Annotated in this window: 44 protein-coding genes and 1 riboswitch; of the genes, 28 read left to right on the top strand and 16 right to left on the bottom strand. The window is 74.6% G+C overall.

The features are described from left to right. Positions 1–87 precede the first annotated feature (87 nt). The 3 genes from D0Z06_RS26585 to D0Z06_RS27225 are packed head-to-tail and all read right to left on the bottom strand — an operon-like array spanning position 88 to position 945. The gene (locus tag D0Z06_RS26585; RefSeq protein ID WP_233517893.1) at positions 88–402 is read right to left on the bottom strand and encodes an IS30 family transposase; all 315 of its coding nucleotides are present in this window, start codon (positions 400–402) and stop codon (positions 88–90) included. Next, on the bottom strand, positions 378–683 hold the full coding sequence (locus tag D0Z06_RS26580; protein WP_233517894.1) for a hypothetical protein: 306 nt from the start codon (positions 681–683) through the stop codon (positions 378–380). The genes D0Z06_RS26585 and D0Z06_RS26580 overlap by 25 nt, the downstream gene beginning before the upstream one ends. Positions 684–702: 19 nt before the next feature. Continuing rightward, positions 703–945, bottom strand: a complete 243-nt coding sequence (locus tag D0Z06_RS27225) for a helix-turn-helix domain-containing protein (protein ID WP_370453379.1) — start codon at positions 943–945, stop codon at positions 703–705. A 187-nt stretch (positions 946–1,132) separates the two neighbouring features. On the opposite strand from D0Z06_RS27225, the gene D0Z06_RS22280 reads away from it, so the two are divergent. Then, positions 1,133–2,245 carry an IS630 family transposase gene (locus tag D0Z06_RS22280; RefSeq protein WP_117379741.1) on the top strand — a complete coding sequence of 371 codons (1,113 nt, stop codon included), beginning with the start codon at positions 1,133–1,135 and terminating at the stop codon, positions 2,243–2,245. Here the strand turns inward: D0Z06_RS22280 and D0Z06_RS22275 are convergent. The 6 genes from D0Z06_RS22275 to D0Z06_RS22250 form a co-directional block, all read right to left on the bottom strand. Beyond that, positions 2,228–2,968, bottom strand: coding sequence for a DEAD/DEAH box helicase (locus tag D0Z06_RS22275; protein WP_117379740.1), 741 nt, complete (start codon positions 2,966–2,968; stop codon positions 2,228–2,230). The genes D0Z06_RS22280 and D0Z06_RS22275 overlap by 18 nt on opposite strands. 2 nt (positions 2,969–2,970) lie before the next feature. Continuing rightward, the gene (locus D0Z06_RS22270) at positions 2,971–3,861 is read right to left on the bottom strand and encodes a HamA C-terminal domain-containing protein (protein WP_117379739.1); all 891 of its coding nucleotides are present in this window, start codon (positions 3,859–3,861) and stop codon (positions 2,971–2,973) included. A gap of 123 nt (positions 3,862–3,984) precedes the next feature. After that, complete coding sequence (locus tag D0Z06_RS22265; RefSeq protein WP_117379738.1) at positions 3,985–4,908, bottom strand: tyrosine-type recombinase/integrase; 924 nt, start codon at positions 4,906–4,908, stop codon at positions 3,985–3,987. Positions 4,909–4,963: 55 nt separating this feature from the next. Next, complete coding sequence (locus D0Z06_RS22260; RefSeq protein ID WP_117379737.1) at positions 4,964–6,031, bottom strand: DNA polymerase domain-containing protein; 1,068 nt, start codon at positions 6,029–6,031, stop codon at positions 4,964–4,966. A 48-nt stretch (positions 6,032–6,079) separates the two neighbouring features. After that, entirely contained in the window at positions 6,080–7,756 is a 1,677-nt protein-coding gene (locus tag D0Z06_RS22255) for an alpha/beta hydrolase (protein WP_233517891.1), read from the bottom strand. An 80-nt stretch (positions 7,757–7,836) separates the two neighbouring features. Beyond that, on the bottom strand, positions 7,837–8,907 hold the full coding sequence (locus D0Z06_RS22250) for an ATP-dependent DNA ligase (protein ID WP_117379736.1): 1,071 nt from the start codon (positions 8,905–8,907) through the stop codon (positions 7,837–7,839). A 109-nt stretch (positions 8,908–9,016) separates the two neighbouring features. Here D0Z06_RS22250 and D0Z06_RS22245 point away from each other — a divergent pair, with 109 nt between their 5' ends. Beyond that, positions 9,017–9,250: a type II toxin-antitoxin system Phd/YefM family antitoxin gene (locus tag D0Z06_RS22245; protein WP_117379735.1), complete on the top strand. Its 234-nt coding sequence runs from the start codon at positions 9,017–9,019 to the stop codon at positions 9,248–9,250. Next, positions 9,247–9,648 carry a type II toxin-antitoxin system VapC family toxin gene (locus D0Z06_RS22240; protein ID WP_117379734.1) on the top strand — a complete coding sequence of 134 codons (402 nt, stop codon included), beginning with the start codon at positions 9,247–9,249 and terminating at the stop codon, positions 9,646–9,648. Before D0Z06_RS22245 ends, D0Z06_RS22240 begins: the two co-directional genes overlap by 4 nt. Here the strand turns inward: D0Z06_RS22240 and D0Z06_RS22235 are convergent. Continuing rightward, the gene (locus tag D0Z06_RS22235) at positions 9,603–10,385 is read right to left on the bottom strand and encodes a dihydrofolate reductase family protein (protein ID WP_117379733.1); all 783 of its coding nucleotides are present in this window, start codon (positions 10,383–10,385) and stop codon (positions 9,603–9,605) included. The genes D0Z06_RS22240 and D0Z06_RS22235 overlap by 46 nt on opposite strands. 1 nt (position 10,386) lies before the next feature. Beyond that, a complete protein-coding gene (gene treZ / locus D0Z06_RS22230; RefSeq protein WP_117379732.1) occupies positions 10,387–12,159 on the bottom strand; it encodes a malto-oligosyltrehalose trehalohydrolase in 1,773 nt (590 codons plus the stop codon). Between the two features lie 260 nt (positions 12,160–12,419). Here treZ and D0Z06_RS22225 point away from each other — a divergent pair, with 260 nt between their 5' ends. Continuing rightward, a complete protein-coding gene (locus D0Z06_RS22225; RefSeq protein WP_117379731.1) occupies positions 12,420–12,914 on the top strand; it encodes a hypothetical protein in 495 nt (164 codons plus the stop codon). Here D0Z06_RS22225 and D0Z06_RS26995 read toward each other — a convergent pair. The 3 genes from D0Z06_RS26995 to glgX form a co-directional block, all read right to left on the bottom strand. After that, positions 12,886–13,455: a LysM peptidoglycan-binding domain-containing protein gene (locus tag D0Z06_RS26995; RefSeq protein WP_117379730.1), complete on the bottom strand. Its 570-nt coding sequence runs from the start codon at positions 13,453–13,455 to the stop codon at positions 12,886–12,888. The genes D0Z06_RS22225 and D0Z06_RS26995 overlap by 29 nt on opposite strands. 3 nt (positions 13,456–13,458) lie before the next feature. After that, positions 13,459–13,617: riboswitch (cyclic di-AMP (ydaO/yuaA leader) on the bottom strand. Positions 13,618–13,879: 262 nt separating this feature from the next. Beyond that, positions 13,880–16,201, bottom strand: a complete 2,322-nt coding sequence (gene treY, locus D0Z06_RS22215; RefSeq protein WP_117379729.1) for a malto-oligosyltrehalose synthase — start codon at positions 16,199–16,201, stop codon at positions 13,880–13,882. Then, complete coding sequence (glgX, locus tag D0Z06_RS22210) at positions 16,198–18,312, bottom strand: glycogen debranching protein GlgX (protein ID WP_117379728.1); 2,115 nt, start codon at positions 18,310–18,312, stop codon at positions 16,198–16,200. The genes treY and glgX overlap by 4 nt, the downstream gene beginning before the upstream one ends. A gap of 491 nt (positions 18,313–18,803) precedes the next feature. Between glgX and uvrB the strand changes: the two genes are divergently transcribed. The 9 genes from uvrB (at position 18,804) to D0Z06_RS22165 (ending at position 29,847) form a co-directional block, all read left to right on the top strand. Then, on the top strand, positions 18,804–20,939 hold the full coding sequence (uvrB, locus tag D0Z06_RS22205) for an excinuclease ABC subunit UvrB (RefSeq protein WP_117379727.1): 2,136 nt from the start codon (positions 18,804–18,806) through the stop codon (positions 20,937–20,939). Positions 20,940–21,205: 266 nt separating this feature from the next. Next, positions 21,206–22,393 (top strand): TerC family protein, encoded by a 1,188-nt coding sequence (locus D0Z06_RS22200; RefSeq protein ID WP_117379726.1) that lies wholly within the window; start codon positions 21,206–21,208, stop codon positions 22,391–22,393. Positions 22,394–22,630: 237 nt separating this feature from the next. After that, on the top strand, positions 22,631–23,212 hold the full coding sequence (locus tag D0Z06_RS22195; protein ID WP_117379725.1) for a TerD family protein: 582 nt from the start codon (positions 22,631–22,633) through the stop codon (positions 23,210–23,212). Positions 23,213–23,300: 88 nt separating this feature from the next. Further along, positions 23,301–23,954 (top strand): TerD family protein, encoded by a 654-nt coding sequence (locus D0Z06_RS22190; RefSeq protein ID WP_117379724.1) that lies wholly within the window; start codon positions 23,301–23,303, stop codon positions 23,952–23,954. Then, entirely contained in the window at positions 23,951–25,309 is a 1,359-nt protein-coding gene (locus D0Z06_RS22185) for a VWA domain-containing protein (protein ID WP_158580058.1), read from the top strand. Before D0Z06_RS22190 ends, D0Z06_RS22185 begins: the two co-directional genes overlap by 4 nt. A gap of 77 nt (positions 25,310–25,386) precedes the next feature. Beyond that, the gene (locus D0Z06_RS22180) at positions 25,387–26,580 is read left to right on the top strand and encodes an HpcH/HpaI aldolase/citrate lyase family protein (protein WP_117379722.1); all 1,194 of its coding nucleotides are present in this window, start codon (positions 25,387–25,389) and stop codon (positions 26,578–26,580) included. Next, positions 26,577–27,869, top strand: a complete 1,293-nt coding sequence (locus D0Z06_RS22175) for a phosphoribosyltransferase domain-containing protein (protein ID WP_117379721.1) — start codon at positions 26,577–26,579, stop codon at positions 27,867–27,869. Before D0Z06_RS22180 ends, D0Z06_RS22175 begins: the two co-directional genes overlap by 4 nt. Continuing rightward, positions 27,866–29,029: a cysteine protease StiP family protein gene (locus tag D0Z06_RS22170; protein WP_117379720.1), complete on the top strand. Its 1,164-nt coding sequence runs from the start codon at positions 27,866–27,868 to the stop codon at positions 29,027–29,029. Before D0Z06_RS22175 ends, D0Z06_RS22170 begins: the two co-directional genes overlap by 4 nt. Next, on the top strand, positions 29,026–29,847 hold the full coding sequence (locus tag D0Z06_RS22165; protein ID WP_233517890.1) for an HAD family hydrolase: 822 nt from the start codon (positions 29,026–29,028) through the stop codon (positions 29,845–29,847). The genes D0Z06_RS22170 and D0Z06_RS22165 overlap by 4 nt, the downstream gene beginning before the upstream one ends. Before the next feature lie 7 nt (positions 29,848–29,854). Here the strand turns inward: D0Z06_RS22165 and D0Z06_RS22160 are convergent, their stop codons facing one another. Further along, entirely contained in the window at positions 29,855–31,138 is a 1,284-nt protein-coding gene (locus D0Z06_RS22160) for a hypothetical protein (protein ID WP_117379719.1), read from the bottom strand. Positions 31,139–31,349: 211 nt separating this feature from the next. Here D0Z06_RS22160 and D0Z06_RS22155 point away from each other — a divergent pair, with 211 nt between their 5' ends. From D0Z06_RS22155 to D0Z06_RS22105, 11 genes are all read left to right on the top strand, one after another. Continuing rightward, positions 31,350–32,471: a DUF475 domain-containing protein gene (locus tag D0Z06_RS22155; RefSeq protein ID WP_117379718.1), complete on the top strand. Its 1,122-nt coding sequence runs from the start codon at positions 31,350–31,352 to the stop codon at positions 32,469–32,471. A 255-nt stretch (positions 32,472–32,726) separates the two neighbouring features. After that, positions 32,727–33,344 carry an AIM24 family protein gene (locus D0Z06_RS22150; protein ID WP_117379717.1) on the top strand — a complete coding sequence of 206 codons (618 nt, stop codon included), beginning with the start codon at positions 32,727–32,729 and terminating at the stop codon, positions 33,342–33,344. A gap of 3 nt (positions 33,345–33,347) precedes the next feature. Continuing rightward, positions 33,348–33,992, top strand: coding sequence for an AIM24 family protein (locus tag D0Z06_RS22145; protein ID WP_117379716.1), 645 nt, complete (start codon positions 33,348–33,350; stop codon positions 33,990–33,992). A gap of 11 nt (positions 33,993–34,003) precedes the next feature. After that, positions 34,004–35,002, top strand: a complete 999-nt coding sequence (locus D0Z06_RS22140) for an AIM24 family protein (RefSeq protein ID WP_199522474.1) — start codon at positions 34,004–34,006, stop codon at positions 35,000–35,002. Positions 35,003–35,101: 99 nt separating this feature from the next. After that, positions 35,102–37,123, top strand: a complete 2,022-nt coding sequence (locus tag D0Z06_RS22135) for a S9 family peptidase (protein WP_117379715.1) — start codon at positions 35,102–35,104, stop codon at positions 37,121–37,123. 75 nt (positions 37,124–37,198) lie between these two features. Further along, positions 37,199–37,942: a TerD family protein gene (locus tag D0Z06_RS22130; RefSeq protein WP_117379714.1), complete on the top strand. Its 744-nt coding sequence runs from the start codon at positions 37,199–37,201 to the stop codon at positions 37,940–37,942. A 32-nt stretch (positions 37,943–37,974) separates the two neighbouring features. Next, positions 37,975–39,189 carry an alpha-hydroxy acid oxidase gene (locus D0Z06_RS22125; RefSeq protein WP_117379713.1) on the top strand — a complete coding sequence of 405 codons (1,215 nt, stop codon included), beginning with the start codon at positions 37,975–37,977 and terminating at the stop codon, positions 39,187–39,189. Positions 39,190–39,228: 39 nt separating this feature from the next. After that, the gene (locus D0Z06_RS22120) at positions 39,229–40,239 is read left to right on the top strand and encodes an acetamidase/formamidase family protein (protein WP_117379712.1); all 1,011 of its coding nucleotides are present in this window, start codon (positions 39,229–39,231) and stop codon (positions 40,237–40,239) included. A gap of 25 nt (positions 40,240–40,264) precedes the next feature. Next, on the top strand, positions 40,265–41,026 hold the full coding sequence (locus D0Z06_RS22115) for an SDR family NAD(P)-dependent oxidoreductase (RefSeq protein ID WP_117379711.1): 762 nt from the start codon (positions 40,265–40,267) through the stop codon (positions 41,024–41,026). 135 nt (positions 41,027–41,161) lie between these two features. After that, complete coding sequence (locus tag D0Z06_RS22110; protein WP_117379710.1) at positions 41,162–41,599, top strand: ester cyclase; 438 nt, start codon at positions 41,162–41,164, stop codon at positions 41,597–41,599. Positions 41,600–41,754: 155 nt separating this feature from the next. Continuing rightward, positions 41,755–41,982 carry a hypothetical protein gene (locus D0Z06_RS22105; RefSeq protein WP_147332111.1) on the top strand — a complete coding sequence of 76 codons (228 nt, stop codon included), beginning with the start codon at positions 41,755–41,757 and terminating at the stop codon, positions 41,980–41,982. 75 nt (positions 41,983–42,057) lie between these two features. On the opposite strand, the gene D0Z06_RS22100 is transcribed toward D0Z06_RS22105, so the two are convergent. Beyond that, the gene (locus D0Z06_RS22100; RefSeq protein ID WP_117379708.1) at positions 42,058–42,717 is read right to left on the bottom strand and encodes an MBL fold metallo-hydrolase; all 660 of its coding nucleotides are present in this window, start codon (positions 42,715–42,717) and stop codon (positions 42,058–42,060) included. Between the two features lie 49 nt (positions 42,718–42,766). Between D0Z06_RS22100 and D0Z06_RS22095 the strand changes: the two genes are divergently transcribed. The 4 genes from D0Z06_RS22095 (at position 42,767) to D0Z06_RS22080 (ending at position 48,776) form a co-directional block, all read left to right on the top strand. Next, positions 42,767–44,176: an amidase gene (locus tag D0Z06_RS22095; RefSeq protein WP_117379707.1), complete on the top strand. Its 1,410-nt coding sequence runs from the start codon at positions 42,767–42,769 to the stop codon at positions 44,174–44,176. A 146-nt stretch (positions 44,177–44,322) separates the two neighbouring features. Continuing rightward, the gene (gene uvrA / locus D0Z06_RS22090; protein ID WP_117379706.1) at positions 44,323–47,214 is read left to right on the top strand and encodes an excinuclease ABC subunit UvrA; all 2,892 of its coding nucleotides are present in this window, start codon (positions 44,323–44,325) and stop codon (positions 47,212–47,214) included. 188 nt (positions 47,215–47,402) lie between these two features. After that, positions 47,403–47,684 (top strand): hypothetical protein, encoded by a 282-nt coding sequence (locus D0Z06_RS22085; RefSeq protein WP_117379705.1) that lies wholly within the window; start codon positions 47,403–47,405, stop codon positions 47,682–47,684. A 135-nt stretch (positions 47,685–47,819) separates the two neighbouring features. Continuing rightward, positions 47,820–48,776 carry an alpha/beta hydrolase gene (locus D0Z06_RS22080; RefSeq protein ID WP_117379704.1) on the top strand — a complete coding sequence of 319 codons (957 nt, stop codon included), beginning with the start codon at positions 47,820–47,822 and terminating at the stop codon, positions 48,774–48,776. Positions 48,777–48,865 lie beyond the last annotated feature (89 nt).

Here is a 48,865-nt window from a genome sequence, read left to right as displayed (position 1 = left end):
GCTCCTTCGAGGTGGTGCGGTGGTCAGAGACCGCCATCCTCGGAGGAGCCCCCGCCGTCTCTGGCGGAGCTCCACGGGTGGGGACTTTCAGTGAGCAGCTCTGGGGAGATTCACCTGAGCGCCGTCAGGGCTGCCGGGGTGGGCGAAGAAGATGCCCTCGGCGAAGAACTCCGACAGCTGATCATGGCGGGCCATCTCCGAGCCCTGGTCCCAGGTCAATGTCTGCCGGGCCAGGGCCGGCACCGCGGCCAGGACCGGCGGCATCGCCACGCGCAGCTGCTCGGCGCCGTGTCCATCGGGTAGGTGCACCAGGCGCAGAAAGCCGGTGCGGCGGTCGACGAGGGTCCCGATCGCCGAGCGGCTCATCCGCCCGACGATCAGGTCGCCCTCCCAGTCCCCGATCCGGGTGCGCTGCTCGACCTCCGCGGGACGCTGGTCGATGAGCCGAGCCGGAGCGAGGAAACGAGCGACCGGGCCACCGCGCTGCGACGGCGCCGGCGCAGCGGCCGGCCGGTGCGCAGCTTCTTGGTCAACGTCCTGCTCAGGCCGCCCTTTCCGCCGTGGTAGAGGGCCTGGTAGATGGTCTCGTGGCACAGGTGCCACTCGCTCCGGTTGGGATAGGCCTCGCGGAGGTGGGCGGCGATCTGCGCCGGGCTCCACTCCAGTTCCAGCTTGTCCTGCACGATGCGGCGCAGCTCGGGCTCACGGGCCAGCAGCGGTCGCCGCGGCCGGCGCCTCCTCGCGGGCCCGGGCGTGGGCCAGGTCGCCGTCGTAGATGCCCCGGTCGTGTGGCCGTAGACGGCGCAGCTCCCGGCTGATCGTCGACGGGGCCCGGCCCAGTCGGCGGGCGATCTCGCGGACGCCGAGTCCGCGGCCGCGCAGGGTGGCGACCCGTTGGCGCTCCAGTAGGGAGAGGAACCGGGTGGAGCGGGAGGACTCGGCCAGCCGCGCCGGCGGTAGGCCGCCGTTCTCGGGGCCAGCGGTAGCCGGTCTTGCGGCCGATGCCCAGCAGCTTGCACGCCACCACCGTGCCGACGCCGGAGGCCAGCAGCCTCCAATACTCGGTCTCCAGATCTAGTGCTCCGTCGCGGTCCTGGTTGATGTGATCACGCCGCGGGGCCGACCATTTCTTATGCCTGCACATGTGCGGACGGTCGAGGTAGCGGAGGCCGATCGGCGGGAGCTGGAGCGGCGGGTGCGGGACAAGGGAGCGCCGGCCCGGGTGGTTGAGCGGGCGCGGATCGTGCTGCTGGCCGCCGACGGTGTGCCGGGCAAGCAGATCGCGGCGATCGTCGGCTGCGCCGAGGGCACGGTGGTGACCTGGCGCGGGCGCTACGCCGAGCACGGCCTGGCCGGACTGGAGGCCCTGCCCCGGCCGGGCAAGCCGGCGCAGTTGCCCGAGGCGCTGCGCGATCGGGTGCTGGAGCTGACGCTGACCGAGCCGCCGGCCCAGTTCGGGGCCACGCACTGGTCCTCGCGGCTGCTGGCCGTGGCGTTGGCCGGTGAGGGCACGCCCATCTCGCACGCCACCATCGCCCGGATCTGGCACCGCTTCGGCGTGCAACCGTGGCGGGCGGCGACGTTCAAGTTCTCCACCGACCCCGAGCTCGAGGGCAAGATCCGCGACGTCGTCGGGCTGTACCTACATCCACCCGAGAAGGCCGTGGTGCTCTGCGTGGACGAGAAGCCGCAGATCCAGGCGCTGGAGCGGACCGCCCCCACGCTGCCGGTGCGACCCGGGCATCCGGCGGCGGCCAGCTTCGACTACGTCCGGCACGGCACCACCACGCTGTTCGCAGCGCTGGAGGTGGCCACCGGCAAGGTCACCGAGGCGTGCACCGAGCGGCATCGGCACCAGGAGTTCCTGGCCTTCCTCAAGCAGGTGGCCGCCGCCTATCCGCGCCGCGAGCTGCACGTGGTGGTCGACAACCTGGCCACCCACAAGCACCCGGCGGTGCGGGCCTGGTTGGGTCGTCATCCCCGGGTGACGCTGCACTTCACCCCGACCTCGGGATCCTGGCTGAATCTAGTGGAGGCATTCTTCTCGATCATCACCCGCCAGGCGCTGCGCCGCGGCAACTTCCCGACCGTCACCGACCTGATCGCCGCGATCGAGCGGTTCATCGCCGCCTGGAACGACCGCTGCGCTCCGTTCACCTGGACCAAGGACCCCGACACGGTCATCGCCAAGGCCACCGACCCGCGACGCCGCAAGACACCAACCGCGTCAGTTACGGAGCACTAGTAGGTAGTACTGCGCGCCAGTGTTCAGCAACCGATGGAACACGATGTTGAGACGGTTCGATCGCTCGTCGCTGTGAGCAGGGTCGAGCTTGTAAAACTCGTCGATGACAAAGAAGTCCAGCGGCGGCAGCTCGCGGACCTCGAGCAGCCGTTCCTGCGTCATGACGAACAGGTTCCTTGCCTCAAGGGCCTGCGATCCGTGTGTCACGATCTTGTACTTATGGTCAAGCCTGGACATCCGGCGACGGCACTCATCCATGAGGGCGATGGTGGGGACGACGACGGCGGCGTTGCGGAAGTCCTGCCGCGCGAGAATGGCGTCGACGACGAGGCTCTTGCCAAAGCTGGTGGGCGCGGAGAGCACGACGTTTTCTCCAGCAAGGAGGCGCTCATAGACGAGCGCCTGCTCGGTGTGGAAGACGATGCGGTCGTCCGTCATGCTTTCGGGGCGGTGCGCCTCGTAGGCGAGGCGGTCGGCGACCGACAGTTCCACAACGTCTCGGAGGTAGGGGTATAGGCCGTGCTCGCGGACGAGGGCCTGAAGGAGACCGTCGGCGCCGGGAGGAATCTTGTTACGCCGTGCGAGCAGCCGGATGAGCAGTTCACGGGCCTGGTCCCGGTCGCCGACCGAGCCGCGGCGAGCGACTGCGACAAGGACGTCGAAGGTGTTGTTTCCGGCGAGGTCCCCCCGCGCGACGAGGCCGCGGGCCTCCGTGAAAGTCACACTCAACGGCCCAATTCCTCGTGCAGGGCGGCGAGAAGCGCGGTCGTGTCGGCCATCGGCACCAAGAACAAGCGCACGGTAACGGGGAGGGCGGCGTCGACGCCGCGGGAGAACCGCAGCCACGCGCGCCGTGCCTCGGCCTCCAAGGCCTCGTGGTATTCGGGGCAGAGCCTCTCGTGCTTGCTCGTCGCGTCGCTGTCGTACGCAATCAGCACGGGGACGACGATGCGGTCGAACACCTCATCGAGCGAGGTGTGGGGGTGCATGAGCCGTCGCAGCTCGTCGGCGTGCGGGTGGCTGTCGTCAATCTTCTCCGCCACGATGGCGAACTCGTTGCGGAGGTAGCCGCGGCGCAGGTGCTCCTCCAGGTCGTCCAGCGCGGCTCGGATCGCGGATTCGAGGCTGCGATAGAACTTGGCCTCGCCGAGCCACAGTTCCAGTTCGTCAAGGTGGTTGTGCACGCAGTGGACGCCGTCGAACCCCTTGTAGGTGTCGTTGTCGGCGGTCTTGAAGAAGACCTTGCTGATGACAGTGTCACTGCCGAAAAACTGGCGGCAGACGGCATGCAGCAGGATCTCGCCCGGCACGCCGCGATCCGTGCCGTTGCCGAACGTCGCCTCAACTGCGCGACGCATGACCGCACGGGCTCGGCCCGGGTTCAACGGACGCCGCTCCTCGGGCCGCAGCGCGAAGTCGAGTACCCAGTCGAGGATGTGGTTGGCGAGGGCGTCGGCCCGCCAGGTCTTGAGTTCGTACCCGACGCCGAGAACGGCCAAGGGCGGGGCGATGTTCTGATCCTCGAGGTGCGTGTGGAGGAGGGGCTCTGGCAGTTCGTCCGGGTCGGGGCGGCAGCGGCACTCTCCATGGCGCGCAGGCAGCGCCGCAAGGCCCATATCGTCACCCCCTGCTGTCAAGCCAAAGCGTATCGTGTCGGTCTAGCCCATGCCGGCAAGACCCCGTGGTGTGATGCGTGCAGGTCGGGCTAGCAGCGGGGTCACGTCACGGGGAACACCGGCTCACAGTCGATCTCCGAGGCCGAGACGCCGGTGCGCGTCGTGCGCGCGCTCGACCGCTGTCGAGGCGGCGTAGCGGGACAGCATGTCGTCCGAGCGCCAACCGGCGAGCATCATCAGGTCCCGCTCCTGTCCTCCTCCGGCCAGCCAGCGGTGGGCGAAGGTGTGCCGGAAGCGGTGCGGGTGCACGTCGGCGACCCCGGCCTGCGCCGCTCGGATGTGGAGGACGTCGCGGGCGCCATCGGGCGTCATCGGGCCACGCTGGCCCAGCAGCAGCCGCGTCGACCGAGCGTGCGGGTGCAGCGCTCGCACCCGCAGGTAGCGGTCCACCGCCTGCGCGGTCTTCGCACCGAAGGGCACCACCCGCGGACGGGAGCCCTTGCCGGTGACGTAGGCCAGCTCCCGGTCGAGGTCGACGTCGGTCAGCTCAAGGCCGCACAGCTCCGAGACCCGTACGCCGGTGTCGAGCAGCAGGCGCAGGACGACCTCGTCTCGACGCCCGAGGAACACGGTGCGGTCGAAGCTCCCGGGCCGGCCGCGGCCGACCGCGCAGGCCTTCAGCAGGGCGGCGATCTCGTCGTCGGTGAGGATCGGCACCGGCTTATCGGGCGGGCTGGGGATCTCGATGCCGTCGGTGGGGGCCTTCTCCAGTTCCCCTTCAGTGACCAGCCAGCGGCAAAACCGGCGCATCCCGCGCAGCCGGGTGCCGACGGTGGAGGGCTCGCACGTCTCGGCGAGCTCCGCCAGCCAGGCGCTGATCGCGTGCCTGGTCAGCTCGTCCAGTGTCGCCGGCCGGCTGCGATCGGCGAGCCAGCGGCTGAAGTACTCGACGCTCTGGCCGTACAGCTCGATGGTCCGGGGCGCCTTGGCGGCGGCCCGGAGGTGCCGCCGGAAGGACGCCAGCAGGTCCTCGAGCCGGATCGCCACGGCGGCAGGTTATCGGGCGAGTGAGCGCTGTGCTAGGCCCGCGAAAGCGTCGGGATCACTCGTTCTCGCTGGTAGGGCGCTTAGCCCGGCTCGGCTGGACCCGCATCGGCTCGCCCGGCATCTTCGGGTAGTCCGGCGGGTAGGGCAGGTCGCCGAGGTCGTCGTCCCTCGCCTGGCGGTCGGCCAGCTCCAGCAGCGGCTCGATGCCGAAGGCGTGCTCGGCCAGGCCGGCGTGCTTGTCGCCGACCTCGCGGAACCGGGCGGGCATGGTGAGGACGTCGAAGTCCTCGGGCCGGACGTCGGGCAGCTCGTCCCAGTCGACCGGCGCCGACACCGGCGCGTGCGGCCGGGGCCGGATGGAGTAGGCGCTGGCGATCGTGCGGTCCCGGGCCATCTGGTTGTAGTCGATGAAGATCTTCTCGCCGCGCTCCTCCTTCCACCACGACATGGTCACCTGGTCGGGCAGCCGGCGCTCCAGCTCGCGGCCGAAGGCGATCACCGCGCGGCGGACCTCGGTGAAGGTCCACCGCGGCTGGATGGGCACGTAGACGTGCACCCCGCGCCCGCCGGAGGTCTTCGGCCAGCCCTGCATGCCGAACTCGCCCAGCAGCTCCCGGACGTGCGGGGCCACCCGCACGGCGTCGGCGAAGTCGGTGCCCGGCTGCGGGTCGAGGTCGATGCGGAGCTGGTTCGGCGACTCGACGTCGGTCTTGTCCACCGGCCACGGGTGGAAGGTGAGCGTCCCGAGGTTGGCGCACCACGCGACGACGGCGACCGAGTCGGGTGCGATCTCGTCCGCCGTCCGCCCGCTCGGGAAGGTGATGTGCGCGGTCGGCACCCAGTCGGGGGCGTTCTTCGGCACCCGCTTCTGGTAGAAGGCGTCGCCGGTGTTGTCCACCCGCGTCGACAGCCGCGCCCCCTCGAACACCCCGCCCGGCCAGCGCTCCAGCGTCGTCGGCCGGTCCCGCAGGGCGGCCAGGACCCCGTCGCCGACAGAGAGGAAGTACTCGACGACGTCGATCTTGCGGATCCCGCGCTCGGCGAAGTACGGCTTCTCCGGGTTGGAGACCCGCACCTCCCGGCCGTCGACCTGCAGCAGGACGGCGTCCTTCGACGACGCCATCACCGACCGGACCCGGGGGAGGAGCTCACCCCGCGGACCCTAGGGGAGTCAGGCCGGGCAGGTCAGCCCGTCCTGCGGGACCACCAGGTCGACGAGGTAGGAACCCACCGCCTGGGTGACGCAGTCGGTCTTCGGGTAGGCGGTGTGGCCCTGCCCCTCCCAGGTGAGCAGCACGCCGGACTCGAGCTCCTCGGCGAGGTCCTGCGCGCCCGTCAGCGGGGTCACCGGGTCGCCGGTGTTCCCGACCACCAGGATCGGCGCGGCCCCCGCGGCGTCCCGCTCCGGCAGCGGCGTGTGCTCGGCCTCCCAGACCGAGCAGGTGTGGAGGCCGGTCGCCGAGCCCGCGCCGAAGAGCGGGTAGCGCTGACCCCAGTCGGCGGCCAGCTCGCGCACCCGCTGCTCGTCGACCTGCTCGTCGGGGTCGCTGTCGGCGCAGTTGACCGCCAGGTTGGCGTCGATGAGGTTGGACCACGTGCCGTCCTGCAGCCGGCCGTAGTAGCTGTCGGCCAGGGAGAACAGCTGCTGGGAGTCGCCCTGCTGCGCGGCCGCGAGGCCCTGCGCCAGCTGCGGCCACGCGCCGGTGTCGTACAGCGCGGCCTGCACGGCGGTGAGGACGACGCCGGGGGTGGCCTGCCGCGTCTCGCCCTCGCGCGCGCTCGGGATCGGCGCCTGCGCGGCCTGCGCCAGCAGGTCCTGCACGAACCGGCGCGGGTCGTCCCCCAGCGGGCACCCCGATACCAGCTTCGTGCAGTTGGCCGCGAAGGCGTCGAAGCCGGCCTCGAAGGAGGCGGCGCTGGTCTCGGCGTCGGTCACCGGGTCGGTGTCGGGGTCGACCGCGGCGTCGAGCACGAGCGCGCGCACGTTCTCCGGGAACAGCTCGGCGTAGGTCGAACCCAGCGTGGTGCCGTAGGAGTAGCCGAGGTAGGTCAGCTGCTCGTCGCCCAGGGACTGGCGCAGCAGGTCCATGTCCCGGGCGGTGTCGACGGTGTTGAAGGTGCCGAGCGCGTCGCCGTACTCCTCGGCGCAGCCGTCGGCGACCTCCTGCGCGAGGGCGAAGGTCTCGTCGAGCTGCTCCTCGGTGGTCGGCCGCGGCTCGGCGGCGACCAGCCGGTCCTTCAGCTCCGCCGGGACGCACTCGACCGGGGTGGACAGGCCCACCCCGCGCGGGTCGAAGCCGATCAGGTCGAAGCGGCGCAGCACGTCCTCCGGCAGCGTCAGGGCCGAGCCGATCGCCGCGTCGGCGCCGGACCCGCCCGGCCCGCCGGGGTTGACCAGCAGGGAGCCGATGCGGTCGGTCTGACCGGCCAGCCGCGCCCGGACGAGGAACAGCGGCAGCGTGGCGCCGTCGGGCTCCTCGTAGCTGATCGGCACCTCGGTGCTGCCGCACTCGAAGGCGAGGTCGCGCTCGCTGCCCGGCGTCCCGGCGATCAGCGGGTCGATCTGCTCGTCGCAGGGCGTCCACCGGATGTCCTGGGCGATCGCCTCGGCCGGCGCGGACGACGTCGACGACGGTGCGGAGGCGGCCGGCTCGTCACCGGCGGACGAGCAGCCGGTGACGGCCAGGAGCAGGCCGGAGGCAGCGGCCAGCAGACCGCGGGACAGGCGCATGATCGTCGAGGGTAGGTGGCCGACGGCGGCGGTGCAGACGCCCTGGCCGCGAAGGACCCCGCCGACCCGGCCGCTGACCTCGCGGTCCCGCCGGCACCGCAGGGGCCGCAGCGTCACCAGGATCACAGTCGGCGCCCGGCGTGCCGGCCGGCGAAGACCCCGGCGAGGTCCCGGCCGGCGAAGACCCCGGCGAGGTCTCAGCCGGCGAAGACCTCGGCGAGGTCGTACCGGACCGGGACCTCGAGCTGGTCGTACGTGCAGCTGCGCGGCTCCCGGTCGGGCCGCCAGCGCAGGAAGTGCCCGGTGTGCCGCAGCCGCCGGCCCTCCAGCTGGTCGTACTTGACCTCGACCACGAGCTCGGGTCGCAGCGGCACCCAGGAGAGGTCCTTGCCGGCGTTCCAGCGGCTCTGCGCCCCGGGCATCCGGTGCTCGCCGTCGCCGTTGACCTGGGCGTTCGCCCAGTCCTGCCAGGGGTGCCCGTCGAGCGCGCCGGCCCGGTACGGGGCCAGCTCGCGGACCAGCTCGGCCCGCCGCTTCATGGGGAAGGACGCCGCCACCCCGATGTGCTGCAGCCCGCCGTCGGAGTCGTAGAGGCCCAGCAGCAGCGACCCGACGACCGGGCCGCTCTTGTGCCAGCGGAACCCGGCGACCACGCAGTCGGCGGTGCGCACGTGCTTGACCTTGGTCATCAGCCGCTGGTCAGGGCCGTAGGGCAGGTCGGCGGGCTTGGCGAGCACCCCGTCCAGGCCGGCCCCCTCGAACTCCTGGAACCACCGCTGCGCGGTGGCGGGGTCCTGGGTGATCGCGGTGACGTGCACCGAGCCGGTGCCGGTGACCACCTCCCGCAGCCGGGCCTGCCGCTGCCCGAACGGGGTCTCCACGAGCGACTCGTCGCCGAGGGCGAGCAGGTCGAAGGCGACGAACGAGGCCGGGGTCTGCTCGGCCAGGAGGTTGACCCGCGACTCGGCGGGGTGGATGCGCTGCAGCAGCGCCTCGAAGTGCAGCCGGTCGCCCTGCGGGACGACGATCTCGCCGTCCACCACGCAGCGCTCGGGCAGGGCCTCCTTGACCGCCGCGACCACCTCCGGGAAGTAGCGGGTCATCGGCCGCTCGTTGCGGCTGCCCAGCTCCACCTCGTCGCCGTCGCGGAAGACGATGCAGCGGAAGCCGTCCCACTTCGGCTCGTAGTAGAGGCCGTCGGCGACGGGCAGCGTCGTGACCGCCTTGGCCAGCATCGGCTTGACCGGCGGGAGGAGGGGCAGGTCCATGGCGGTCAGTCAAGCAGCAGGCGACCACGACCGGAGCGCACCGACTCCGTCGTCACCGGTTCGGGCGCTCCGCGGGACGACACGTGCCGCCGCGAATAGACTAGGTCACATGACTACGTCGGTCGGGGTGCACGAGGCCAAGACGCACCTGTCGCGGCTGCTGGAGAGGGTCGCGGCGGGTGAGGAGGTCGAGATCACCAATCGTGGCCGGGTGGTGGCGAGGCTGGTCGGGCCGGCCCGGCGGACACCCAACTTCGACTTCGACCGCGGCAACGTGTGGATCGCCGACGACTTCGACGACCTGCCCGAGGACCTGCAGCGGGCGTTCGAGGGCGAGGAGTGAAGGTCCTCCTCGACACCCACGTCGTCGTCTGGGCCACCCACCAGTCGGTCCGGCTGGGCGCGGCCCGGCAGCTGCTGCTCGATGCGGACCAGCGCCTGCTCTCGGCGGTGTGCGTGTGGGAGCTGGCGATCAAACAGCGCCTGGGCACGCTCTCCGTCGGGACAGACGTCCGGACGTGGACGCGTCGCGTCACGACCGAGCTGGTCCTCGAGCACCTACCGGTCACCCCCGAGCACGCCGCCGGGGTCGAGCACCTGCCCGACGTCCACCGCGACCCGTTCGACCGGCTCCTCGTCGCCCAGGCGGTCGCGGAGGGCGCTGTCCTGCTGACCGCGGACGGGCGGCTGGCGGGCTACGGGGACGTGGTGCGGATGGTGGGGGACCGGCCGACGGCGTAGCGGGTGAGCAGGACGCCGTCGTCCTCGAGCAGCTGCACCAGGCGCGGGCGGACGACGTCCGCCAGCCGGCCGGGCAGCAGCCGGGCCTCCCCGCCGACCAGCGCCGGCGCCAGCGTCAGGTCGAGCTCGTCGACCACCCCCGCCTCCAGCGCCGCGGCGAGCAGCGACGGGCCGCCCTCGCACAGCACCTGCTCCAGGCCCCGGTCGGCCAGGAGGTCCAGCGCCGTGGGCAGGTCGACGTCGTCGTCCCCGCACACGAGCACGTCGACCCCCGCGGCGGCGAGCGCGGCCCGCCGGCCGGGGTCGGCCGCGGCGCAGGTCACCAGCAGCGTGGGGGCCACCGCCAGCCGGTCGCCCGGCGCCAGCGACGCCCGCCGGGAGACGACCGCGATCGGCGCGACCGGCGGCCGGCCCAGCTCCCGGCGCAGCCGGCCGACCGCGGAGTCGGCGGCCACCGGCCGGTACCCCTCGCCGGCCGCCGTGCCGTGCCCGACCAGCACGACGTCGGCCAGCGCCCGCAGCAGCCGGAACACCCGCTGGTCGCCGAGGGAGCCGAGGCCCTCGCTGCGCCCCTCGACGGTGATCGCCCCATCGAGGGAGACGACGAAGTTGACCCGCACCGAGCGGCCGGCCGGCAGGCGGTAGGCGTCGGCCAGCGCGGCGTCGTCCTCCAGCGCGGCGTCGTCCTCCAGCGCGGCGTCGTCCAGCGGCCCGGGGGCGGGCAGCAGCCGGCGCACGTCAGGCGGTGGTGAGCACGGCCGCGCTCTCGGCGGGCAGCGTCACCGTCCGGCCGTCCACGGCGGGCTCCTCGCCGGAGCCGAGGTGGGCGCCGGTCGCCAGGAGGACACCGGTGGCCGGCCGGTCGAGGTCGATCTCGCGCGGGGCGCCGGCCAGGTTGACCACCACGCGCAGGGCCCCGCGGTGCACGACCAGCCAGCGGTCCTCGTCGTCCCACGCGACCGCGACCCGGGAGAGGTCGGGGTCGACGAGGTCGGGCTGGGCCCGGCGCAGCGCCAGCAGGGCACGGTGCAGCGCCAGCAGCCCGGCGTGCGGCGCCCGCTCCGGCTCGCCCCAGTCCAGCTTGGAGCGGGTGAAGGTCTCCGGGTCCTGGGGGTCGGGCACCACGTCGGCGTCCCAGCCGTGCTCGGCGAACTCGTTGCGGCGCCCCTCCGCCGTCGCCCGGCCGATCTCCGGGTCGGTGTGACTGGTGAAGAACTGCCACGGCGTCGCGGCGCCCCACTCCTCGCCCATGAACAGCATGGGGGTGAACGGGCTGGTGAGCACCAGCGTGGCCCCGACGGCGAGCAGGCCGGGGGAGAGCGACGCCGACACGCGGTCGCCGACGGCCCGGTTGCCGATCTGGTCGTGGTCCTGCAGGTAGCCGAGGAACTTCCAGCCGGGCAGCAGGGCGGTGTCGACCGGCCGGCCGTGGTGCCTCCGGCGGAAGCTGGACCACGCCCCGTCGTGGAAGAAGGCGCCGGTCAGCGTCTTGGCCAGCCCGGCCGGCCCGGCCGCGGCGAAGTCGGCGTAGTAGCCCTGCCCCTCCCCGGTGAGGACGGCGTGCAGCGCGTGGTGGAAGTCGTCGCTCCACTGCGCGTGGATGCCCGTGCCGCCGGCCACCCGCGGGGTGACCATCCGCGGGTCGTTGAGGTCGCTCTCGGCGATCAGCGTCAGGGGCCGGCCCTCGGCGACCGAGAGCCGGTCGACCTCCTGCGCCATCTCCTCGAGCACGTGCGTGGCCCGCTCGTCGACCAGGGCGTGGACGGCGTCCAGGCGCAGCCCGTCGACGTGCATGTCGCGCAGCCACATCAGCGCGTTGTCGAGCACGTAGCGGCGCACCCCGTCGGAGTCCGGGCCGGAGAGGTTGACCGAGCTGCCCCAGGTGGTGGCGCCGCCCTCGCTGAAGACCGGCATGAACAGCGGCAGGTAGTTCCCCGACGGGCCGAGGTGGTTGTAGACGACGTCCTGGAGAACGCCGAGGCCGCGCTGGTGGCAGGCGTCGACGAACCGCTGGTAGGCCGCGGGGCCGCCGTAGCTCTCCTGCACCGCGTACCAGAGGACGCCGTCGTAGCCCCAGTTGTGCGTGCCGTCGAACCCGTTGACCGGCAGCAGCTCGACGAAGTCGACGCCGAGGTCGACCAGGTGGTCGAGCTTCCCGATCGCCGCGTCGAGCGTCCCCTCGGCGGTGAACGTGCCGACGTGCATCTCGTAGACCACGCCGCCGGCCAGCGGCCGCCCGGTCCACGCGCGGTCGCCCCACGCGTGGGCCGCCGGGTCGAACCGGCGGGACGGGCCGTGCACGCCCTGCGGCTGCCGGCGCGACCGCGGGTCGGGGTAGAGCTTGTCGTCGTCGCCGAGCAGGAACCCGTAGTCCGCCTCCGGCGCGGCCTCGACGCTCGCGCGCCACCAGCCCTGCTCGTCCCGCGTCATCTCGTGCACGGCGCCGTCGACCTGGACCCGCACCCGCTCCGGCAGCGGGGCCCAGACGGCGAACTCGGCGGGTGCGGACATGCGGGCGCCTCCGGAGGGGGTGCGGGGAGCGGACGACGGGTCGATCATGCCCGCGGAGCCGACCGCCAACCGTCCCACCGCGGAGAGAGGGCAGGCCGTGGCCGAGCGGGTGGAGCTGCGCGTCCACGGCGTCAGCGGGACGCCACCGGACTACCTGCTGGGCGGCGCGCACACCGTCGAGGTCGCCCGGGGACGACCGCAGCCGCTGCTTCCGCCCGGCCGACGCCCTCGGGCGCGAGGTGCGCGCCGCGGACGGGCGCGTGCTCGAGGCCTTCCACTGGGGCCGGTGGACGTCGGGCACCTGGAGCCAGGGCCTGTGGCTGCTGCTGGTCCCCTTCGGCGCGGTGAACGCCGCGCAGTTCGTGCTGCCGCCGCCCGGGCGGGGCGCGGCCCGCGGCGTGCACGCCCTCTGCGGCGCGCTGCTGCGCACCGTCGCGCTCGTGCTCACCGCCCTGTTCGCCCTGGCCGCGGCGCTGGTCGTCGTCGACCTGACCGCCTGGCAGGCTGCTGGCCGCCGCCGGGCTGCTGCTGGCCCTGGCCGCGGTCGCCGGCGCGGCGGGCCGGCTGCGCGGCACGTCCGGGCGGTGGCCGGTGTCGGCGGGCACAGCGGGTACCGGGAGGACCCGGACTGGCCGGCGGCGCTGGCCGCGGTGCGCGCCCCCGCCCCGGCCGCGGACGGGGCCGCGGAGGACCGGCGCGCCGGCCCCCCGCGGCCCCGCGGCACGGTCAGAGCGCCAGGACCTGACCCGGCATGATCACGTGCGGGCTGCTGAGGACGCCGCTGTTCTTCTCGTACAGCGCCTGCCAGCCGCCGGCGACGCCGTGCTGCGCCGCGATCTTCCCGAGCGTGTCGCCGGCCACGACGGTGTGCGTGGCGCCGGACGCCGCGGCCGGGGCCGGCGCGGGCGCCGGAGCGGGAGCGGGGGCGGCGGCCGCCGTGCCCGCCTCGGGGGCCGACGGGTCGAGGGCCGTGCCGCAGGTCGGCCAGGCACCCGGGCCCTGGACGTCGAGCGTGCGCTCGGCGGTGGCGATCTGCTGCGCCTTGGTCGCCAGGTCGGCCCGGGCGGCGTACTGCAGGCCGCCGAAGCCCTCCCAGGTGCTCTGGCTGAACTGCAGGCCGCCGTAGTAGCCGTTGCCGGTGTTGATGGCCCAGTTGCCGCTGGACTCGCACTGGGCGACGGCGTCCCAGTCGTTCGGCGCGGCCGCGGAGGCGGGAAGGGCCGTCACGCCGAGTGCGGCAGCGGTCGCACCCGCCGTGAGGAAGGCACGGCGGAGCAGGGAGGTGGACATGCGCATGGGAGAACTCCGATCCGCCGCCTGCGAGGTGAGCTGTCGGGTTCGGAGCGATCGGTGCCCCGGCCGCGCGTGACGCGGCTTCACCCCGAGACGCCGGCGGCCGTCGGCCGCGGGCGTCGAAGTGGGTCCCCCGCCCCCGTCCTGGAGCGGTGCAGGTGGTGCGGTGGCCGACGGACGGGGTTGGGCGGATCGGCACCGGCGCCCGCCTCGGTGCGGCGGGCGCCCGGCAAAGGTAACGAGCGGGTCACGCGGGGACGACACCGCCCCCCTGCGCCCCACTGGTGGACGGCGGGGGGCGCGGCACAGGAGGCTCTGCCCGCGTATCCGCCCCGGATACGCGGGCAGAGCCTCCTGTGCTGGTCAGGGTGGGGCGGGGACCCGGGCCCGGGTCCTCCGACCCCGGACCCCGGACCCCGGGCGCCGCTCAGTCTCGGACGAGGAGCGCGACGGGCAGCCGGGCGAGCGCCGCGGAGACGGGCACGCCGGCGGCGTCGGAGACCATCCGCGTTCCGGTGAGCAGGTCCCGCCAGGAGCCGGTCGGCAGCCGCAGCGCGGTGTCCCCCCAGCCGCCGGCGGCCTCCAGCGCCACCGGCAGCCGGGTCGCCACCGTCACCGCCCCGCCCCGGTCGAACGCGACCGCGTGCCCGGCCGCGGACCCGGTCGCGGTCACCGGCTCGTACCCGGAGAACAGCTCCGGGGAGTCGCGGCGGGCCCGCAGGGCGCGGGAGACGACGAGCAGCTTGGCCGCGCCCTCGTCGTCCACCGGCGGCAGCCGGCCCTCGTCGAGGCGGGCCAGCAGCCGGCGGCGGAGGTCCCAGTCGACCGGCCGGCGGTTGTCCGGGTCGACCAGCGAGAGGTCCCACAGCTCGGTGCCCTGGTAGACGTCCGGGACGCCGGGCATCGTGAGCTGCACCAGCTTCTGCGCCAGCGCGTTGGCGCGGCCGTACGGCGCGATCCGGGCGACGAACGCCCCCACCTCGGCGGAGGTGGCCGGGTCGTCGAACGCGGCGTCCACGAGGGCGTGCAGCCGGGCCTCGAAGGCCTCGTCGGGGTCGGTCCAGGTGGTCGACGTGCCGGCCTCGCGGGCGGCCTTCTCCGCGTAGCCGTGCGCGCGCTCCCGGGACAGCGGCCAGGCGCCGACCAGGTTCTGCCACACCAGGTGGGCCAGCGGCCGGTCGGGCAGCGGGTGCCGGGACAGCCACCCGCGGACCAGGTCCGCCCACTCGGTCGGCACCTCCGCGAGGACGGCGAGCCGGGCGCGGACGTCCTCGCTGCGCTTGGTGTCGTGCGTCGACAGCGAGGTCATCGACCGGGGCGCGCGGGCCAGCCGGCGCGCCTGGGCCTCGTGGAACCCCTCGACCGTGCGGCCGAAGCGGGCCGGGTCGCCGCCCACCTCGTTGAGCGCCACGAACCGCGCCCACCGGTAGTAGGTGCTGTCCTCGACACCCTTGGCCATCACCGGCCCGCTGGTCTGCTCGAAGCGGGTGGCCGCCTCGGTGCCGGCCCGACCCAGGACGGGGTGGAGGGCGTCGAGGGCCGCGGTGAGGTCGGGGCGCCGGTCCCGGACGGCGGCGACGGTGGCGTCCAGGTGCTCGCGGCCGTCGGGGAGGTAGGTGCGGTAGACGGGGAAGGAGGCCAGCAGCTCGGCGAGGGCCTCGGTCTGCCGGGCCCGGTCGATGCCCGGCAGCTCCCCGATCACCCGCACCAGCCGGGCGACCTCCGACCCGAGGATGCCGTCGGTCACCTCCCGCTTGGCGTCGTGCACCAGGCGGGGGTAGTCGACCGGGCCGTCGGCCAGCTCGGTGTCGAGCGCGGTCAGCGCCGCCTCGCCGGCGGGGTCGACCAGGACGTCGCCCACCTCGGCCAGCGCGTCGTAGCCCGTCGTGCCGGCGGCCGCCCAGCTCTCCGGGAGCTCCTCGCCCGGCTCGAGGATCTTCTCCACGACAGTCCAGCGGCCGCCGGAGATCCCGGCCAGCCGGTCCAGGTACCCCTTCGGGTCGGCCAGCCCGTCAGGGTGGTCGATCCGCAGCCCGTCGACCGCACCGCCCTCCACCAGCTCCCGGACCAGCGCGTGGGTGGCCTCGAAGACGGCGGGGTCCTCGACCCGCAGCCCGGCCAGGGTGTTGATCGCGAAGAACCGCCGGTAGTTGAGGTCCCGGTCGGCCCGCCGCCAGTCGACCAGCTCGTAGTGCTGGCGGTCGTGCACCTCCTGCGGGGTGCCGTCCCCGGTGCCGGGCGCGACGGGGAAGCGGTTGTCGTAGTAGCGCAGCTCGCCGTCGACCACCTCGAGCTTCTCGACGTCGTCCGCCGACCCCAGGACGGGGATGCGCACCCGTCCGCCGCCGAACTCCCAGTCGATGTCGAAGGCGTCGGCGTGCGCGCTGCCCCGCCCGTGCCGCAGGACGTCCCACCACCAGGGCACCTCGGCCGGGTCGGCGACGCCCATGTGGTTGGGCACCAGGTCGAGCACCAGGCCCAGGCCGTGCTCGTGCAGGGCGGCCACGAACCGGTCGAGGCCCTCCCGGCCGCCGCGGGACTCGTCCACGTGCGCGTGGTCCACGGTGTCGTAGCCGTGCGTGCTGCCGGCCGCGGCGCGCAGCAGCGGCGAGGAATAGGCGTGGCTGACGCCGAGATCGGCCAGGTAGCCGGCCAGCCCGGCGACGTCGTGCAGCGTCTGGTCCGCGGTGACCTGCAGCCGGTAGGTGGCGCGGGGCGCCTGCCGGCCGTCGGTGCCGGTGCCCGTCACGAGCGCCGCTTGGCCGACAGCACGATCATCGACCGGTCCTGCAGCATGACGGACTCACCCGGCTTGAGCTCGCGCGGCTCGACGTCCCCCATCTCCGCCGTGTCGAGGACGACGGTCCAGGACTGGGCGTACTCCTCCGGCGGGAGGGTGTACTCGATCGGCTCGTGCCAGGCGTTGAACGCCAGGTAGAAGTGGTCGTCGACGACGTCCTCGCCGCGCTCGTCGGTCGAGCGGATCCCGTGCCCGTTGAGGTAGACCCCGATGGACTTGGCGTAGGCGGCGTCCCAGTCCTCCTCGGTCATCAGGTCGCCGGCGTGGGTGAACCAGGCGATGTCCGGCACCGGCTGACCGGCCTCGCGGCGCACCGGCCGGCCGTGGAAGAAGCGGCGCCGGCGGAACGTGGGGTGCTCGGCCCGGATGCGGGTGACCAGCCGGGTGAACTCCAGCAGCCCGGCGTCGACGTGCTCCCAGTCGATCCAGGTCAGGGCCGAGTCCTGGCAGTAGCCGTTGTTGTTGCCCTTCTGGGTCCGGCCGAGCTCGTCGCCGTGCAGCACCATCGGCACGCCCTGGCTGAGCATCAGCGTGGCCAGGAAGTTGCGCCGCTGGCGCGCGCGCAGGGCGACGACCTTCTTGTCGGTCGTCGGCCCCTCGACCCCGCAGTTCCAGCTGCGGTTGTGGCTCTCGCCGTCGTTGTTGCCCTCGCCGTTGGCCTCGTTGTGCTTCTCGTTGTAGGAGACCAGGTCGGTCATCGTGAAGCCGTCGTGCGCGGTGACGAAGTTGATGCTCGCCACCGGGCGGCGGCCGGAGTGCTGGTAGAGGTCGGAGGACCCGGTGATCCGGCTGGCGAACTCGCCCACCGTGGCGTCCTCGCCGCGCCAGAAGTCGCGCACGGTGTCGCGGTACTTGCCGTTCCACTCGGTCCACAGGGCCGGGAAGTTGCCGACCTGGTAGCCGCCCTCGCCGACGTCCCACGGCTCGGCGATGAGCTTGACCTGGCTGACGACCGGGTCCTGGTGCACCAGGTCGAAGAAGGCCGAGAGCCGGTCGACGGCGTGCAGCTCGCGGGCCAGCGTCGAGGCGAGGTCGAACCGGAACCCGTCGACGTGCATCTCGGTGACCCAGTAGCGCAGCGAGTCCATGATCAGCTGCAGCGCCTGCGGGGTGCGGGCGTTGAGCGAGTTCCCCGTGCCCGTGTAGTCCATGTAGTACGTCGGGTCGTCGTCGACCAGCCGGTAGTAGGCCCGGTTGTCGATGCCCTTGAACGACAGGGTGGGGCCGAGGTGGTTGCCCTCCGCCGTGTGGTTGTAGACGACGTCGAGGATGACCTCGATGCCCGCCTCGTGCAGGGTGCGGACCATCCCCTTGAACTCCTGCACCTGCATGCCGTTGTCGGTGTTGCTGGCGTACTCGTTGTGCGGGGCGAAGAAGCCGATGGTGTTGTAGCCCCAGTAGTTGCGCAGGCCCTTCTGCTGCAGGGTGTCGTCCTGCACGAACTGGTGCACGGGCATGAGCTCGATCGCGGTGACGCCGAGGTCCTGCAGGTGGTTGACCACCGCCGGGTGGGCGATGCCGGCGTAGGTGCCGCGCAGCTCGTCGGGCACGTCGGGGTGGGTCATGGTGAGGCCCTTGACGTGCGCCTCGTAGATGACCGTCTTGTGGTACGGGATCTTCGGGGGCCGGTCGACGCCCCAGTCGAAGTACGGGTTGATGACGACGGACTTCGGCATGTGCGGGGCGGAGTCCTCGTCGTTGCGCTCGCCGCTGTCGAAGTCGTAGCCGAAGACCGAGGGGTCCCAGTCGACCTGCCCGTCGATGGCCTTGGCGTAGGGGTCGAGCAGCAGCTTGTTCGGGTTGCAGCGCAGGCCCTGCGCGGGGTCGTACGGGCCGTGCACCCGGTAGCCGTAGCGCTGGCCGGGCTGGATCCCGGGCAGGAAGGCGTGCCAGACGTAGCCGTCCATCTCGGGGAGCCGGATCCGCTCCTCGGTGCCGTCGTCGTGGAACAGGCACAGCTCGACCCGCTCGGCGACCTCGCTGAAGATCGCGAAGTTGGTGCCGGTGCCGTCGAACGTGGCGCCCAGCGGGTAGGCGGTACCGGGCCACACCTGGGTCATCTGGGGGGTCCTCCTGCGCGTTGCGCCCCGCGGGGTGGGGGCCGGTGGCCTCCCCGGGTGCGATGCGGGGAGGTCGGTGCACCTGCTGCTCCGGGATCCCCGTGCCCCCGACGGCGGGCACGCAATCCTCGGCCCGGCGGCGGCGGCGGAGATCCCGCTCACCCCGATCCTGCCCGGGCGCCCCGGACGGCCCGCCGGAGGGGCTCCCCGGACGACGACGGCCCCCGCGGTGTCCTCCCGCGGGGGCCGTCGTGCGCAGGTCCGGCCGGGGCAGCGGAACCGGGGTCCGACCTCGCCCGGGCCCGGCCCGGGTGGCGCTGGACCCCGGCGGGTCCGCTCCTGCGGTCCGGGACGCTAGGGGGCCGGATACCCCGGGGCAAGCACCGGGGGCAAGCCGACCGCCCCGGCCACCCCTCGCGTACCCTGCCGCCCCACCCGCGCCCTCCCGTCACACCGCCGTCCTGTCACACCGCCGACGTACCGTCGTCCCCGTGCGCGCGACCACCGACATCCGGCCCACCCAGGGGCGTTTCCGCGTCGTCAGCGACTTCGAGCCCGCGGGTGACCAGCCGGCCGCGATCGCGGCCCTCGCCGAGCGGGTCAGGGCCGGGGAGGCCCACAGCGTGCTCCTCGGCGCCACCGGCACGGGGAAGTCGGCGACCACCGCCTGGCTCGTCGAGCAGGTGCAGCGCCCGACCCTGGTCATGGCGCCGAACAAGACCCTCGCCGCGCAGCTGGCCAACGAGTTCCGCGAGCTGCTGCCCGACAACGCGGTCGAGTACTTCGTCTCGTACTACGACTACTACCAGCCCGAGGCCTACGTCCCGCAGACCGACACCTACATCGAGAAGGACTCCTCGATCAACGAGGAGGTCGAGCGGCTGCGCCACTCGGCGACGATGAGCCTGCTGACCCGGCGGGACGTCGTCGTGGTGGCCACCGTCTCCTGCATCTACGGCCTGGGCACCCCGCAGGAGTACGTCGACCGCGCGCTGCGCATCCGGGTGGGGGAGGAGCGCGACCGCGACGAGCTGCTGCGCACCCTCGTCACCGAGCAGTACACCCGCAACGACCTGTCGTTCACCCGCGGCACCTTCCGGGTGCGCGGGGACACGGTCGAGGTGTTCCCGGTCTACGAGGAGCTGGCCGTCCGCATCGAGATGTTCGGCGACGAGGTGGAACGCCTCTATTACCTGCACCCGCTCACCGGCGAGGTCGTGCGCGAGGTCGACGAGCTGTTCGTCTTCCCGGCGACCCACTACGTCGCCGGGCCCGAGCGCATGGAGCGCGCCATCACCTCGATCGAGGCCGAGCTGGAGCAGCGGCTGGCCGAGCTCGAGCGCCAGGGCAAGCTGCTCGAGGCCCAGCGGCTGCGCATGCGCACCACCTACGACATCGAGATGATGCGCCAGGTCGGCTTCTGCTCCGGCATCGAGAACTACTCGCGGCACATCGACGGCCGCGCGGCCGGCAGTGCCGGCTCCTGCCTGCTCGACTACTTCCCCGACGACTTCCTGCTGGTCATCGACGAGTCGCACGTCACCGTGCCGCAGATCGGGGGCATGTACGAGGGCGACATGAGCCGCAAGCGGACGCTGGTGGAGCACGGCTTCCGGCTGCCCTCGGCGATGGACAACCGGCCGCTGAAGTGGGAGGAGTTCACCGACCGCATCGGCCAGACCGTCTACCTCTCGGCCACGCCCGGCCCCTACGAGCTCGGCCGCACCGGCGGCGAGGTCGTCGAGCAGGTCATCCGCCCGACCGGCCTGGTCGACCCGGAGGTCGTGGTCAAGCCGACCAAGGGCCAGATCGACGACCTGGTGCACGAGATCCGGCTGCGGACCGAGCGGGACGAGCGGGTGCTGGTCACCACGCTGACCAAGAAGATGGCCGAGGACCTCACCGACTACCTGCTCGAGCTCGGCATCAAGGTGCGCTACCTGCACTCGGAGGTCGACACCCTGCGCCGGGTGGAGCTGCTGCGCGAGCTGCGGCAGGGCGAGTACGACGTGCTGGTCGGCATCAACCTGCTGCGCGAGGGCCTCGACCTGCCGGAGGTCTCGCTGGTGGCCATCCTGGACGCCGACAAGGAGGGCTTCCTCCGCTCGGGGACCTCCCTCATCCAGACCATCGGCCGCGCCGCCCGCAACGTCTCCGGCCAGGTGCACATGTACGCCGACTCGGTCACCCCGTCGATGGCGCAGGCGATCGACGAGACCAACCGGCGCCGGGAGAAGCAGATCGCCTACAACGCCGAGCGCGGCATCGACCCGCAGCCGCTGCGGAAGAAGATCGTCGACATCCTCGACGGCATCTACCGCGCCGCGGAGGACGCCGACGACGTGACGGGGAGGGCCGCCACCGAGCTGCTCGGCGGCTCCGGCCGGCAGCAGTCCCGCGGCAAGGCGCCGGTGCCCGGCCTCTCCTCCCGGAGGACGGGGGCCAAGGCGGGGTCGATCGAGGTGGCCGGCCTGCCGCGCAACGAGCTGGCCGACCTCATCGCGCAGGTGAACGACCAGATGCTCGCCGCCGCCCGGGAGCTGCAGTTCGAGGTCGCCGCCCGGCTCCGCGACGAGCTGGCCGAGCTGAAGAAGGAGCTCCGCCAGCTCGACGCGGCGCACGCCTGAGCAGCGGCCGCGCACCGGCGCCGGCGGTCGCCGAGCCGGCCGCGCCCGGGCCGCGCCGCGCCGGGAACACCGTCCGGCACCCGTCCGTTGCCCCCACGGTCCCTCGTCGTGCTGCGGCAGGGTCCCGAGGAGGGGAGTATCCCCACTGCGGCAGCGTCGTCAGCACGGGGCCGACCGGCCCCCGGCGCCGTCGGTCACCCGGCCTCCCCGGGCGGCGGGAGAGACCTCCGGGCTGACAACCGCCAGTTCTCCGGAGGTAACACCGCATGGACGTCCCGTTCTGGGTCTGGGCGATCACGATCGCCGCGATCGTCGGCATGCTCGTCTTCGACTTCTACGGGCACGTCCGCACCCCGCACGCTCCCACGCTGCGCGAGTCGGCGACCTGGTCGGCGATCTACATCGGCATCGCCCTGGTCTTCGGCCTGCTCGTGCTGCTGTTCGCCGGGCCCACCTTCGGCGGGGAGTACTTCGCCGGCTTCATCACCGAGAAGAGCCTCTCGGTGGACAACTTGTTCGTCTTCGTCCTGATCATGGCGAGCTTCGCGGTGCCCCGGGAGCTGCAGCAGAAGGTGCTGCTGTTCGGCATCGCCTTCGCGCTGGTCCTGCGGACGATCTTCATCTTCCTCGGCGCGGCCGCGATCGAGAACTTCAGCTGGGTCTTCTACATCTTCGGCGGCTTCCTCATCTACACCGCTTGGGCGCAGGCCAGGAGCGGCGGCCACGACGAGGAGGAGGAGTTCAAGGAGAACGCATTCCTCCGGCTCACCCGCCGGATCCTGCCGACCACGGAGGACTACCACGGCGACCGGATGGTCACGAAGGTGCGCGGCAAGCGGTACATCACGCCGCTGTTCATCGCGCTCGTCGCCATCGGCAGCGCCGACATCCTCTTCGCCGTCGACTCGATCCCGGCGATCTTCGGGCTGACCCAGGAGACCTACCTGGTGTTCACGGCCAACGCCTTCGCCCTGCTGGGCCTGCGCCAGCTGTTCTTCCTCATCGACGGGCTGCTCGACCGGCTCGTCTACCTGGCCTACGGCCTGTCGGTCATCCTCGGCTTCATCGGCATCAAGCTGGTCATCCACGCCCTGCACGAGAACGAGCTGCCGTTCATCAACGGTGGCGAGCACGTCACCGTCATCCCCGAGGTGCCGACCTGGCTGTCCCTGCTGGTCATCGTGGTCACCCTGCTGATCACGACCGTGCTGAGCCTGCGCAAGAACCGCAGGGACGCCGAGGCCGGGCTGGTCAGCCCCACGGGCGCCGGCGACAAGGGCGCCGGCCGCGAGGGGCGGCACGTCGCGGCCCCGCAGGTCCACGACGAGCTGCCCACCGAGGGCCGGGGCGACGCGCCGCCGACCGGCCGCACCGCCGCCGTGACCGGCGCGGAGGACGACCGCGCCCGGTCCGGAGAGGGGCGGCACCGGCCGTCCTCCGGCGCCGGCGGCTGACCGCACCACCAGATACGGACGGGATCGGCCCGTCGGCCCGGGGTGCCTGTCGCTCCGCCGGTGCGTGGTGCAGGATCCCGACGAACGTCCGCTCCCCGCGGTGCACGCCGCGGGGAGCGGCGGCGGGGGCCCGAGCCGGGCGTGCGCGCCCGGTGGACGCCGGACGGCGTCGTCCCCCGCCGACCCCCGCAGCGGCGACCGCCGCTGCGTCACGACGACCGATTGGGAGTTCTCCACATGGGTGTCAGCCTCTCCAAGGGCGGCAACGTCTCGCTGACCAAGGAGGCGCCCGGCCTGACCGCGGTGAACGTGGGCCTGGGCTGGGACGTCAACACCTTCTCCGGCGGCGACTTCGACCTCGACGCGTCGGCGATCATGCTCGACCCGGGCGGCCGGGTCACCCCCGACGACTCGGGCTTCATCTTCTTCAACAACCTGCGCAGCCCCGACGGCTCCGTGGTGCACGTCGGTGACAACCTCACCGGCCAGGGCGAGGGCGACGACGAGGTCATCCAGGTCGACCTGCAGGCCGTCCCGCCGAACTGCGACAAGATCGTCTTCCCGGTCTCCATCTACGACGCGGACACGCGCAAGCAGAACTTCGGCGCCGTGCGCAACGCCTTCATCCGCGTGGTCAACCAGGCCAACGGCCAGGAGATCGCCCGCTACGACCTCACCGAGGACGCGTCGGTCGAGACGGCCATGGTGTTCGGCGAGCTGTACCGCAACGGCCCCGACTGGAAGTTCCGCGCCGTCGGCCAGGGCTACGCCTCCGGCCTGCGCGGCATCGCGCAGGACTTCGGCGTCAACGTCGGCTGACGCATCCCGCGGGTCGGCCCGGGGGCAGCCGCCTCCGGGCCGACCCCCCGTGCCCGCAGCCGCCCGCACCGCACCGGAAGGGACCGTCATGGTCGACTACACCCGCCCGCCCAAGCGCCCCGCCACCCCCTCGGGCGGCGTCTCCATGAGCAAGGTGACGCTGACCAAGAGCGCGCCTGCGGTCTCGCTCACGAAGGGCCGCGGTGCCGGCGGCCGCATGCGCGTCAACCTCAACTGGAACGCCGGCGCGCAGAAGCGCGGGCTGTTCACCAAGAGCCCCGCCGTCGACCTCGACCTCGGCTGCCTCTGGGAGACCGCCGACGGCCGCAAGGGCGTGGTGCAGGCGCTGGGCAACGCCTTCGGCTCGCTGGACCAGCCGCCCTACGTCCTGCTCGACGGCGACGACCGCTCCGGCCGGGTCGAGGGCGGCGAGAACCTGGTGGTCAACCTCGACCACCTGGACCGGATCCGCCGGATCCTCGTCTTCGCCTACATCTACGAGGGCGTGCCGAACTGGGCCGCCGCCGACGCCGTGGTCACCCTGTTCCCGCAGGAGGCCGCGCCGATCGAGGTCCGCCTCGACGAGCACGCGCAGAACGCGCGCTCGTGCGCCATCGCGCTGCTGTCGTCCTCCGGTGGTGCGCTGACCGTGCAGCGCGAGGTGCGCTACCTGCCCGGGGTCCAGCGCGACCTCGACGCGGCCTACGGGTGGGGCATGAACTGGACGTCGGGGCGCAAGTGACCCACGTCCTCACGCCCGGCGGCAACGTGGGGCTGGCCGCCGCCGGGCTGACCGGCCCGGTCGTGGTCACCCTCACCTGGCGGACGGCGCCGGGGGTGGACGCCGACCTGTCGGCCTTCCTCACCACGGGCGCGGGCCGGGTGCGCAGCGACGCCGACTTCGTGTTCTACAACCAGCCCACCGGCGCCGGCGGCGCGGTCACGCACCTCGGCAAGGCCGCGCTCGGGCCGGCCACCGTGGACCGGGTCCGCATCGACCCGGCCCGGCTGCCGGCCGACGTCGAGCGGGTGGTGATCGGCGCCTCCCTGGACGCGGGCACGTTCGGGGCGCTGTCGGCGGTGGCGGTCGAGGTGGCCGCCGACGCCGGCGCGCCGCCCGCGGTGCGCTGCGAGCTGACCGCGGGGCCGGAGACCGCGCTGGTCTTCGCCGAGGTCTACTGGCGCGGCGCCGAGTGGAAGGTCCGCGCGGTCGGGCGGGGCTTCACCACCGGCCTGGCCGGGATGGCCACCGACGTCGGGGTGGACGTCGACGACGAGCCGGCTCCCGCGCCGCCGCCCGCCCCCACCCCCGCACCGGTGGGCGCCGCACCGGTCAGCACGGAGAAGCGCCGGCTGGTGGACCTGGAGAAGAAGCTGGCCGGCTCGGCCCCGCAGATGCTCTCCCTGGTCAAGACCGCCGGGGTCAGCCTCGAGAAGCGCGGCCTGGGGGAGCACACCGCCCGGGTCGCGCTGGTGCTCGACATCTCCGGCTCGATGGCCCGGCTCTACCGGTCCGGCGCGGTCCAGCGGCTGGCCGAGCGGGTGCTCGCGCTCGGTCTGCGCTTCGACGACGACGGCGTGGTCGACGTCTTCCTCTTCGGGAAGGACGTGCACCAGCCCGAGACCGGCCTGCGACTGGACGGTCACCAGGAGTTCATCTCCGCCGTGACCAGGCGCCACCGGCTGGAGTACGACACCCGTTACGGTGCCGCGATGTCCGCCGTCCGGAAGCACTACTTCGGCTCCAGCGGGGAGCGCGCCGAGCCGCTCCCCGACGCGGTGCCGGTGTACGTCATGTTCCTCACCGACGGCGCGCCCAGCGACAAGGGTGTCGCGACCCGGCAGCTGCGGGCGGCGTCCTACGAGCCGGTGTTCTGGCAGTTCATGGGCATCGGCTCGCCGCGGGAGTTCAGCTACCTGCAGCGGCTGGACGACCTCGACGGCCGGTTCACCGACAACGCCGACTTCTTCGCCGTCGCCCCCGACGAGCTCCTGGGACGGCGGCCGATCGGGGACGACGAGCTGTTCGACCGGCTCATGACCGAGTACCCGGACTGGCTCCGCCGGGCCCGGGCCCAGGGGCTGCTGACCCGCTGAGCCCCGGCCACCCCGACCCCCTGACGCCGTGGCCGGCCGCACCACCCCCCACCACCCCTCAGACGCGGGAGGCCCCCGTGCGCCACTTCGGCTACCTGACCGACGACGAGCGGCAGCGGCTGTTCGCCGTGCCCCCCGGCTCGGTGACCCCGGCCAGCCCGCGCAGCGACCTGGCGCTGGCCCTCGGGGCGACCCTCTACACCCCCGCGACCCGCGGTGCCCTCGACGTCGACGCCGCGCGCGCCGCCGCGATCGGCACGACGAGCACGGTCTGGTGCCTCGAGGACGCCATCCCGCACGCCGAGGTGGCCGCGGCCGAGGCCAACGTGGTGGCCGCGCTGCAGCGCATCCGGGCCGCGGGGCGCGCCGACGAGCTGCCCCTGCTGTTCGTCCGGGTGCGCTCGGCCGAGCAGGTCACCCGGCTGGCCGAGGAGGCCGGGCCGGCGCTCGGCTGCCTCACCGGCTTCAGCCTGCCCAAGGCCACCGGGCCGGATCTCCGCGGCATGCTCGAGGCCGTGGCGCGCGCGGGCGCCGGCGGCGAGCACCCGCTGTACGCCATGCCGATCCTCGAGACCGCCGACGTGGCCTGGGCCGAGACCCGGGCGGCGGCGCTGGCCGAGGTGGCCGCCGTGGTCGCCGACTTCGCCGAGCAGGTGCTGTGCCTGCGGGTCGGGGGCACCGACCTGTCCGGGCTGTTCGGGCTGCGGCGCGACCGGGACACCACCATCTGGGACGTCGCCGTCGTCCGGGACTGCCTGGCCGACATCGTCAACCGCTTCGCCCGCAACGCCGAGCACGTGGTCAGCGGGGCGGTCTGGGAGCACATCCCGGGCCCGCGGCTGTTCAAGCCGCAGCTGCGCCAGTCGCCGTTCCTCGACCAGCACGAGGGGGCGCTGCGCCGCGAGCTCATCGACGACGACATCGACGGGCTCATCCGGGAGGTCGTGCTCGACAAGGCCAACGGGATGCACGGCAAGACCGTCATCCACCCCGCGCACGTGTCGGTGGTCAACTCGCTGCTCACCGTGGCCCGCGCGGAGTACGACGACGCGCTGGAGATCATGACCGCGCGGTCGGACGGCGGCGTCCGGGCCTCGGCGCACGGCCGGATGAACGAGATGGGCCCGCACGCCCTGTGGGCCGAGCTGGTCAGCCGCCGGGCCGCGGTCTACGGCGTGGTCGCCGACCAGTCCGCGCTGGTCGACCTGCTGGCGGCCGGGCAGCGCCGGCTGGCCACGGTCTTCCCCGGCCCCGCGGTGCAGCCGGCATGACCGGCACCCTCGCGCCGGGCGTCCCGCTCTCGGCCACGGTCGCCGCGCTGCTCGACGTCCGGGTGTCCGGTCCGGGTGCCGAGGGCCTGCCCCGGTGGGCGGGCCTGGCGCTGCGGGACAACCCGCGCCGCGCCCAGCTGGTCGTCTCCCGGGTGCTGGCCAAGCACGTGCCGGCCGACCCCGCCGACGTCCTGGGCGCCGGCGCCGCGGTGGGGGACGCCGTCACCGCCGTGCTCGGGGACGAGCCGGCCGGCCTGGTGATCGGCTACTGCGAGACCGCGACCGGTCTGGGGCACGCCGCCGCCGACCGGCTCGGCGCGGCCTACCTGCACACCACGCGCCGGCTGCACCCGGCCGTCCCGGTGGCGCTGGGCTTCGAGGAGGAGCACTCGCATGCCGTCGGGCACGCCCTGCAGCCCGCCGGCCCGGTGGACCTGGCCGGGGACGGCCCGCTCGTGCTGGTCGACGACGAGCTGACCAGCGGCCGGACCGCGCTCAACACCGTCGCCGCGCTGCACGCCGTCGCACCCCGGCCGCGCTACGTCGTCGCCGCGCTGCTCGACGCCCGCACGGCCGGGGCCCGGGCCGTGTTCGCCGCCCGGGCCGCCGAGCTGGGGGTGCGGGTCGACGTCGCCGCCGTCCTCACCGCGCAGCTCGCCCTGCCCGCCGACGCGCTCGCCCGGGCGGCGCGGGCCCGGGCCGCCCTGCCGGCGCCGGCGCCGCCGCCGGCCGGCCCGCCGGCCGACGTGGTGGCGCACGCCGGGCTGTGGCCGGACGGCGTCCCGGTGACCGCCCGCCACGGGCTCACCCCGGCCGGGTCGGCCCGGCTCGCCGCGGCCGCCGACGCCGCCGCCCAGCGGCTGGCCGGTGCGCTGGCCGGCAGCCGGGGCGTGCTCGTGCTCGGCACCGAGGAGCTCATGCACGCCCCGACGGTGCTCGCCGCACGGCTGGCCGACCGGCTGCCCGGGGTCCCGGTGCAGGTGCAGTCCACGACCCGCAGCCCCGCGCACGCCGCCGACGACCCCGGCTACGCCATCCGGCGCGCCGTCGTCTTCCCCGCCCCCGACGACCCGTCGCGCACCGCGCGGGTGCACAACCTCGCCGATCCGGCCGCCGTGCCGCCGCCGGGCACCGCGTGGTCGGACCTGCGCGCCGACGACCTGGTGGTCGTGGTCGACGCACCCCCGGCCGCCTGCGCCCCGATGCTCGCCGCGCTGCGCCCGCACGCGGCCCGTGCGGTGCACCTGGTCACCGTCCCGCCCGCCGAGCCCGAGGAGTCCCCCCGATGACGCTGCTGGAGGCCCGGCCCCCCGCCGCGCGCCCGGCCCTGCGGCCGGCCGAGCCCGGCCGGTTCGGCTCCTACCCGGCCGAGGACGTCACCTGGCTGCTCACCGACCTGTCCGCCGTCGCCCTCGAGCGCGGCACGCAGGACCGGGAGGAGGCCATCCAGGGGGGCACGCACTACTCGGAGATGCTGCCGGTCGAGTACCAGCCCGACGCGGCCTACCTCGACCTCTACGCCGCCGCCCTGGAGCAGACCGCGGACCGGCTGGCCGGTGCGGTGGCCCTGGTCGGCGAGCTGGTGCGCGCCGAGGCGGCCGGGGCCGGGCACGAGCCGGTGCTGGTCTCCCTGGCCCGCGCCGGGACGCCGGTCGGCGTGCTGCTGCGCCGCTGGTTCCGCGCCGCGCACGGCGTCGACGTGCCGCACTACGCGATCTCGATCATCCGCGGCCGGGGCATCGACGAGGTCGCCCTCGCGCACGTCCTCGACCGGCACCCGGCGGCCGCGGTCCGGTTCGTCGACGGCTGGACCGGCAAGGGCGCGATCCAGCGCGAGCTGACGGCGGCCGTGGCCCGGTGGCGCGCCGCCCACCCGGGGCACGCGGCCCTCGACGACCGGCTGGCGGTGCTCGCCGACCCGGGCGGCTGCACCGACCTGTTCGGCACCCGCGACGACTTCCTCATCCCCAGCGCCTGCCTGAACAGCACCGTCTCCGGCCTGGTGTCGCGCACCGTGCTGCGCGCGGACCTCATCGGCCCGGGCATGTTCCACGGCGCCAAGCACTACGCCGAGCTCGCCGCGGGCGACGTGTCCAACGCCTTCGTCGACGCGGTGGCCGCCCGCTTCCCCGCGGTCACCGGGGACCTCGCCGCCCGGGTCGCCGCGCACTCCGCCGCCGACCGACGGCCGACCTGGGAGGGCTGGGCCGCCGTCGAGCGGATCGCGGCCGACCACGGCATCGCCGACGTCAACCTGGTCAAGCCCGGGGTGGGGGAGACCACCCGGGTGCTGCTGCGCCGGGTGCCCTGGCAGGTGCTGGCACGGCCCGACCGGGCCGCCGACCTGCGCCACGTCGTCGCCCTGGCCGCCGCCCGCGGCGTGCCGGTGGTGGAGGTCCCGGACCTGCCGTACTCCTGCGTGGGCCTGATCCGCCCGGTGCGCCCGTGACCGCCGTCCTCACCCCGGCCCTGGCCGCGGTCGACCTCGACCGCACGCTCATCTACTCCGCCGCCGCGGCCGGCGACCCGGTGGCGCTGCCGCCGCTGCGGGTCGTCGAGCACTACGAGGGCGCGCCGCTCTCGCGGGTCACCGAGCGGGCCTGGGCGCTGCTGGCCGACCTCATGGACCGCGCGCTGCTGGTCCCGGTGACCACCCGGACCGAGGCGCAGTACCGCCGGGTGCGGCTGCCGCGGGTGCCGGCGTTCGCGCTGTGCGCCAACGGTGGTGCGCTGCTCGCCGACGGCGTCCGCGACCCCGCGTGGGACGCCTGGGCCCGCGAGGTCGCCGGCCGGGCAGCGCCGCTGCCGGAGGTGCTGCGGCTGCTGGAGGCGGTCGCCGGGCAGCCGTGGGTGCGCAGCGTGCGCGCCGCCGAGGACCTCTTCGTCTACCTGGTGGCCCAGCGGCGCGCCGACGTGCCGGCGTCCTGGCTGGCCGACCTCACCGCCGCCACCGCCGCGGCCGGGTGGACGCTGAGCCTGCAGGGCCGCAAGGTCTACGCGGTGCCCGCGGGCCTCACCAAGGCCGGCGCGCTGCTGCGGCTCCGCGACCGCGTCGCCGAGCGCGCCGGCCGGCCGGTCCGGCTGCTGTGCGCCGGCGACAGCCTGCTCGACGCCCCGATGCTGGTGGCCGCGGACGCCGCCGTGCGGCCGGCCCACGGGGAGCTGCACGAGCAGGGGTGGACCGCCGATGGGGTGGCGGTCAGCGGGGCCAGCGGGGTGCTGGCGGGGGAGGAGATCCTCGGCTGGTTCCTCGACCGCGTCGGCTGACGTGCCCTCAGTCCACCCGCGCCGTGCGGACCATGGCGGCCAGCCCCTGCTCGATCGAGCGGGCCTCGGTCACCACGTGCCCCCAGTCCGGCCGGTGCCCGCGGACCTCGGTCTCCAGCACCCGCAGCCGGCGGGCCAGGTTGTCGAAGGTCGACCGGTAGCGCTCGCCCCGCCCCTCGGGCAGCGCGGCGAGGAAGCGCCGGGCGTCGACGAGGTCGCGCTCCACCCCGCCGAGCAGCCGCCCGGGGTCGGTGGCGACGGCGTCGAGCTCCTCCAGCCGGCCGGTGGCCGAGGCGATCTCCTGGTCGACCCGCGCCGAGGCGCCGCGCACCTGCTCGAGGGCGAGCGCGGCCGCGGGCACGTCGAGGGGCGGCGCGGCGAGCAGGCCGGCCAGCCGGTCGAGGGCGTCGTCCACCTCGGCCAGGGCCGCGGCCGCCCGCTCCGGGGCCCGCTCGACGTCGGCCCAGGCGCGGTGGGTGTAGCGGCGCCGCAGCTCGCTCATCACCGGCGCCAGCCGCGCGTGCCGGGTGCCGAGGGCCTCCCGCCGGGTCCGCACGGACGCCGCCCCGCGGCGGACGTCGGCGGCGCGGGCGGGGAGGGAGGCCGCCCGCGCCGCCACCGATTCCGCACCGGCCCGGGCGCGCTCGGCGGCCGCACCCCCGGTGACGGGCCGGCCGGCTGCGAGGGCCGCCCCCGCCTCCCGGGCGGCGCGGACGGCGGCGTCGAGGTCGCGACCGAGCGCCGGGTCGGTGACCTCCTCGCCCGCTGCCGCGAGCGCCGCGCGGGCGCGGGCGACCGCGGCCTCGGCCTCGGCCAGCCGGCGGGGGCCGAGGGTGCGCGCGCCGCGGGCGCTCCCCAGCGGGCCGGCGTGGCGGGCGCGGAAGTCCCGGACCAGCGGCAGCACCTCGTGCAGGGCCCGGGCCGAGCCGCCGAGGGCGTCGCGGGTGGTGCGGACCCGCACCACGTCGTCGTCCTGCGCGGGGTCGGCGGCGGACAGCGCGGCCAGGTACCGGCCGATGACGGCGTCGGTGCGCGTGGACAGCTCCTGCCACTGCTGCACGACCGGGTCGGCGGCGGGTGGGCGCTGCGCGGCCACCCGGGCCGTCCCGGCGTCCTCGTGCGCCGCGACGTCCTCCGACAGCCCGCTCAGCTCGGCGTCCAGCGCGAGCATGGCGGCCGCGGCCGCCTCGCGGGCCGCGGCGGCCTCGGAGCGGGCCTGCGCGAGCGCGGCGTCCCGGCCGCGGCGCCACCAGCGGCCCCGCGGCTCCGGGGCCCCCGTGTGCCCGCCCATGCCTGGTTCCACCCTCCCGTCCGGACGCCGGTGCCGTCCCTCGCCCCGTGCGCCGATGCCTACCACGCGGGGAGGCAGCCGCGCCGGACCCGCCGGCGGTGCGGCCCCCGCTCCGTGTGACCAGATCGAGCGCGCCACCGGGAACCGGTCCCCGCCGGTCCGTGTTGAGATGACGCGCCCCCGCCCCGGTGGCGCCCCAGGAAGGAACCCCATGCTCCGCTATTTCGGCTTCTCGGTCGGCCTGACCGCGGCAGCCCTCGTCACCGCCGTCTGGTTCGGCGGCCCGGCCGCGCTGCTCGCCGTCGCGGTGCTGGGCGTGCTCGAGGTCTGCCTCTCGTTCGACAACGCCGTGGTCAACGCCAAGGTGCTCCGCAGGATGAGCCCCTTCTGGCGCAAGATGTTCCTCTACGTCGGCATCTTCATCGCCGTGTTCGGCATGCGGCTGTTCCTGCCGATCGTGCTCGTCTCGGTGACCGCCGGCCTGTCCATCCCCGAGGTCTGGGACCTCGCCCTCACCGACTCGGCCGCCTACGCCGAGAACGTCGAGGCCGCAGCCGAGGCCATCTACACCTTCGGCGGCATCTTCCTGTTGATGATCTTCCTCAACTTCCTCTTCGACGAGGAGCGGGAGATCCACTGGCTGGCGTGGCTGGAGCGGCCGCTGGCCAAGGCCGGGAAGCTGCCCTACCTCGCGATCGTCATCGCGCTGGCGGTCATCTACCTCGGCTCGCAGCTCGCCGACGACGACAAGTACGCCACCGTCCTGGCCTCGGGCCTGGCCGGTCTGTTCACCTACCTGCTCATCGGCGGCCTCAACGAGCTCATGGAGGCGCCGGAGGCCGACGAGGGGGCCGACGACATCTCCGCCGAAGGACGCTCCACCGGGAGCGGGACCGCGACCGGGACGGCCACCAAGGCCGTCGCCGGGGCGGGCCTCGCGGCGTTCCTCTACCTCGAGGTGCTCGACGCGTCGTTCTCCTTCGACGGCGTCATCGGCGCGTTCGCGCTGAGCAGCGACATCTTCGTCATCGCGCTGGGCCTGGGCATCGGCGCCTTCTGGGTGCGGTCGCTGACCATCTACATGGTCGACAAGGGCACCCTCGACCAGTACCGCTTCCTCGAGCACGGCGCGATGTGGGCCATCGGCTTCCTCGCCACGATCATGATCCTCGAGCTGCGGTTCCACATCAGCGAGTACGTGACCGGCCTGACCGGCCTGCTCTTCATCCTCGCCGCGGTGGCCAGCAGCGTCGTGACCCAGCGCCGTGAGCAGTCCGCCGAGCCGGTGGGCGACGCGGAGGTGGTCGAGGAGGTCGGCGCCGGGCGGCGCTGAGCGTCCCCGGGCCCGGGCCCGGGGCCGGCCCCGGCCGCCGGCCGATGACCAGCTGACCTGGTCATCGGGGGGCCTGGCTCACCACCGGGGGTGAGCCAGGCCCGGCGGCCGTGAGCCCACCTGATCCCCGGGGGGCCGGCGTCTCCTGGCGGTGGGTCCAGGATCGGGGCGACCCGGCGGCGCGGGGCCTACCGCGGCCGGGGCCGGGCGGTTACCGTCCGGCGCCGGCACCGCCCCCACCCCGGAGAGGACCTCGTGGCCCAGCTATCCGCCGAGAAGCGCGTCCTGCGCGCAGACCTCCACGGCGACCGCATCCGAGCCGCCAGCGGCTCGATGGTCGCCTACGAGGGCAACCTGGACTTCAAGAACGCCGGGATGGGCGGGGGCGGTGGGATGCGGGCGGCCCTCAAGCGGGCCGTGGCGGGCGAGAGCCTGTCCCTCATGGACGTCACCGGCCAGGGCCGCGCCTACCTGGCCAAGGACGCGATGGACGTCCTCGTGGTCGACCTGGGCGGCGACACCCTCACCGTCGAGAGCGAGCACATCCTCGCCCACACCGAGGGGCTGCGCCTGGACGTCCAGTTCGCCGGCCTGCGCGGCATGACCAGCGGCCACGGCCTGGCCACCACCACGGTGACCGGCAGCGGCCAGGTGGCCCTGGTCTCCGAGGGGCCGGTCATGGCCCTCGAGGTCGCGCCGGGCCAGGACCTCGTCGTCGACCCGGACGCCTACGTCGGCTCGCGCGGACAGCTGTCGATGAACCTCGTCAGCGGCGTGTCCTGGAAGTCGCTGCTCGGCGAGGACGCCGGCGAGCCCTTCTCCCTCCGCTTCACCGGGCACGGCCTGGTGCTCGTCCAGTCCTCGGAGAGCTGACCCGTGCCGTTCGAGACCGTCAACAGCAAGGTCGTGCGCGCCCACGTCGGCCCGCAGACCCCCGTGCTCGCCCGCCGCGGGGCCATGCTCGGCTACTCCGGTGCGGTGACCTTCCGCCCGGTGCACGGCCAGGGCCGCGGGGTCGGCGGCATGGTCGGCGCCGCGCTCTCCGGCGAGTCCAACCCGATGATGGCCACCGAGGGCCAGGGCGAGGTGCTCTACGGCTACAAGGGGCTGCACATCACCGTGCTGGAGCTCGACGGCTCGGCGCCGCTGGTCTGCGAGGCCGACCGGCTGCTCGTGCACGACGCCGGCCTGCAGACCGGCGTGCAGTTCCTCGGCTCGGGCGGGCTCCGGCAGGCCGTCAGCGGGGCCATGACGGGGCAGGGGCTGTTCACCACCAACGTGCACGGCCGCGGCTCGGTCGCGCTGCTCTCGCACGGCGGGGCGTTCCCGCTGCACCTGGCCGGCCAGCAGGTCGGGGTGGACCCGCAGGCCTACGTCGGCCACGTCGGCCAGCTCTCGGTCGACCTGGCCGCCAAGGTGGGGTTCCGCGACGTCGTGGGCCGCGGCTCCGGCGAGGCCTTCCAGTTGAGGATCAGCGGCCACGGCACCGTGTACGTGCAGGCCAGCGAGCAGAAGTTCTGAGGACGGCGACGATGACCTACCCCCCGCCCGGTCAGCACCCCGGGAACCCGCAGCCCGGCTACGGTCCGCCCGGCTACGGCCCGCCGCCGCCCGGCTACGGCCAGCCGGGCTACGGCCCGCCGCCGCCCGGCTACGGCCAGCCGGGGTACGGCCCGCCGCCGCCCGGCTACGGCCAGCCGGGGTACGGCCCGCCGCCGCCCGGCTACGGCCCGCCCGGCCCGCACGGCGGCCCGCCCGGCGCTCCCGGGGGCGGGGCCGGCGGCATCCCGAGGACGCTGTCGGCGCAGTCGCTCCCGTCGGACGACAACGTCAACCCGTACGTGTTCTGCATCGAGCTCAGCGGCGACTGGTTCATGAGCAAGGGCGCGATGCTGGCCTACTACGGCGACGTCCGGTTCGAGGCCGTCACCCAGTACTCCTCGGCGCAGGCCTGGGTCGCGGCCCGCTTCTCCAGCCCGGTCTACGTCCACGACTGGGTGGTGGCCAGCGGCCGCGGCAAGGTGCTCATCGGCGATCGCGGGTTCGACCTGAACAGCTACGACCTCGACGACGGCAACCTGACGATCAAGGCCAACAACCTGTGCGCCTTCTCCCCGCAGCTCGAGCTCAAGCAGTCGATCGTCCCGGGCTTCGTCACGCTGATCGGGACGGGGAAGTTCATCGCCTCCTCGAACGGGCCGGTGATCTTCGTCGAGCCGCCGTTCCGGGCCGACCCGGACGCGCTGCTGGGCTGGGCCGACTGCCCCTCGCCGTCGGTGCACCACGACGCGGAGTGGATGACCCGCAGCATGCTCGGCGGGCTCTCCGCCGCGTTCGGCCGCGTCTCGGGGGAGGAACGGCAGTACGACTTCACCGGCCAGGGGACCGTGCTGCTGCAGTCCTCCGAGGTGGCGCGCGAGGACCCCGCGGTGCTGCGGCTGGTCGAGTCGCAGACCGACCTGCTCTCCACGAGCCAGGCCGGCCAGCTGGGGCAGCGGCTGATCGCCCGCGCCCAGCAGCAGCAGCACTGAGGCGCCGCCCGGGTGCGCGGCCCTCGTGGTCGCGCACCCGGGCGCCGCACCCGGCGTCGTGACGCTCCGTGCGCGCGCAGGTGGGTTAGCGTCGCGACCATGCGCCCGGCCGACCTCGCCCTGCTGCGCACGCCGGGAGCCCCCGCCGTGTCGCCGGACGGGCGGATCGCGGTGGTCGCGGTCGAGCGGCTCGACCTGGCCGCCGACGCCGTCCGCAGCCAGCTCTGGGCGGTCCCGACCGACGGTTCGGCGCCCGCCCGGCCGCTGACCACCGGGGCACGCGACACCGACCCGGCCTTCTCGCCGGACGGGCGGTGGCTGGCCTTCCTGTCCGCGCCGACCGGGGAGCCGCCCCAGGTGCACCTGCTGCCGACCGCCGGTGGCGCGTCGCGGCGGCTGACCGGACTGCCGCTGGGCACCGGCGCGCCCGTGTGGGCCCCCGACTCGCGGCGGCTGGCCTTCGTGGCGCGGGCGCCCGGGCCCGCCGCCGAGCCCGGGGCGCCCCGGCTGGTCACCACGCTGACCGCGCGGGCCGAGGGTGTCGGCTTCCTGGCCGGGCGGCGCAGCGCCGTCCACATGCTCGACCTGCCACCGGACGGTGCCGGGGACGACGTCCCGCTGCCGGAGCCGCGGCGGCTCACCGACGGGGTGGTCGACGGCACGGCCGACGACCACGACGTGGCGTGGAGCCCGGACGGCACCCTCCTGGCCTTCGTGTCGGCGCGGCACGGCCGGGCGGACCGCGACCTCGCCCGCGACGTCTACACCGTGCCGGCCGAGGGCGGGCCGGTGCGCCGGCTCACCGACGGGCACGCCGTCTGCCGCCGGCCGGCCTGGCTCCCCGACGGGACGGCGCTGGCCGTGACGGCGCAGGTCGGGCTCGGGCCGACCGGGCGGGACGTCGCCGGCCGCAGCGCCACCGTGTGCCGGGTACCCGCCGGCGGCGGCCCGCTCGAGCCCCTGCTGGACCCGGCCGACTCCCACCGGGGCGACCGGACGCCCGCCACCGTCGTCGCCGGCGGCGCGGTGCTCACCGGGGTGGAGCGGCTCGGGGCGGTGGAGCTGCTGCGGGTGCCGCTGGACGGCGGGCCCGTGCAGACCCTGGTCGAGGGACCGTTCACCGTGGACGGCATCGGGACCGGCGGCGGCGTGGTCGTGGTGACGGTGGCGCACGACGCGTCCGCGGGGGAGCTGGTGGCGATCACGCCCGGCCGGCGCCGGTTGCTCACCGGCTTCGGCCGCGCGCTGGGTGCCACCGGGCGGGTGCACCGGCTGCGCACCACCACGGTGCACGCCCCGGACGGCGCGGCGGTGCGCGGGTGGGTCACGGCGCCGGCGGGGCCGGGCCCGCACCCCGTCGTCCTGGCCCTGCACGACGGTCCGCACCGGCAGGCGGGCTGGCGGCTGTCGGTGGACACCCAGGTGTGGGTCTCGGCCGGGTACGCCGTGGTGCGCTGCAACCCGCGCGGGTCCTCCGGCGCCGGGCAGGCCTGGGGGCGCGCCGTCCGCGGGGGGTGGGGCACCGTGGACGCCGACGACGTGCTCGCCTCCCTGGACGCCGCGCTCGCCGACCCGGCCCTGGACGCCGACCGGGTGGTGGTGCACGGGCGGGGCTACGGCGGCACCCTCGCCGCGCTCCTGCTGGCCCGCACCGAGCGGTTCGCCGCCGCCGTCGTGGAGGAGGCGCTCACCGACGCGGCCGGGTTCGCCGGGTCCTCCGACGTCGGCTGGTGGTTCGTCGAGGAGCACCTCGGCGGCGACCCCGCCGCGCTCGCCGCGCAGAGCCCGGTCACCGTCGCCGACCGGATCACCACGCCGACGCTGCTGGTGCACGGCGAGGAGGACCTGCGCTGCCCGGCCGAGCAGTCGTGGCGGCTCTACACCGCGCTGCGACGTCGCGGCGTGCCCGCCGAGCTGCTCCTGTTCCCGGGGGCCGGGCACGAGCTGGCGCGGACCGCGGCGCCGCGGCAGCGCCTGGCCCGGCTGGAGCACCTGCTGCGCTGGTGGGCGCGGTGGCTGCCCCCGGCGGGCGACGGCCGGGGGACGATGGCCGTGCCGTCCGCCCGGGCACCGGGCGGCCCGGCGCCCGGGCACCGGTACGTGCCCGCGGACGTGGGGTGAGCCTCGCCTAGGGTCGGCTCCGACGACCGCCGTCCGTCCCACCGCGCTCCGGCCGGGACGACCGAGGGGAGCCCGATGGTCGACTACACCAAGCGCCCGAAGCCGCCGGCCGGGCAACCGCAGCCGTCCGGACGGCCCGCCGACGCCCGGCCCGCCGCACCCGGAGCGCCGGGGGTGTCGCTGAGCAAGGTGACGCTGACCAAGGCGGCGCCCTCGGTCTCGCTCACCAAGACGGCGGGCACGTCGGGCGTGCTGCGGGTGAACCTCAACTGGAACGCCCGCCCGCAGGGCGCGGCGCCGGGCGGCGGGTTCCTCAAGCGGCTGGCCGCAGCGGCCTCCGGCGGGGCGATCGACCTGGACCTGGGCTGCCTCTACGAGTACGCCGACGGGTCGAAGGGCGTGATCCAGGCGCTCGGCAACGCCTTCCGCGGCCAGCACACCCTGCCGAACGGTGAGCTGGTCGCCTGGCTCGACGGCGACGACCGGTCCGGCCGCAGCACGGGCGGGGAGAACCTGCTCATCGACCTGCGGCACACCGCGCACATCCGCCGGATCCTGGTGTTCGCGCTGATCTACCAGGGCGTGCCGAACTGGGGCGCGGCCGACGCGGTCGTGACGATGCACCCGGCCTCCGGCCCGCAGGTGGAGGTGCGCCTCGACGAGCCGGACCCGCGCGCGCGGATCTGCGCCGTCGCGCAGTTCGCCAACGAGGGCGGGCAGCTCGTGGTCCACCGCGAGGTGCGCTACGTGCACGGCGGCCAGGACGTGCTCGACCGCCGGTACGGCTGGGGGATGGAGTGGGCTCCCGGCCGCAAGTGACCGGGGTCGACACCGAGACGAGGAGGTCCGGAGTGGTCGAGCGCCGCGCGCCCCGCTGGTCCGAGCTGCGGGAGCTGGTGCGCACCCGCCCGCGCACCGGCGACGCCACCGACCGCCGGCTGGCCCGGGCGGTCACCGTCGGCGACCTGCGGGAGATCGCCCGCCGCCGCGCCCCGCGCGCGGTGTTCGACTACACCGACGGCGCGGCCGGGCGGGAGATCGGCATCCGGCGGTCCCGGGAGGCGTTCGAGCGGGTCGAGTTCCGGCCCAGCGTCCTGCGGGACGTCTCGGTGGTCGACCCGTCGACCACCGTGCTGGGCCGCCCGTCGGCGCTCCCGCTGGCCTTCGCGCCGACCGGGTTCACCCGCCTGATGCACACCGAGGGCGAGGTCGCGGTGGCCCGCGTCGCCGAGCGGGTCGGCGTCCCGCACGCCCTGTCCACCATGGGGACGACGTCGGTCGAGGCCCTCGCCGCCGCCGTCCCCGGTGCCCGCCGGTGGTTCCAGCTCTACCTCTGGCGCGACCGGGAGGCCAGCGCGGACCTGGTCGCCCGCGCCGCGGCGGCCGGCTTCGAGGCGCTGGTCCTCACGGTCGACACCCCGGTGGCCGGGCCGCGGCTGCGCGACGTCCGCAACGGCTTCACCATCCCGCCGACGCTCACCCTCCGGACCGTCGCCAACGCCGCCCGCCACCCGCACTGGTGGGTCGACCTGCTCACCACCGAGCCGCTCGAGTTCGCCTCGCTGCGTTCCTGGGGCGGCACCGCGGCCGAGCTGGCCGACCGGGTCTTCGAGCCGGCCGCCACGCTCGCCGACGTCCGGGAGCTGCGGGAGCGGTGGTCCGGGTCGCTGGTCGTCAAGGGCGTGCAGACGGCGGACGACGCCCGGGCCGTCGTCGACGCGGGCGCGGACGCGGTCGTCGTCTCCAACCACGGCGGCCGCCAGCTCGACCGGGCGCCCACCCCCCTGGAGGAGCTGCCCGCCGTCGTCGCCGCGGTGGGGGACCGGGCGGAGGTGTACCTGGACGGCGGCATCCTGGACGGGGCCGACGTGGTCGCCGCCGTGGCCCTGGGCGCACGGGCCTGCCTCGTGGGGCGCGCCTACCTCTACGGGCTCATGGCCGGCGGCGAGCGTGGCGTGCAGCGGGTGGCCGACATCCTCGCCGCGGAGATCGCCCGCACCCTCCAGCTGCTCGGCGTCCCGCGCGTCGCCGACCTCACGCCGGACCGGGTGCGCCTGCGCGGCTGAGTCGTTGCCGACGCGACCAGCGCGTTCGTAGGGTGCGGCATGGACGTCGTCGAGGTCGTGCCCACGCCCGAGCAGTACGCGTACACCTTCGGCGGCGTCGCCCCGCTGCGACGGGTGAGCCCGGGCACCGCCTTGCGGGTGTGGTCCGACGACGCCTTCGGCGGGGCGCTGCGGTCGACGGCCGACCTCTGCAGCGAGAAGGTCGACCTGCGCTTCGTCAACCCGCAGACCGGGCCGTTCTGGGTCGAGGGCGCCGAGCCCGGCGACACGCTGGCCCTGCACTTCGTCGCGATGGAGCCGGCCCGCGACTTCGGCGCCTCGGCGGCGATCCCCTTCTTCGGCGGGCTGACCAGCACCGACCGGACGGCGACCCTCCAGGACCCGCTGCCCGACACCACCTGGATCTACGAGCTGGACCGCGCGGCCGGCACCGTCACCTTCGCGGCGCGGCACACCGACCTGCAGATCGCGCTGCCGCTCGAGCCGATGCTGGGCACGGTCGGCGTGGCCCCGCCCGGCGGCGAGGTGCGCAGTTCGCTGGTGCCCGAGCGCTTCGGCGGCAACATGGACTCCCCGCAGATGCGCCCCGGCACCACCTGCTTCCTGCCGGTCTTCGTCGAGGGCGCGCTGTTCTCCGTCGGCGACGGGCACTACCGACAGGGCGAGGGCGAGGCCTGCGGCACCGCCGTCGAGGGCGCGATGACCAGCACGTTCGTCGTCGAGCTGGTAAAGGCCGGTGCCGCGGCGGCCCCGGCGTGGCCGCGGCTGGAGGACGACACCCACTGGATGACCGTCGGCTCCAGCCGCCCGCTCGAGGACGCCTGGCGGATCGGCCAGGTCGAGCTCGTCCGCTGGTTCGGCGAGCTCTACGGGCTGCACCCGATGGACGCCTACCAGCTGCTCTCGCAGACCGTCGAGGTGCCGATCGCCAACGTCGTCGACGCGAACTACAGCGCCGTCGTCAAGGTCCGCAAGGGCCTCCTGCCGCCGGCGACCGCCTTCGGCGGGCTGCACGACGACCTCCGCCGCCGCGCCGCCGGCCTGCTCTGACCCGCCCACCCGAGAGAGGAACCCCATGGACCTGCAGCTCACCGGTGCCCGCGTGCTCGTCACCGGCGGGACCCGCGGCATCGGCCGCGCGGTCGTCGAGGCCTTCGTCGACGAGGGCGCCGTCGTGGAGTTCTGCGCGCGGGACGCCGCCGAGCTCGAGGAGACCGAGAAGGCGATCGCCGGCCGGGGTGGCCGGGCGACCGGCTCCCGGGTGGACGTCGGCGACGGGGCGGCGCTCACGGCGTGGGTGGCGGCCGCGGCGGGTCGGCTGGGCGGCATCGACGCGGTGGTGGCCAACGTCAGCGCCCTGGCCATCCCGGACACCGACGAGAACTGGGAGCTCTCCTTCCAGGTGGACCTCATGCACACCGTCCGCCTGGCGCGAGCGGCGCTGCCGCACCTCGAGGCCGCCGGGACGGGCTCGATCACCGCCGTCTCGAGCGTCTCCGGCCGCGAGGCCGACTTCGCCTCCGGGCCCTACGGGACGATGAAGACCGCGATCGTCGGCTACATCAGCGGCCTGGCGTTCCAGCTGGCCGGGCGAGGGGTGCGGGCCAACGTCGTCTCCCCGGGCAACACCTTCTTCGAGGGCGGTGTCTGGGACCAGATCAAGAGCGGGAACCCGGAGCTGTACGCGATGGCCCTCGGGCTCAACCCGACCGGGCACATGGGCACCCCGGAGGAGATGGCCCGTGCGGTCGTCTTCCTCGCCAGCCCGGTGTCGAGCTTCACCAGCGGCACCAACCTCGTCGTGGACGGCGCGCTGACCCGCGGCATCCAGCTCTGACCGGCCCGGCCCAGCGCCGGACCGACCGGACTCGCCCGTCCCGACGGGCGACCCGGCGGGACCTGCGGCCCTGGCTCCGCGCGGCCGTGCCCCGGTAGGCAGGCGCCGTCCGGTGCAGGGAAGGGGAGGCGCGCCATGACCGCGAGCACCGATCGGGAGCAGGGGATCCGGACACTGGTCCGGCGGCTGGAGGAGGCGATGAACGCCCGCGACCTCGACGCCCTCGACGCCGTCCTGGCCCCCGACCTCGTCCGCCACTGCCAGGCGACCCCGCAGCTGCAGGTGACGTCCCGGGAGCAGTTCACGGACTTCCTGCGCCAGGACGCCGCCGCCTTCCCCGACAACGTGCAGACCTTCCACCAGGTCCTCGTCGACGGGGACCGCGCCGCGGTGTGGGCGACCTACGAGGGCACCCAGACCGGCCCGCTGGGGCCCTTCCCGGCGTCCGGCCGGCGGGCTGCCTTCGACTTCGCCGGCGTGTTCCGCGTGGCCGACGGCCGGATCGCGGAGATGTGGATCACCTGGGACAACGTGACGGTGCTGACCCAGCTGGGGCACATGCCCGTCGGGTAGACCGGCTCACCGGCCCCGCTCGCGCCACTCCGCGAGGTGCGGGCGCTCGGGGCCGATGGTGGTCGTCCCCGGGGCATGGGGGTGGCTCCGCCGGTGTGGCCGACAGGGGTCCTTCGCCGCTACCGGGACGCCTCCTGCGCTCCTAGACTTCCGCTGTGCTGCGGTGGGTGAAGGAGCGCAGTCGGTCTCTCTGGGTGTCGGTGGCGATCGGGATCGTCGCCGCCGCTGCCGCCTGGCCCACGTTCACCGACCCCTGGCCGAGCAGTGCCGGCGGCTTCGTGTTCGTCAGCGTCGTCGTGACCGCGCTCGTGCGCGGCTTCATCGCGCTCGGCCATGCCTTCCTGCAGGGATGGCGCGAGCCGCGGCGCAGCATCGAGCGGTAGGCCTCCTGGCACCGCGCCGGCCGCTGCGACGACCGGTTCGACCGTCCTCCACGCGACCGAGACCACGCGGCAGGTCTACCAACCGCGTGCCCTCCACTCGGGGATGTGCGGACGTTCTGCACCGAGGGTGCTGTCCTTGCCGTGCCCCGGGTAGAACCACGTCCCGTCGGGCAGGGGGAAGATGCGCGCCTCCAGGTCGTCCATGAGGCTCGCGAAGTCGTCCGGGTTCGTCGTCCTCCCGGGACCCCCCGGGAAGAGGCTGTCCCCGGTGAACACGTGGGTGCCGGCGTCCCCGCCGCGCCAGACCAGCGCGATGCTCCCGGGCGTGTGGCCGCGCAGGTGCACGACCTCGAGCGCCTGCCGGCCCACGGTGACGGTGTCGCCGTGCTCCACGGGGCGCTGCACGGGCACCGGGAGGTCCCCGGCGTCAGCGGGGTGCGCCACGGTGGTGGCCCCGGTGGCCGCGACCACCTCGGGCAGCGCCCGGTGGTGGTCCCAGTGCCCGTGGGTGGTGACGACCGTGCGCACCCCCGCGCCGTCGACCAGCCGGAGCAGCGCCTCGGGCTCGGCCGCCGCGTCGACGAGCAGCGCCTCGCCGGCCTCGGGGTCGCGCAGCAGGTAGACGTTGTTCGCCATCTCGCTGACCGCGAGCTTGGTGATGGTCAGGCCGGGCAGCTCCCGCACGTCGGCCGGCCCGCCCACCTCGACGTCGCCGGTGTAGCTCCCGTCGCTCATCGCTGCTCCCGTTCGGAAATCGTCGGCTGCCGCGGATACGGTCCGTGCCATGGACGCTAGCGGAGGTGTCGGCACCGCTGCGCTCGTCGGCTGGCCGGCCACCGAGCTGGCCGCACGGGTCCGGGCGGGCGGGGTCAGCGCGGTGGGGGTGGTGCGCGCGCACCTCGCCCACCTCGACGCGGTCGACGCCCGCATCGGCGCCTTCCGGGTGGTGCGCCGGGAGGCGGCGCTCGCCGAGGCGGCGGAGGTGGACGCCGACCCGCGGCGGGCGGAGCTGCCGCTGGCCGGGGTGCCCGTCGCGGTCAAGGACAACGTGCCCGTGGCGGGGGAGGCGTGCACCGACGGCTCGCCGGCCTGCCCGCTGCGCGTCGCGGACGCCGACCACCCCGTGGTGGCCCGCCTCCGCGCCGCGGGTGCGGTCGTCGTCGGGCTGACCCGGATGCCCGAGCTGGGCCTCTACGCGGCCACCGACGGCCCGGGCACGGTCACCCGCAACCCCTGGGACACCGCCCTGGCCCCGGCCGGGAGCTCCGGGGGCAGCGCCGCGGCCGTCGCCGCCGGGGTGGTCCCGCTGGCGGTCGGCAACGACGGCCTGGGCTCGCTGCGGCTGCCCGCGGCCGCCTGCGGCCTGGTCACGCTCAAGCCGGGCCGGGGCGTGGTGCCCACCCTGGCCGTCGACTGGTCCGGCATGGTGCAGAACGGGGTGCTGGCCACCACCGTGGGCGACGTCGCGCTCGGGCACGCCGTCCTGGCGGGGGAGCAGCCGGGGCGCCCGCCGGGCTGGGAGCGGCCGCTGCGGGTCGCGGTGTCCACCCGCTCACCCGTGCCCGGCGTGCGTGCCGACGGCCCCACCCGGGCGGCGGTGGAGCGCGTGGCCGCCGAGCTGGCCGCCGCCGGGCACACCGTCGTCCGCCGGGACCCGCCCGTGCCGCCCTCGGCGGCCCTGGGGGTGGTGGCGCGCTGGCTGGCCGGGGCCGCCGACGAGGCCGCCCACCTCGGCATCCCGCTCGCCGAGCTGCAGCCCCGCAGCCGCACGCACGCCCGGCTCGGCCGGCTGGCCCGCGGCGCCGGCCTGGTCCGGCCCGCCGACGCCGAGCGCTTCCGCGACCGGCTGACCGCCTTCTTCGACGACGACGTCGACCTCCTGCTCGGCCCGGTGGCCGCCGGCCCGCCGCTGCCCGCCCGGCCCTGGCACGAGCGGGGCTTCCTGGCCAACGTGACGGCCAACACCCGCTGGGCGGCGTGGGCGCCGGCGTGGAACCTGGCCGGGCTGCCGGCGCTGGTCCTGCCGGCCGGGCCCCGGCCCGACGGGCTGCCCGTCGGGGTCCAGCTGGCCGGCCCCCCGGGGGCCGAGACGCGACTACTCTGGACCGCCGGAGAGCTGGAGCGGCGGCTGCCGTGGCGCCGGCACGCGCCGGTCTTCGACCCCGCCGCACCCCAGGCCCCCGCACCCGTCTGACCACCGGTCCCGGCACTGCCGCCGGGCCGGCCCGCGCCGCGGGCGGCGACCCTCCGGAATCGGATGGCAACCGTCCGGAACACGCACCACCACCCGGAACCACCCCGCGGTCGGCCCCCGCCGGCCACCCGAGCGACAGGGAACACATGGACCGCCTCGTCGTCCGCGGCGCCCGCGAGCACAACCTCAAGGACGTCCACCTCGACCTGCCCCGCGACGCGATGATCGTGTTCACGGGTCTGTCCGGGTCGGGGAAGTCGAGCCTCGCCTTCGACACGATCTTCGCCGAGGGCCAGCGCCGCTACGTCGAGTCGCTCTCGGCCTACGCGCGCCAGTTCCTCGGCCAGATGGACAAGCCGGACGTCGACTTCATCGAGGGCCTGTCGCCGGCGGTGTCGATCGACCAGAAGTCCACCAACCGCAACCCGCGGTCCACGGTCGGCACGATCACCGAGGTCTACGACTACCTGCGGCTGCTCTACGCCCGAGCCGGTCAGCCGCACTGCCCCAACTGCGGCAAGCCGATCGCGCGGCAGACGCCCCAGCAGATCGTCGACCAGGTGCTGGCCATGGAGGAGGGCACCCGGTTCCAGGTGCTCGCCCCCGTCGTCCGGGCCCGCAAGGGCGAGTACGTCGACCTGTTCAGCTCCCTGCAGACCCAGGGTTTCTCCCGCGTCCGGGTCGACGGGGTGGTGCACCCGCTCACCGAGCCGCCGAAGCTCAAGAAGCAGGAGAAGCACACGATCGAGGTGATCGTCGACCGGCTCACCGTCAAGGAGAGCGCCAAGCGGCGGCTCACCGACTCCGTCGAGACCGCGCTCGGGCTGGCCGGCGGCCTCGTCGTCCTCGACTTCGTCGACCTGCCCGAGGGCGACCCGCAGCGCGAGCGGACCTTCTCCGAGCACCTCGCCTGCGTCGACGACGGGCTGTCCTTCGAGGCCCTCGAGCCGCGCTCGTTCTCCTTCAACTCGCCCTTCGGGGCCTGCCCCGAGTGCACCGGCATCGGCACCCGCAAGGAGGTCGACCCGGAGCTCGTCGTCCCCGACCCCGAGAAGAGCCTCGCCGACGGCGCCATCGCCCCCTGGGCCGGGTCGATGAGCAACGAGTACTTCCAGCGGCTGCTCACCGGCCTGTCGCAGCAGCTGGGCTTCTCGATGGACGACCCGTGGGAGCGGCTGCCCGCCAAGGTGCAGAAGGCGGTCCTGCACGGCTCCCCGGACCAGGTGCACGTCCGCTACAAGAACCGCTACGGCCGCGAGCGCAGCTACTACGCCGCCTTCGAGGGCGTGCTGCCCTTCCTCGAGCGCCGCCACGAGGACACCGACAGCGAGTACATGCGGGACAAGTACGAGGGCTACATGCGCGACGTGCCCTGCCCCGTCTGCCACGGCACCCGGCTCAAGCCGGAGATCCTCGCCGTCAAGCTCGCCGGACGCTCCATCGCCGAGGTCACCGGGCTCTCCATCGGGGACGCCGCCGAGTGGCTGGGCGCCCTCGAGCTCGGGGAGCGCAAGCGGGCCATCGCCGACCGCGTGCTCCGGGAGATCCAGGCCCGGCTGTCCTTCCTGGTCGACGTCGGCCTGGACTACCTCTCCCTCGACCGACCCGCGGCCACCCTCGCCGGCGGCGAGGCGCAGCGGATCCGGCTGGCCACCCAGATCGGCTCGGGCCTGGTCGGCGTCCTCTACGTGCTCGACGAGCCCTCGATCGGGCTGCACCAGCGGGACAACAGCCGGCTGATCGAGACGCTGGTGCGGCTGCGCGACATGGGCAACACGCTGATCGTCGTCGAGCACGACGAGGACACCATCCGGACCGCCGACTGGGTGGTCGACATCGGCCCCGGGGCCGGCGAGCACGGCGGCGAGGTCGTCGTGAGCGGCACCGTCGAGGACCTGCTGGCCAGCGAGCGCTCGCTGACCGGCGCCTACCTGTCCGGCCGCAAGGAGATCGCCGTCCCGCAGGTGCGCCGGCAGCCGACGCCGGGCCGGGAGCTGGTCGTCAAGGGAGCACGGGAGCACAACCTCAAGGGCGTCGACGTGACCTTCCCGCTCGGCTGCCTGGTCGCCGTCACCGGCGTCTCGGGCTCGGGCAAGTCCAGCCTGGTCAACGACATCCTGTACACGGTGCTGGCCAACGAGCTGAACCGGGCGCGGATGGTCCCCGGGCGGCACCGCACGGTCACCGGGCTGGAGCACCTGGACAAGGTGGTCCACGTCGACCAGTCGCCGATCGGCCGCACCCCGCGCTCGAACCCGGCCACCTACACGGGTGTGTGGGACCACGTCCGCAAGCTGTTCGCCCAGACGTCCGAGGCCAAGATCCGCGGCTACCAGCCCGGCCGGTTCTCCTTCAACGTCAAGGGCGGGCGCTGCGAGGCCTGCTCCGGCGACGGCACGCTGAAGATCGAGATGAACTTCCTGCCGGACGTCTACGTGCCGTGCGAGGTCTGCAAGGGCGCCCGCTTCAACCGGGAGACCCTCGAGGTCCACTACAAGGGCAGGACCGTGGCCGAGGTCCTCGACATGCCGATCGAGGAGGCCGCCGACTTCTTCGCCGCCATCCCGGCGATCGCCCGGTACCTGCGCACCCTCACCGACGTCGGGCTGGGCTACGTCCGGCTCGGCCAGCCGGCGACCACCCTCTCCGGCGGCGAGGCGCAGCGGGTGAAGCTGGCCAGCGAGCTGCAGAAGCGGTCGAACGGCCGCAGCATCTACGTGCTCGACGAGCCGACCACCGGGCTGCACTTCGAGGACATCCGCAAGCTGCTGCTCGTCCTGCAGAGCCTGGTCGACAAGGGCAACTCGGTCGTGGTCATCGAGCACAACCTCGACGTCATCAAGAGCGCGGACTGGATCGTCGACATGGGCCCGGAGGGCGGCTTCCGCGGCGGCACGGTCGTCGCCGAGGGGCCGCCGGAGTTCATCGCCGGGGTGCCCGAGAGCCACACCGGCCGGCACCTGCGGCCCTACCTCGACCCGGAGGCCGTCGCGCGGGCGGCCGAGCCGAAGAAGCGGGCCCGGCGCAAGGCCAGCTGACCGGCCCGGTCGGCGGGGTCCCCGGAGCGGGGGAGGGGACGGCGGCCGTCTTGAGCCGGGAGCGGGCCGCCCCCTACCCTCCCGTGTGACCGACGTCACCGCTCGGCGCCCGGTGCCCGGCACGGCGTGGTCCTCGGCGAGAGGAGACGCCCGTGCGTGCTGTCCGCTCCGAACCCCGGGGTGTCCCGGTGGTGCCTCTCGGCCCGGCCTGCGACCCGGACATGTCCCAGACGTGCCCGGTCACCGGTCGCCCGGTGCGCAGCGGGGGCGGCGAGGGGTCCGCGGTCGTGCTCGTGGCGGTCCTCGGGGTGGCGCTGGTCGTCGCCGGGAGTCTCGCCGGGACCGGTGCGGTGCTCGCCGGGGGCGTCGCGCTCGCCGGCGGGCTGCTGCTCGCGCGGCACGCTGCCCGCGCGGCCCGCCGGGGCGGGGTCGCCGTCCCCGGTCCGTGGGCGGACGCCCGCCGCGCCTGATCCCGCTGCGCCTGATCCCGCCGCGCCTGATCCCGCCGCGCCTGATCCCGCGGTGCCGGGTGCGCCGTCCCCGGCTTGCCCCGCGGACCGGGGCCCGGTAGGCCGGGGGCCGACGACGACGTCCGAGGAGGCCCCGTGACCGCCGATGCCAGCACCGCCCCCGTCACCTGGACCGAGCGCCCCGACGGCGCCCGCCTCGCCGAGCGCCGCTGGCGCCCCGACGGGGAGGTCCGCGGCACCGTCCAGGTGGTGCACGGGCTCTCCGAGCACGCCGGCCGCTACGACCGGCTGGCCCGGGCGCTCACCGCGCGCGGCCTCGCGGTGGGGGCGCTGGACCAGCGCGGCCACGGCCGGAGCTCCGAGTCCACCGGCCCGGGCCGGTTCGGCGACGGCGTCGACCGGGACGCCGTCCTCGACGACGTCCGCGACCTGCAGGAGCGGCTCTCCGCCGACCACCCCGGCGTGCCCGCGTTCCTGCTCGGCCACTCCCTCGGCTCCGCCGTCGCCCTCGCCTCCGCCCAGCGCGACGGGGCCGGCCTGGCCGGCCTGGCGCTCTCCGGCGCGATCGGCGTGGCCGACAACCTCGCCGAGGTCGTGCCCCAGCTGGAGGGCGCGGTCGCCGGCGGGATGGGGGACACGGCGATGGACGCCCTCGGCGGCTTCAACGCGCCCTTCGAGCCGGCCCGCACCCCCTACGACTGGCTCAGCCGCGACCCGGCCGAGGTCGACGCCTACCTGGCCGACCCGCTGTGCGGCGACGACGTCCCGCCCACCTACGGCTACGGCGCCGCGATGTTCGACCTGATCGTCCGCGTCGCGGGCGAGGACGCGATCGCCGCGCTGCCCGACGGGCTGCCGGTGCTCCTGCTCGCCGGCCGCGCCGACCCCGTGGGCGGGCAGGACGCCGCGCAGGTCAGCGCGCTCGCCGACCGGCTGCGGGCCCGCGGGCTGCCGGTGGAGCTGCGGCTCTACCCGGAGGCGCGGCACGAGGTGTTCAACGAGACCAACCGCGACGAGGTGACCGCCGACCTGCTGACCTGGCTGGAGGGACGGCTGGGACTGCCCCCGGTTCAGTTGACTCCTTGCCTGTGAGGCTGCGGCCTCGCTGGAAGGATCAGCATCGTGCCCAAGCCGTTCCCGCCGGAGTTCCGGCGTGACGTCATCGCCGTGGCCCGTAAGGG

Source organism: Geodermatophilus marinus (genome assembly GCF_003428645.1).
Classification (GTDB): domain Bacteria; phylum Actinomycetota; class Actinomycetes; order Mycobacteriales; family Geodermatophilaceae; genus Geodermatophilus.
This window is presented reverse-complemented; position numbering and strand designations above follow the sequence as displayed.

Excerpts from the sequence above, each read along its gene's own strand:
- uvrA (WP_117379706.1), top strand. The coding sequence starts at position 44,323 with ATGGACCGCCTCGTCGTCCGCGGCGCCCGCGAGCACAACCTCAAGGAC.
- D0Z06_RS22140 (WP_199522474.1), top strand. The coding sequence starts at position 34,004 with ATGACCTACCCCCCGCCCGGTCAGCACCCCGGGAACCCGCAGCCCGGC.
- D0Z06_RS22110 (WP_117379710.1), top strand. The coding sequence starts at position 41,162 with ATGACCGCGAGCACCGATCGGGAGCAGGGGATCCGGACACTGGTCCGG.
- D0Z06_RS22200 (WP_117379726.1), top strand. The coding sequence starts at position 21,206 with ATGGACGTCCCGTTCTGGGTCTGGGCGATCACGATCGCCGCGATCGTC.
- D0Z06_RS26995 (WP_117379730.1), bottom strand. The coding sequence starts at position 13,455 with ATGCGCATGTCCACCTCCCTGCTCCGCCGTGCCTTCCTCACGGCGGGT.
- D0Z06_RS22100 (WP_117379708.1), bottom strand. The coding sequence starts at position 42,717 with ATGAGCGACGGGAGCTACACCGGCGACGTCGAGGTGGGCGGGCCGGCC.
- D0Z06_RS22260 (WP_117379737.1), bottom strand. The coding sequence starts at position 6,031 with ATGGCGTCGTCGAAGGACGCCGTCCTGCTGCAGGTCGACGGCCGGGAG.
- D0Z06_RS22130 (WP_117379714.1), top strand. The coding sequence starts at position 37,199 with ATGGTCGACTACACCAAGCGCCCGAAGCCGCCGGCCGGGCAACCGCAG.
- D0Z06_RS22250 (WP_117379736.1), bottom strand. The coding sequence starts at position 8,907 with ATGGACCTGCCCCTCCTCCCGCCGGTCAAGCCGATGCTGGCCAAGGCG.
- D0Z06_RS22170 (WP_117379720.1), top strand. The coding sequence starts at position 27,866 with ATGACGCTGCTGGAGGCCCGGCCCCCCGCCGCGCGCCCGGCCCTGCGG.
- treZ (WP_117379732.1), bottom strand. The coding sequence starts at position 12,159 with ATGTCCGCACCCGCCGAGTTCGCCGTCTGGGCCCCGCTGCCGGAGCGG.
- D0Z06_RS22115 (WP_117379711.1), top strand. The coding sequence starts at position 40,265 with ATGGACCTGCAGCTCACCGGTGCCCGCGTGCTCGTCACCGGCGGGACC.
- D0Z06_RS22190 (WP_117379724.1), top strand. The coding sequence starts at position 23,301 with ATGGTCGACTACACCCGCCCGCCCAAGCGCCCCGCCACCCCCTCGGGC.
- D0Z06_RS22175 (WP_117379721.1), top strand. The coding sequence starts at position 26,577 with ATGACCGGCACCCTCGCGCCGGGCGTCCCGCTCTCGGCCACGGTCGCC.
- D0Z06_RS22270 (WP_117379739.1), bottom strand. The coding sequence starts at position 3,861 with ATGGGCCTTGCGGCGCTGCCTGCGCGCCATGGAGAGTGCCGCTGCCGC.
- D0Z06_RS22095 (WP_117379707.1), top strand. The coding sequence starts at position 42,767 with ATGGACGCTAGCGGAGGTGTCGGCACCGCTGCGCTCGTCGGCTGGCCG.
- D0Z06_RS22195 (WP_117379725.1), top strand. The coding sequence starts at position 22,631 with ATGGGTGTCAGCCTCTCCAAGGGCGGCAACGTCTCGCTGACCAAGGAG.
- D0Z06_RS22245 (WP_117379735.1), top strand. The coding sequence starts at position 9,017 with ATGACTACGTCGGTCGGGGTGCACGAGGCCAAGACGCACCTGTCGCGG.
- D0Z06_RS22120 (WP_117379712.1), top strand. The coding sequence starts at position 39,229 with ATGGACGTCGTCGAGGTCGTGCCCACGCCCGAGCAGTACGCGTACACC.
- D0Z06_RS22280 (WP_117379741.1), top strand. The coding sequence starts at position 1,133 with ATGCCTGCACATGTGCGGACGGTCGAGGTAGCGGAGGCCGATCGGCGG.
- D0Z06_RS22135 (WP_117379715.1), top strand. The coding sequence starts at position 35,102 with ATGCGCCCGGCCGACCTCGCCCTGCTGCGCACGCCGGGAGCCCCCGCC.
- D0Z06_RS22155 (WP_117379718.1), top strand. The coding sequence starts at position 31,350 with ATGCTCCGCTATTTCGGCTTCTCGGTCGGCCTGACCGCGGCAGCCCTC.
- glgX (WP_117379728.1), bottom strand. The coding sequence starts at position 18,312 with ATGACCCAGGTGTGGCCCGGTACCGCCTACCCGCTGGGCGCCACGTTC.
- D0Z06_RS22160 (WP_117379719.1), bottom strand. The coding sequence starts at position 31,138 with ATGGGCGGGCACACGGGGGCCCCGGAGCCGCGGGGCCGCTGGTGGCGC.